Origin of the sequence: Agathobaculum sp. Marseille-P7918 (genome assembly GCF_964248325.1) — a bacterium.
In the GTDB taxonomy this organism is placed as follows: domain Bacteria; phylum Bacillota; class Clostridia; order Oscillospirales; family Butyricicoccaceae; genus Agathobaculum.
The window spans coordinates 1-55,844 of sequence record NZ_CAXTXI010000016.1 but is presented as its reverse complement, the minus strand read 5'-3'; the positions used below and the strand labels follow the sequence as shown (position 1 = coordinate 55,844).

Here is a 55,844-nt window from a genome sequence, read left to right as displayed (position 1 = left end):
AACTCAACTTTAACCGATGTGGCCCTATCCTTCATCCCTTTTTTATTCAACTGTCCAAGATGTATTGTACTCCTACACCTTTTTGCGCCCTCTTTTAGAAAAATTCGCTTGCTTTCCCAAAAATATACTGATATAATAGAATATATATGTAGAATATTGTCAACGTTTTTTGCTGGCAATTCACAAAATATAGATTTGGACTACAATATCAGCCCCAACCGATTCAGCTGTTTACTCTGTTCTGCTCCTGAGGTCACCAGATAGATACGGGTAGCATCGATGCTGGAATGGCCCAGTACATCTGCCAGCCGGACAATATCCTTGTAGACCCGGTAAAAGGTCGTGGCGAATAAATGCCGCAGATTGTGGGGAAAGACCTTGGATGGTGCCACCCCTGCATACTTGCAAATACGTTTTAGCTCGCTCCAGATCTGGCGGCGGCTTAAGCTTCTTCCGTTTTTGGTGAGAAATATCTCGCCGGAAACGGTTTTTTGTTTTTTTGCGTATTTCAACAGCTTTCGGCACAGTTTACTCGGCAGCAAAATGGTTCGAATCTTTCCCTTCAGTGAAATATCCGTTCTCCCCTGCCGGGCAGCCTCAACGGTCAGATATTTGACCTCAGATACCCGGATGCCGGTAGCGCAGATCGCCTCCATCAACAAAGCCAGTCGTTCTTGCCCACGTTCCCGCGCCGTTTTCAGCAAATGCTCATATTCCGCGCGGCTCAGCTCCCGAGAAGGATCGCGAAGCAGGCGGCGCTGGATTTTGAGGAATTTTACCCGGCAGTCCTCCCAGCCCATAAACCGAAACAAACCGTTGAGCGCGGCCAACATGGAATTGACCGTGGACGGTGCGTATCCTTGGACGCGAAGGTGCTCTTTCCAGTCTGCTGCCAGTTCTCGGGTTATCCCCTTGCCGTCAGACCACAGCATAAATGCCTGTACATCTCTCAGATATTTTTCTACTGTACCTCGGCTGCGCTCCATCCCACGCAAATACCGGCCATAGTTGGTGATTTGCTCCCATGTCAATCTGCGTTCATTCATTTCGACAGCCTCCGTTCGCAAAGTATATTCTTATTTTACCTTGCAAACACCTTGGCATACAAAAAGAGTCTGGAATGATACAATAAAACCGCACACTTGATATGCTCTATAAAAGCGAAGTCCGGAACCGCAAGAACATCTGATGCAAACAGAAAACAAATCAGCACAGAAATTATCTATTTCCTCCCTACTCTGCGGGCTGTCCAACTATCTCTATCAGCAAAAACGCAAAGAATGAGTGGAAGAGGTAAACGGCGCGGAAACACCGATATCGATGCCATCAAAGGCGGCATTTAGACAGCGCTCGGCTATTGCATCTGAAAAACAAGCGCAATGCACTCAAAGAACCGGAAAAAGGCCGACTTGTGCCGGACGTACAAATGCAACTGACCGAGAAGCGGCAGGCGTGATCCGAATATCTGGTCAACTGTCCCACCCGACATTTGTGTACTCATTCCAAAGACTGTGTCAAAACGGTACAACGGCACATCTGGAGAGATTACGAGGACTTAGCGGATGACACCCGCTATATTCCGAAATGCTGAGAACTGTACAAGCGGCGAAAGGAGACCATTGAGCGGGTCTTTTACGACGCCAAGGAAAAACACGCCATACGTTATTCGCAGTACAGAGGCTTGGCCCAATTGTCCAACTGGGTGAAGCTCAAATTCGCTGCCATGAATTTGAAAAAACTGGCCAGTTGGTTGTGGAAGGAGAAGTGTTCCCCTTTCACTTTTATACTTCTTTGGCCCCTATACGCCAGAAACCCGGTCCACGCTTGATGCATGAACCGGGTTTCTCGATAGGCTGATTATTATAACATTGTGCATGTTGTATCTTGAAAACTATTGCAGATATTGATACTATAAAATAAGAAAAACAGAAAAATCCAATGTATTATACTTCAGTGTGTTTTTGTAGAGATACAGAAAGAAAAAGATAATAGAGGAGAAAACACTTATTATCGTGATAAAGATAGTCGGTGAAAACGCAATGGTAGAGGAGAAAGCAAAATGAAAAAAGTAATTCTTTCAACAGGTCTTGCGCTCGCGCTGATCGCGTCGGCGGGAGCTGTATCGACTACGGCTACGCCGTCCACCCATAAGGTGTACGTCGATGGCGAGAAAGCGAATGTCGCAGCATACGAGATCAACGGTAATAACTTCTTTAAGCTGCGTGACATCGCAGCGATTCTCAACGGCACGGACGCACAGTTTGAGGTCACTTGGAACGGCGCGGAGAACCGTATTGATCTGACTGACGACAAGGCATACACGACGGTAGGCGGTGAGCTGGAAACGATTCCGGCCGGAACGCAGACGGCAAATCTTTCTACGGCATGGGTGTATCAGGATGGCCGTCCGGCGTCCTTGACGGGATTTGAGATCAACGGCAACAACTACTACAAGCTGCGTGATGTGGCCGATGCCTTTGACTTCAATGTCACATGGGACGGAGAAAACCAGCGCGTCGATATTATCACCACCGAAAGCTATGATGACGGTGAGGAGCCGGATGAGCCGGCACCGCCGGAATACAACAGTGAATACAAACAGGCATACGAGACGCTGGATTACGATGAGGTAAATCCGGACTATCAGGCGCAGGTAGACGCTTTTCCGGGTACACCGGTAACTGTTTCGGTTGAACTCAAGTTCTATGATATTAAGAATAACCGGTACATTTATCCGGCAGATCTTGAATTACGGGTTGTTGCAAATCGGCCGAATCCGAGCAATGATTACGACGATTCGTTCCCGGAAACCACTGCGGTAAAGAAGATTAAGACCGATTCCACCGGACATGTGACTCTTACGGTGGACATCCCGGAAAGTGTATACGAGAAAATGAAAGACAACAAAGATGAGTTCTATTCTATCAGTGGGCCGGATCTATATGGACATGATTTTACCTATGATGGGAAAACATATTCTGCTGGCGGAGATTTGACCTATTACGAATGCGAAGCAGGGTCGGTACAGATTGTTTGCATCGAACGATAACCAAACCGGCTTATATCATTGCAATAAAACAAAATAAATAAAAACGCCATCGATGATTGAACTGCACCCCACTTGTTAGACAGTATATTATACTGAATAACAAGTGGGGTGCTTTACTATACCAAAAGGATTTCCCACATCTGTACCGTTCAAACATGCGCCTGACAGAGGCATTCCCGTGCATATAAGCAGCATCATCCAATCCGGCATACGCAATTTGACAAATAGCGCCAGAATCAACATCGCAAAACCTGCAAATTGCATCATATCGTTACCAAAAAAGCGATATTGCAGCGGACTTATGTATTGACCATAGATGACACTTTTATCTGATAGTATCTTGCTCGATTCTCATATCGCACAGGCGTGGTTGAGTGTCACCGCCCTCACTCAGCGGTTAATCTCTTCTACCAAACGCACAAATTCATTCATCTCACGGGTATGCCACTTTTCTTTATGGGAAAATATCTGACGATACAACGAAGCATGAAAATTTGTGACGTTCAGCAGCGATAATTTTCCCTGTCGTACGCTCTGCTCCACTGCATACCACGGCAAAAAAGAAATGCCCCGGTTGATCTCCAGCATTTTAATGATAAAAGAGGTGTCGCTGCATTCCAGAAACGGCGTAAGTATCGTCTCGCGTGAAGCGAGAAACCGGTCGAGTACCCGTCGATAGTTCGCATCGCGCTCCGTCAGATAAAACGGCTTATCCAGCAGCTGCTCCACCTTCAAATCAGGAATTTCTCGCAGCTCCGCTCCAAGCGAGGCAGACGCCACAAATACCACTTTTTCACGCTGTTCCATCAGCTTACGCCAATCATTATTATACTGCGGCTCATCCAAAATATAAATCATATCCAATTCGCCGCGTTCCATTTGCGCTATCAAATTCTCCGGTTCTCCCGTCGTCACACGAATGACAACCTGCGGATGCTTTTCCCAATACAATCTCAGTACGGCAGGCAGCTTGAAAAAGCACAGGGATTCAATCGTGCCGATATGCAGCCGTCCGCGCAGCTCCCCTCCATCTGAAACGGAAAGCCTTGCTTTGTTCACCTCATTGAGCACCTCATACGCCCGTTCCAGAAACTGCATACCCGGATCGGTCAGCGCAATGCGCTTCCCCATCCTATCGAACAAGCGAGTGTGCAGTTCCTCCTCCAACTGATGGATTTGCACCGTCACTGCGGACTGCGAATATCCCAAGCTTTCCGCCGCTTTGGAAAAACTTTTGAATTGAGCGACTCGGATAAACGTGCTGAGTTGGCGTAATTCCATAAATATGCGCCTCTTTTTTTATGCATCATTTTATTATTAATTTTTTTAAACGATAAGATTAAATTTATGAATTTGACTTATCTTTATAAACAGAATATACTAAAATCATCAAAGGGTCAAGGGAAATTTAAGCAAAATTATAGGAGGTTGTTTCGCTCATGGACAAGAAAAAATTCAAACTCGGCCTGCTCCCCAAGCTCATCATCGCTATCATCATCGGTATCCTGTTCGGCCAGTTCCTGCCGGAATGGTTCTGTCGCATCGTGGTGACTGCATCCAAAATCTTCAGTACCTTCTTATCATTTGTTATACCGCTGATGATCCTCGCCTATGTTACTATGGGTATCGCCAATCTGAAAAACGGCGCGGGAAAACTGCTGCTCATCACCGTAATCATCGCCTATGGTTCTACGCTGCTCGCAGGCTCGGCCTCCTATTTTGTGGCGCACAATCTGTTCCCCAGCTTTATGAGTCCCGATGCGCTGGAGCAAATCGCTGCGACAGCCGAAAATTCTCTGGAAACCTATTTCAGTCTGAGCATTCCCCCTCTGCTGGATACGCTTTCCGCTGTTGTACTGGCCTTTGTGCTCGGCCTGTGTCTATCCTCGCTGCGCGGCAAAACCATCGGAGACACACTGTACAACGGTGTCAGCGACTTCTCCGGTATCATTGACAAGGTGCTTCATTCGGTTATCATCCCCCTGCTGCCGCTTTACATCTGCGGTACTTTCACCGATATGACCAAATCCGGTAAAACTTTTGCAATTCTGGGCATCCTATGGAAGGTATTCCTTGTCGTCATCATCATGCATCTTATCTGCATCGTCATTCAATTCACCATCGCAGGTGCTGTCAGCAAGAAAAACCCCTTCACCCTTATTAAAAACCAGATCCCCGGTTATGCTACCGCGCTTGGTACGCAGTCCTCTGCCGCAACTATCCCGGTTAATCTGCAGTGTGCGGAAGCGGACGGTGTTTCCGAGGAAATTCGCAATTTCGTTGTTCCGCTGTGCGCCAACATCCATATGGCCGGCTCGATGATTACCATCACAGCCTGTGCAACCGCTGTCTGCCTGATGAATCAGATCCCCATCAGCATCGCGACCGTAGTTCCCTTTGTCATGACGCTTGGCATTGCCATGATCGCTTCCCCCGGCGCACCCGGCGGCTCCATCATGACCGCACTCCCCTTCCTGTACATGATTTTCGGCGCGGAAGCCGGCGACCCCAGCGGTCCGATCTGCGCCATCATGGTCGCTCTGTATATCACACAGGACTCCTTCGGCACGGCCTGCAACGTGTCCGGCGATAATGCGATCGGCGTTATTGTTGATACCATTTATCAGAAATTCATTAACAAAAATCCCGCAAAATCCTGATTATTCTGCAATCAGGTAAGGAGAACATTCATGTCCTTTGTCAGTGTTTTCGATGTTTTGGGGCCGAATATGATCGGCCCCTCCAGCTCCCATACAGCAGGAGCTGCCGTCATCGCTTTTTTGGCGCACAAAATGATTGCTCCACCGCTGAAAAAAGTGGACTTTACCCTTTATGGTTCTTTTGCCAAAACCTATCATGGCCATGGCACCGATCGCGCACTGCTGGGCGGTATGATGGGTTTTAATACGGATGATATCCGCATCCGCAATTCTTTCCAGATTGCCGCGGAGCGCGGACTCGCCTACAGTTTCACTCCGTGCGAATCCGAAACAGACATACACCCGAACACGGTGGATATCCTCATGGAAAACACCCGTGGACAAGCGATGACTGTGCGCGGAGAATCGCTGGGCGGAGGCAAGGTACGCATCTCCCGCATCAACGGAGTCTCGGTGGATTTTACCGGCGATTACAGCACGGTTATCGTCGTCCAGCAGGACAAGCCCGGTGTCGTAGCACATATCACTAAGGTCCTCAGCGACAGCAATGTCAATATTGCTTTTATGCGTCTGTTCCGCGAGTCCAAAGGCAACACTGCCTATACCATCGTCGAATCCGACGGCCGGTTCCCGGAGGGCATTGCCGAACCGCTGCGCAACCACCCCCATGTGCATGACGTAATGATTGTAGAACCGTAGGGAGAGAAAATATATGGATTTCAAATCTGCCAAAGAACTGCTGGTGTTGTGCCAGCAGGAACAATGCCTGATCTCCGAGATCATGCGTCGTCGGGAATGCATTTTGGGTGAAACAACCCGTGATATGGTGGATCACCGTATGGCGCGCGCACTGGAGATTATGCGCAATTCCGCCACGCAGCCGCTGAAAAGCCCAACTAAGTCCATGGGTGGCCTGATTGGCGGAGAAGCCAAAAAGCTATCCGCTCATGCAGCCAAGGGCAAGGCAATCTGCGGCGATGTTCTGGTCAAAGCCATGACATACGCGGTAGCGGTACTGGAGGTCAATGCATCCATGGGCCTCATCGTAGCTGCCCCCACTGCCGGCTCGGCCGGTGTGGTGCCCGGTTTATTATTGGCACTGCAGGATTGCTATAAAATTTCTGATGCACGCCTTATTGACGCGCTGTTTAATGCAGGTGCCATCGGCTATTTGGCCATGCGCAATGCAACCGTCGCCGGTGCCGTGGGTGGCTGTCAGGCTGAAATCGGCGTTGCAGCTGCAATGGCGGCCTCTGCCACAGTAGAGTTAATGGGCGGCACACCGGAACAAAGTTTGGACACGGGCTCCACTGTTCTAATGAACATGTTGGGACTGGTCTGTGATCCTGTTGGCGGTCTGGTGGAATACCCCTGTCAGAACAGAAATGCCGCCGGCGTTGCCAACGCACTGATTGCTGCCGAACTTTCACTCAGCGGAGTTCATCAGCTGATTCCATTCGATGAAATGCTGGCAACCATGTATGCCGTAGGACGGCGCATCCCCATCGAGCTGCGGGAAACCGCGCTGGGTGGCTGCGCCGTCACCCCCTCCGCCTGTGAATTATGCGGCCGCTGCAGTTAACGAAAATTTTTCCTCTCTTCTGTGAACCGCTCCAGTTGTGCTTGCGGACGCTGTGCTTGGTCATTCCGCGTTCCAAGTCATCGAACAGCTAAGTCCCATGAAAATTTGAATTTTACGAAGCCTGGCGTTTATCAACGTCAGGCTTTATTTTTTGTATACAGTCGCATTTTCTGCAACGCCGCCATTCGGCAGCGTTTTTTATATGCAATCGAGAAACATGCGCGCTCCAACTATCATGATACATATAAAAAAAGAGATTCCCATTTTATCGGGAATCTCTTTTTTTGCGCACATTTTCGACGGTTTAAACCCACAGCCTGTTACAAAAAGTATAGTTTTTGTAACGCTAAAAATACAGTATTACTTTTGACATCTATTGATTAAATCGGATGTTTAATCGAAAAGTTAAGACTGTTTTTTTAAAAAAATCAAAATTGGGAGCATGCCCCAAAAGCTATACTTTTAGGAACAATATCCAGATATTGGAATCAAGAGAGGAGTCCATCGTGCTTTCATTGCAAATCAAATCGGGAGAATACATCACCATCGGTGAAAACGTGGTCATTCAGGTGTTCCAGCGCTCAGGTTCCCAATTTCGGCTTGCAATTCAAGCGCCCCGGGAACTGCCCATCATGCGCGGAGAAGTGCGTGAGCGAGACGGTTCTCCCCGACCGGAAAGCGTAGGTGAATTTTTCGATAGACAGGAAGCACGCAAACGTGCCAAGCATGTGCGGCGTCTTGCCGCCCAACGGAAGGCAGCTGCGACACGCGCGGACGCAGTGCAGCAGCTTCGGACAATTTTGGATGAGTTAGAATCGCTGCCGGAGGTTCAGCAGGCCGCACGCGCGCAGCTCAAGCGGCTTGAACTTGCCGAAACCAGTATGGGACAAGGAGGTGCAGCACCCGATGGCACAGAGTCAAAACGGAATCATCATCCGCAACACCACCATCAAAGTGCAGCTCTATCCCACACCTGCACAGGCGACGCTGTTTGATAAAACCTTCGATTGCTGCCGCTATCTGTGGAACCGGATGCTGACCGATCAGGCGCGATTTTATGCGGAAACCGATGTACATTTCATCCCTACCCCAGCCAAATACAAAAAAAGTGCACCTTTTTTGAAAGAAGTTGATTGCGGCGCACTGATTTCGGTGCATCAGAACCTGCGTCGCGCTTTTCAGCAGTTTTTCGATCATCCGGATCGTTTTCGGCATCCTGCCTACAAAAAGAAAAAGCATTGCAAAAGCAGCTATACCATCTATTGCCAATACTACCCGTCCGGAAAAGGCGCAAGCATCTATCTGACGGACAACGGAATCCGACTTCCCAAGGCCGGAATCGTAAAAGCCAGATTATACCGCAAGCCGCTGCATTGGTGGAAGCTCAAAACTGCGACGGTCAGCAAAAGCCCGTCCGGTAAGTATTTCTGCTCACTGACATTTGAGTATGCGGTAAAACCACCCAAAACGGTACAACCGACACAAGAAACCACGCTGGGACTGAATTATTCCCTGTCCCATTTTTACATAGACAGCAACGGACGCGCCGCTGATGCACCGCACTGGATACACCGCTCGCAAGACAAGCTCGGGCGGATGCAAAAGCGGCTTGCACAGATGCAGCGCGGCTCAAAAAACTACGAGCAGCAGCTTCACAGACTTCAGTGCCTGTATGAGCACATCGCCAACCAGCGAAAAGATTTCATTCACAAGGAGAGCCGGCGGATAGCCAACGCCTGGGACGCCGTGTGTGTGAAAGATACCGATCTGGTGGAGATGTCGCAGACGCTCCAACTCGGCAATGTGATGGATGCGGGCTATGGACAATTCCGCACATACCTGCAATACAAGCTGGAACGTATGGGCAAGCCGTATATCGTGGTGGAAAAATACTTCCCATCCGCCAAGACCTGCCACCGCTGCGGTGCAGTCAACGATGCGCTTGCCGCAGATGCACGTCGCTGGCAATGTCCTTCCTGTGGTGCAGTGCTTATGCGCGCCAGCAATGCCGCAGAAAACCTGCGGAATCAGGGCCTCGCACAATATTACGAAAACCAAGGTCGGCGCATTTCCGCCTGACCTTCTCACAGAACCATCATACCGGTCGGGACACCGGTGTATGCCCATTCGCTTGCGGCGCGGAGGCGTTGATCGGATCGAAAGAGTCCTATCTTCCGATGCGATCAGCGTTTCCGACGCAGCCGATGGGAACAAAAGACGGCAACCCGCTGCGTTTCACGGCGGCGCGCCCGAAGCCCGTATTTTCGGGCAGTCCACGAGAATCCAACATAATTTTGTTTTCATCCGACCGACGGGTCGGCTGAAATAGATTACATGCGCCAATAGATTTCGGGCAGTCCGGCCGGTTGCCTGAGACCCGGCGGCGCTCCACGACCTGTGCTGGGGCAAAAGGATGGCCCTGTCACATTAATCAGATTTAGGAGGAACCTAGTATGCGTATTCAACACAACATTATGGCGATGAACGCCTACCGCAACTACTCAACTAACACCAGCGCGCTCTCCAAGAACCTGGAGAAGCTGTCTTCCGGTTACAAGATTAACCGCGCAGGCGACGACGCTGCCGGCCTTGCCATTTCCGAAAAGATGCGCGCTCAGATTACCGGCCTGGAAACCGCGCAGAAGAACGCGAAGGACGGCATCTCCCTCGTGCAGACCGCTGAAGGTGCGTTGACCGAAGTACATGACATGCTCAACCGTATGGTCGAGCTGGCGAACCAGTCTGCAAACGGCACTTACGACAACGACACCGACCGCGCCAACCTGCAGAAGGAAGTTGACCAGCTGCTGGAGGAAATCGACCGCATCGCCGATTCCGCAAACTTCAACGGCATCAACCTGCTCGATGGCACCATGTCCTCCGGCACCGTAAAGGCCAGCTACAATGCCCTGAGCGCTGCCGACATCAAGGGTCTGCTGCTGCCCGAGGCTGCTGCCAGCACAGCCGGCGTCGCTGGCACCAACACCATGCTGGAGACCAATGCCGATGCAGGCCAGCTGCCCTCCTTCTCGGTTGAACTGGACGGCCTGAGCCATGTCGTAAAATCCGCAACTGCCGACACCTTTACGCTTACCATCGGCAGTCAAACGGCTTCGATTGCTGCAGGTGACTTTAATACTGCTGGATATAAGAACGGCGACAAGCTGGAAGCAGCCGATCTTGCCAAGCTGCTCGACGGCAAGCAGGTTACTCTGGACGGTATTGCTTACACCGCCAAGGCAAACGGTTCCAAGCTGGAATTCACCGCTGATGCTGTACCCGATAAGTCTATCAACGCGCACTATGACGTAAGCTTCACGGGTGTGAAGGGAAGCACAGTCGCCGCTACTTCCGGCGTTTACACCACCGGTGCCTATACTGCAGGCGGTGCTGCTACCAGCGACGCTGCCATGGAAGTCACTATTCAGCTGACGGACGGCAAGAGCTTGACCTTTAAGGCTGCAAGTCTGGCTCAGAACGCTACTATTGGCACCATCAAAACTGCGCTCCAAGCTGCTACTGCAAGCGTGGACGGCAAGACGTATAAGCTGAGTGATTACTTCACTGTTGGCACTGCTACGAACACGCTCACGTTCACCAGCGTAGAGAAGGGCGCCAATACCGCCAAGGTCACCAATGTTGCATATACCAAGGGCACTGGCACTGGCACAATGGCTGCTGCAGCCTCTACCGCTTGGGTTGCCGGCGCAGACGCTTATGACAATGGTACCAGCGGCTCGATTAACGTCGGCTCGGTCAATATTGTGGTCAACGATCTGGTTACGCCGAATCAGCTGGCCAACACCGTGCTCGACCTGTCCGGCAAGCTCACCGACGGCAGCAAGATCACACTGGGCGACCAGACCTATACCATCGCTGTCGGCGATGACAGCGCATTTGCTAATGTCTCTGGTGCGGTAAAGGTAGACGCTAACGCTACCGAGGAAGAAATCGCAAGCGCTCTGACTCAGGCTGCTAAGGATAACACCACCTTCTCGGTTGGTCATGTTGCCAATACCGGCAAGATCAGCCTGCAGCAGCTCCAGTCCGCTAAGGACTCCACTGATATGACCACCATGGATAAGCTGGCCAGCTATATTGGTGTGTCTACCGTGGATACCACCAAGGGCGAACCGATTGTCGGTAAGGGCCTGACCCTCCAGATCGGTGACACGAGCGATGATTTCAACCAGCTCACCGTAGACATTCAGGACATGCATGCCAATTCCCTTGGCATTGCGGGCCTGAATATCAGCACGCAGGACGGTGCACAGGCTGCGGTTGACACCATCAAGAATGCGATCAACACCGTATCCTCTGTCCGCGGTACGCTGGGCGCTACCCAGAACCGTCTGGATCACACCATCAACAACCTGTCCGTCATGACGGAGAACATTCAGGATGCTGAGTCCACCATCCGCGACACCGACGTTGCCGACGAGATGATGGCTTACACCAAGAACAACATTCTGGTTCAGTCTGCTCAGGCAATGCTGGCGCAGGCCAATCAGGTTCCGCAGGGCGTTCTGCAGCTGCTGCAGTAAGCATAGCGGTTCCACACGGATTCAAAAACACCCGATGTATGTGGGGGCTGGGTTTCTGCCCGGCCCCCCTTCTATATGGTGAAATAAGGAGAACTCGTCATGACAAAAACCCTCTTGCTGGCCCGAAAGCTGGTGCAGCTGAACAAAAAGGAAGCAGCGATGCAAGCCTACTTCCTGGCACTTGAGAAAGCGGAAGAACTGGAACCGCAGGAAGAACTGGAGGCTGCCTCCTATATCTTTTTCGCCGAGGGAGACTATAAAATCTCCTTTACAACCTTTGTATCTCTATATAACCGAGGACTATTTCAGGCAAATCTGATGAATCTGATGATGCAGGCCTTTTATCTGCCCAATGTCCAGAAGCAGAAAAAGCTCTATGAACGTAACTGCCGCGCGCTGGGCCACTATCCTTACCTGTTTCAAAAGGATTTTCCGGCCTTTGATACGCTGCCCATTCTGTTTTTCCCCTTTGACGACAAGGGATATGTCCCCTATTTTAAGGCCGAAAACCGGTTTGGCGAGTATGTCAACTTTGACAATCCGGTGATTGACCGATACTTCTTTCAAGATTTGGAAAACCCCATCCTTGCCAAGGATGTTTATTCTCAATATCAACTGGAATATTTATATGACAACGTGCGCAAAAGCGAATGGGTAGGCCGGGAGAATCACATCTACCTGCACTATACCGATTGGATGCAATTTTGCGCGTATCTCCAAAGTTTGGATTTTTCCGGGCTGCTGAAAGATAAAAAGTTTGTCTTTCTGACGGAGGAGGAAATCAACCAATATCCCATCGACTTTCAGGCTCGTTTCGGCATTGATTACAGCCAGTTCCCTGTCAAGCCGATTGGAATCCGGGAGGTGCATCGACTCATCTGGCACACGCAGCTCTCCACCCATAACGGCGGCGACTTTTTCAACGAAATTCTCTATGGGCACCCCAATCTTCTTGCGTATGAATCCGTCATGTTTAATAAAATGGAAGAGCTGATTCATCAGCAGCGCGAACAGGCAAAGGACGTGTCCCTCAAAAGCCCCTCTTATATCGTGCGGGAGCTGGCACAGATCCCTAACCCGACGGATAAAGACTGTCTGGTGACACTTTTCTTAAATTCCGATACCGTCAGCGGCGATATCCGCGGCAATTCCCGTATTGTCCCGGCGCTGCTGTTCCAGCCCCACTTTTCCAATGTCCTGTGCCGCATTGACTATGACCAGCCGAAAAATCAGGCAATCCTCACGTCGGATATTTATCAAAAGATCTCCCATTCTCCCCTGTTCCGCCAATTCAAATACATCAAGACATTCACGCCAATCCGGCGCCCTACCACCAGCTATGGCGCTACCGTGCGTTTTATGAGCAAAAGAACAGAGGAAGAGGGAAAAAAGCACGTCATCACGGATGTGTTTACAGAACGTCTGCTGAACCGCACTTTCATGGTGGACCAATGGGATCGACTTTTCCGAGATAGCATGCTGGTGCGGTTTGAGGACGGGAAACTCAATCCCCAAGCCACATTTACCGCCTTGGCAGAATTTCTCGACATTCCCTATACCGAAAGCATGACCTACTGCTCCGGACAAAGCGGACTGAATCCGGAATCCCTGCCGGGCAACGATCTGGGCTTTGACCCTGCCGCAATTTACCGCACCTATGATGAATATGTCAACGATGACGACCGTTTCCTGCTGGAGTATTTCATGCGGGATATATACGAAACATACGGTTATGACTTTCACTATTATCATGGCGAAACCGTGGATATGGAGCTGATAAACGAAAAGCTGAAAGGCTTTCAGCATTTGGATCATGCCATCTTCCAGTCTTATAAGGATGCTACCGAACGAAATTTTGCGGTCATTTGCGATGATGAAGTCGTAAGGTCGACAGAGCAAAGCGATCGCATCGCGCAGGAGTACTTGGAGCGCTATGCCAAGAATCGCATGCGGGTGATCGGCATGCTGATGCAGACGCCCCAATTTGTCAACGCCAATGCCCAGCCGCTGCGTCTGATGAAAAAACTGAAGCTCAATCCGGTGCTGCTGGAGCAGCCTGTGTATCACTAAGGAGGGTCGGTAATGGAAAACAAGGGAACGGTTTACTTTTTTACCGGCCTGTCAGGCGCGGGTAAAACCACGGTCGGCGGCCTGTTTTACCGCCGCTTGAAAGCCACAAAATCCAACGCAGTTTATCTGGATGGCGACGAAATCCGCGTGGCCTTCGGCGAGGATGTGGGATATACGCAGGAAGAACGTCTGCGCTGGGCAAGGCGCATTTTCCGTGTATGCAAACTGCTTTCCGATCAGGGCATCGATGTGGTGTGCTGCTCCATAGCCATGTTTGACTCTGTGCGCTGCTGGAACCGGGCCAACATTCCCAACTACAAAGAAATTTATATTCGGGTCAGAAAAGAAACGCTCATTCAGCGCAACCAGAAGGGCCTGTATACCGCGGGCAAGAATGTAGTGGGCGTGGATTTGCCCTTTGATGAACCCAGGCATCCGGATCTCATCCTTCAAAACGACGGAGACTGCACGCCTTTGGAGCTAGTCGAGAACATCGAACGCGTTTTTTATCCCAACATCGTTGAGAATCCCATTGATAACACCGCGTACTGGAACCAATATTATCACAATCGCATTTGCTCAACGGCGCCTTCACCTTTTGCACAGTATGTCGCCACATTGGTAGAACCGGGCAAAACGCTGGTCGATTTAGGCTGCGGTAACGGACGGGATGCGCTGTTCTTTGCAAAACAGGGAATACAGGTAGTGGGAATTGATTTGTCTCACTCCGCCATTGACCAGCTCAATCAACAGCCCGTAAGAAACGCACGTTTTCTGTGCAGCGACTTTATTGCAAGCGACACATATCAATCGGAGAGCTACGACTATGCCTACAGCCGTTTTACCATTCACGCCATCAACCAAAAGCAGGAGGCTATGCTGCTGCAAACCATGTTCCGTGCGCTGAAACAGGGTGGAAAGTTCTTTATCGAAGTGCGCAGCGTCAATGATCCTTTATACGGCAAAGGCAAAGCAGTGGAGCGCAACGCATTCTTTTATGACAATCACTATCGCCGTTTCATCGTTCGGGATGAGCTGGTGGGTTCACTGGAAAAACGAGGTTTCCGTGTGGAATATGCCAAAGAGCAAACCGGCTTTGCGCCCTATGGCAATGACGATCCGCCGGTCATCCGCATTGTGGCGGTCAAACCTCAGAACGAGGTGTAAGCGATGGTGCAGATGGTTGACCTTCATACCCACTCCACGGCCTCCGACGGTCAGTATTCCCCCTCATGTCTGGTGCAAAAAGCCAAAGACGCCGGTATCGGCGTTATGGCTCTTACCGACCATGACACGGTCGCTGGTGTAGAAGAAGCATGTCAGGCCGGGCTACGATGCGGTATAACCGTTTTGCGCGGGGTGGAGCTGGGCGCCAAAGAGGACCGGCATATGCACATTCTAGGGCTGGGTTTTCGCTCCGACTGTACACAGCTGACTCTGCTGTGTCAAAGGCTTCAGGATGGACGAGAGGAGCGGAAATACCGCATCATCGACTTTCTTCACGAAAAAGGGATAAATATTTCGCTGGAAGAAGTAGAAACGCTGGCCGGCGGCAACATCATCGCTCGTCCCCACTTCGCTCAGGTGATGCTCCGCCGAGGCTATGTCTCCTCCATTCGTGAGGCATTTGACCGCTATCTGGATACGGATGAGTATCAACGCATTGAACGTTTTAAAGCGGATGCCCGCACCTGTATTGACGTTATCCATCAAGACGGCGGCAAAGCAGTTCTGGCTCATCCCTATCAGCTGGGCTTTTCTTCTGAGAAACTGGATGCCACACTTCACTGGCTTCGGAACTGCGGCTTAGACGCTTTGGAATGCTATTATCCGCGCCATACGTCAGAGATGGTACAAGCATATCTGAAGCTCGCCCAGCGATATGAACTCCATGTGAGTGCCGGCAGCGATTTTCACGGCCCCCAAGTTCGTCCGGACACATTGTTAACACCTACCCCATTAGAAAGCAACTGGTTTATGGAGAATACGTAGACATGGCTGGCACAGTATACGCTTGAAAGGAAAAACTGCATTTCCCTCTTGATGCATCTATACTTGTATTTTCTGAGCTTGCAGCGGCCGATTGCTGCTGCAAAAGAGATTTGGTAAAAAAGAGCAAACAGCAACTGCTGCTTGCTCTTTTTTGGTTTCTGGTAGTTGTATACCCAATCCTCGCGTACAATCTCTGCTGCGCAGTGACGGTAATTGTTCATCCGTCCCTTCGTGCTTCGCCATGGAAACATGATTCGGTCCAATTCCTCCTATGCGTTTTCCTCTACCTGTGCCGGGGTTGGGTCGTGATATTGCTTACCGTCTGTACCGATATGACATTATCTGCCCTCATGCAACGCTTCGTTCAACTTCTCTTGTATGTTCTCTCCTTCTTTGGGTGCATCAATGCTGTATCTGAACCGTAATAAAACCTGTATATCTGTTCTAGATCGGTATATTTCCATGCATTCTATTGGAACGCATGGGTTCTTCTCCAAACGGACAACTCATATCATCCACCAAACCTTCCGGCAGAACGCCCGTTGGAACCTCAGTATCACGTTGCAAAATCGAAAGGGCAGGCTGACGACATAAGCGGCACAATCCCCTCTTGCGGAATATGCTGCGTTTACAATAGCTTCAGAGTACATACGCTGACGGTGCTGACCCATCACTATGACAAGCATACCTTATATGTTCAACACGGCCGATACCAGCGGAATGCTGACAATTGAAAACAGGGTCGAGAAAAACACGCCCTTGGAGATGTAATCCGTATCGCGGCCCAACTCGCTGCTGATCATCACCACATTGGAGGCGACCGGCATAGCCGACACCAGTGTGAGCGTGCCGACCAGGAACGGATCGGCGACAAACGGACGGCATACCGCCAGCGTCAGCAGCGGCAAGAGAATCAGACGGCATGCCGTGAAAGGCAGCATGGACATCTCCCGCAGCACCACGCGCAGCGGTTGTCCAGCAAGCGACGAACCGACCACGAGCATCGCCAGCGGCGTGGTCACGTTGCCCAGCAGCGAAACCGGCTGATAGATCAGGTCGGGCAGCTGAATATCCAGCGCATAGAGTACCAGTGCGAGCGCGGCGGATACCGTACCGGGGTTGATCATTTTGCGAAGCGGCAGATTCCCTGCCTTTTGTTCCGCGGGCTGCAGCAGGATCGTGCCGTACGAAAACACGGAAACATTGAACACCGCCATAAAGATCGTAATGTACAGAATCGCGTCTGTACCAAGCACCGCACTGATGACCGGAATGCCCATAAAGCCCAGATTGGAGTAGATCAACATGCTCTCGTACTCCGCCCGATACACAGCTGGCACACGCAGCAGGCATGCCAGCAGCCGGGCCACAACCGGCAGGATGACAAAATAGCTGACCGCCACGCCGAGGATATGCAGCAGCGCCCAGCCGCTGTCCAGCCGCCCGCTGGTCGTCACGCTGCTCAGGATCAGGGCCGGACAGGTCAGATTGACCAGCACGCGGGAAAACAGCCGCTCGGACTCCTTAGTCATGATGTGCAGCCGATTCGAAGCATACCCCACCCCCATCAGCAGGAACAGCACCACGATCTGCCGAAAAACCGGAAAAAGACTCATCCCTTTTTTACTCCCCCAACCCCCGTACCATATCAGCAGGCACAGGTATCCTCCTTTGCTTTATTTCTTTTCAAAACCGAATAAGCGCCAATAAGAGAGGCGCCCATAGCGTCTCTCTTATTGGCATTTTATATCAATCATGGGTCGTCAAGCGCGCGATATGCAGTGCAAGATACGCCGTCTCCTCGTTGGGCAGGAACACATTGTACTTGCGCAGCACAAAGGTGCGAATTTTCTCCGCGCACGCCGTGGCAGCCGGATACCCCTGCTGCATCTGCCGGAACAGGAAGTCGTCCGCGCTGTCCATCAGCTTGCCCAAGAAAAAGCGCTCGGAAAAAAACTGTAGATGGCTGATAAAGCGTGAAAAGTGGATACTTTCGCTGTCTATCGTACAATGCATGCTGTAAGTGACAATGTTGGTGATCTCGCCAATCAACCGAGCGGCCTGCATCGCATCGTAGCCCGCTGCCGCGTCCTGCCGCGCATTGACAATGTGAAACGCGATGTTTCCTGCCTCTTCCGCGGGCAGCGGAACATGCAGCAGCGCCTGCGCGCGCTGCAGGCCGCGCACGCCGACCTCATATTCCTTCCGGTAAAAATGCTTAATCTCCCAAAACACCCGGTTGGTCACCACGAGGCCTTTCTGCTGCCTCTCGACCGCAAAGTGCATGTGGTCGGTCAGCATCAGGTAGATGTGCGGCGACAGACGCACCTGCAGCGTCTCCTCCGCATCCCGTACGATTTCCTGCGTCAGATCGAGGTACTCAGGTGGAATGGAGGAAAACAATTCGATCATCGGCTGCGCATCCGGATTAGACAGCGGGATGAACACACGGTCGGACGGCTGCCGGTCAATCTCCTGTCCGGGTTTGCGCCCGTAGCCAATGCCCTTGCCGAGCAATATGGATTCTTCCCCGCCCTCGTCCTGCACCAGCACGACGCTGCTGTTAAGCACCTTGCGAATCTGCATCTCTTCCCCTCCATTCTGATATTTTCATGCTATCCAATCAGGTCAGATCCTCGCCGTTAGTGGCGATCACCTTCTGATACCACATGAAGCTGTCCTTGCGATAGCGTTTGAGCGTACCGTTGCCCATATCGTCCTGATCGACGTAAATAAATCCATAGCGTTTGCTCATCTGATTGGTCGATGCCGAGATAAGGTCGATCGGTGCCCAGCTGGTGTAACCCATCAGTTCTACACCGTCGTCGATCGCCTTTTCCATTTCGATGAAATGACGGCGGAAATAATCAATGCGATATGGGTCATGGATCGAGCCGTCCGGTTGCACCACATCATCCTTGGAACCAACGCCGTTTTCCACAATAAACAACGGGATGCGATAGCGATCATACAGCTCCAGCAGCGAAATACGCAGCCCAACCGGATCAATCTGCCAGCCCCAGTCATTTGCCGGTAGGAACGGATTTTTCACACCCAGAATAGTGTTTCCGGGCGTACGCTCCGCATTCGGATCGACCGATTCGGTACAGCTCTGATAATAGCTGAACGAAAGGAAATCCACCGTCCCTTCCCGGATGATGTCCAGATCGCCCTGCTCCATCTGAATTTTGATGCCCTGCTTTTCCAGACGCCGCAGCGTCATACGAGGATACTCACCCCAGATCATAACATCCGAATAGAAATAGTTGTCCAGATTCTTTTTCAGGGTCAGCTCGACATCCTCCGGACGACAGGTATTCGGATAGGTTGTCAGTTTGGTCAGCATGCAGCCCATCTGACTACCGGGAATCATCTCATGGCACAGCTTGGTGACCATCGCCGCCGCGACAAACTGATGATGCAGCGCCTGATAGCAGCAGGCCAGCTCGCCTTTTTCGCCACACAAATCGGGCACGATACCCGCCGTGGTGAACGGATGGCGGATGACGCTATCCACCTCATTGAACGTCAGCCAGTATTTCACATAGCTTCCAAACTGCTCAAAGCAGGTGCGGCAGAAGCGAACAAACGCATCGATCACCTTGCGTTCCGTCCAACCGTTATAGGTTACGCTCAGATGCAGCGGCATCTCATAGTGCGACAGGGTGACCAGCGGCTCGATATGCAGTCGCTGCATCTCTTCAAACACATTGCGATAGAACGCGATACCTTCCGGATTGGGCTCGGTTTCCTCGCCCGTTGGATACAGCCGCGTCCATGCGATCGACAGTCGGAGCACCTTGAATCCCATCTCTGCAAACAGCGCCAGATCTTCTTTATAGTGATGGTAAAAGTCAATGCCGCGGCGCTTGGGATAATAAGTGTCATCTGTTTCGGCCATCGCTTTGCGGATCGCGTCCATCGAGATGGCATTATGTGCCTTGTAATCCTTGACGTCGGTATGCGGCTTATAAGTCGCCACATCGGCCACACTGGGACCCTTGCCCCCTTCTTTCCACGCGCCTTCTACCTGATTGGCAGCGATCGCGCCGCCCCATAAAAACCCTGTGGGAAAACTCATTTGAGCACCTCCAGTTTGATCAGCGCCGCGCCAGGTACGACCATGCCGTCCGCCGCCGGCTTGACGGCAAAGCGGTCGCTGTTGGTCACGACGACCGGCGTAGTTACATCGTAACCCGCCGCCTTGATCGCGTCAAGGTCGAATTTCATCAGCAGCTGGCCCTTCTTCACAGTATCGCCGTCCTGCACCTGCGGTTCAAAGTATTTGCCTTCCAGCTTGACGGTATCCATGCCGATGTGCATCAGCAGCTCGGCACCCTGCGATGTAACCATAGAGACCGCGTGTCTAGCTTCAAACACCGATTCGATCCGTCCGTCCGCCGGGGCGTACAACTCGCCCTTGACTGGTACAACCGCCATGCCGTCGCCCAGGATCTTCTGCGAAAATACCTCGTCCTTGACCTCGGTGATCGAAATAGCCTTGCCCTGCAGCGGGCTGTATACCACATTATTCTCCGCTGTGGCAGCCGCCGGTACGGCAGTCTCCGCGGACATTTGCCCAACCGTCTCCGCCGTTTCTTCATCTTTGTAAAGAATCAAGGTCGCAAGGAACGAACCAACTAGCGAAAGGCCGAAGCCGACAAACGCCCAGACAATGTTCATGGCATTTTCCGGATCGACAAACATCGCCATGCCGGCAAGACCCGGGCCCATCGCAACGAACGCCTTGACTGCCATCAGCCCGATAAACGAGCCGCTGATAAAGCTGCCGATCATGACGCCGAACAGCACGCGGCGCTTTTGCAGCGTGATTGAATAGATTGCGGGTTCCGTGATGCCAAAAATCGCGGAAACGCCGCTGGAAATGGCGGTGCTACGCAGCTCGGAATTCTTGGTCTTGAGCGCGACTGCCAGCGATGCGCCGCCCTCGGAGATGTTATGCGCGAGAGACGCGCCGTTATACAAAATTTCATAGCCCAGATCGCCCAGCGAGGTAACGACATAAGGAATAAACGCCTTGTGCGCGCCCACCGAAATCAGCAGCGGCAGGATCGCGGCCACCAAGCCCACGGCCAGCCAGCCAACCTTGCTGTAAATGGCCAGCATAACCGTGGTGATGCCTTTACCGATGGTCAGGCCGAGCGGCCCGAGCAGCAGCAAAGTGATGGGAAAGGTGATGATAAAGCAAACCATCGGAACAAAGAAGACCCGGATGGGCTTTGGCGTGATTTTGGTGATATATTTCTCCAGGAAATACAGGAACGCGACCGCCAGAATGGCCGGGAACACCTGATATGCATAGGTAACGTTCTGAATAGGAATACCGAACAGCGAATTGCCCTCGCTGATCAGCGTGGAGGTCGCAGGCAGCAGCAGCGCGCCCACCGTTGCCAGCGCGACCAGCTTATTGCAGTTGATCTTGATCGCCATCGTTACGGCAACCATCAGCGGCAGATAGTACAGCGGCGCATCCGCCACCGCAATCAGTGTGCGGTACAGTACGCCTGCGCTGTCGATCCAGCCGACGAGTGCAAACAGCGAAAGAAACGCCTTGAGGATACCACCGCCCGCAATAGCCGGAACCAGCGGCTGGAAAATACCGACCATCAGGTCGAGCGCCGTCGCAGAGATCGACTTTTTGCCCGCCGACGCAGGGGCCCCCGTCGATGCGTGGAAACTGCCCAGCTTAGTTAGTTCGTCATAGACCTCGATCACATCGTTGCCGATGACGACCTGACACTGCGGGCCGCTTGCGATGACGCCCATCACGCCCGGGGTCTTTTTCAGTGCGGCAACATCCGCTTTCGCGGGATCGGCCAGCGTAAAACGCAGTCTGGTAGAGCAGTGCTCCAGCTGCGCGACGTTCTTTTCGCCGCCAACCAGACGCAGCACGTCAGTTGCGGTCTGCTTGTAGTTTTTCATGTAACAAGTGCCTCCCTTTTTTCTCGCCTCTTGCCATCTGGCCAAAATGGCAAAAGAAAAAGACCCAACAGAACACGATACACTTTCCATGGTATACTCCTACCACGGGAAATCGATGTTCCGTCAGATCCTGCCTGCATTACCAGTAACATGTCTACCAGAATGGTTTAAGTATAGCATGGGTTCTGTAGAACCGCAAGTGGACATAGCAGCAAAAAAGTGCCGATAAAAATTGTGTAAAATATCTAAATTTTAATAAATACATGCGGTAACAATCTCTCAGGTGAGCCAACAGCCGGATTCGCCCGGATGCAAGATGTCTCATTCTGCCACAACCCTACCCCAGAAACATTGATGTACAAATTCTTTTATAGTATAATATTACAAATATCAACGTTCTCAGACAGAATGTACGCTTTGAGGACACCGTACGCGCGGTAACGCGAGATGGTTTCCGAAGCTATACAGCAACCTGACATGAATATTGAGGAAACGCGTATGACATTTGAAAATATGATGGAACTGGCAGAAAGAATCACACCGGTTGAAGCAGAAATCGGCGCATTTATTCTGAAAAACAAAGAACACATCCCTGAAATGTCTATTCTGGAATTGGCACAGCGCACCAACGTATCCAAATCCGCTGTACACCGTTTCTGCAAACGGATCGGTTTTCACGGTTTCAACGAGCTCAAGGTCGCCATTTCCACAGATCTGGCAGAATCCCGCTTCAACATTGCGCTGATTGACGTCAATTACCCGTTTGAAGCGCAGGACGGTCCGCAATTGATCGCAAAAAAGCTTTCCAAGCTGTACGAAACTGCAATCGAGGATACCTATAATTATCTGGACTTTGTGCAAGTACAACAGGTAGCCCGCTTGCTTAACGATGCCAAAGCGATCGATATTTACACCCATGCCCACAATATGAATGTTGCCGAAAACTTTCAGGATAAAATGCTCACAATCGGTAAGATTGTCAACTGTCCCAAGGGGTTCTACAATCAGCGTGCAACCGTGCTTGCCTCAACCCCCGACCAAGCCGCAATCATCCTGTCCTACTCCGGCCGGGCAACCTTCATCGAGCCTATCGTTCAAGTGCTCTTCCGCAAAAAGATCCCTATAATCCTGATCGGCAAAGCCGGCAGCAACCGCTATCCGCAGTATATCACCCATGCGTTGAGCATCAGCAGCAAGGAAAACCTACGCGATCGCATTTCGCAGTTTTCCTCGCACATCGCCATGCAATATATGTTGGATGTGATTTTTGGCTGCATCTACAATATGGGTCGTGAAAAGAATATCGCCTATCTCAACGCTTCGATCGATTTTATGGACGATCGGAAGGTGGATGAATAAAAGTGTCAAAAAGTTTCAGGTGGCTACGGCCTCCTGAAACTTTTTTTGGAAAAAAATGCCCCGTTATCCCCGAAGCATTGTGTGGTTACCGGTTCGATTTTATACTGAAAGCATCCAAAGGCTCCATGTGGAACCGTGATCGGAACGTCCGGACCCTCCGATCAAAAGCCTGAATCGAATTGGAGGAAAGAGCATGAAAGACGCAGTAAAAATTGTGACCATTGGCGGCGGCAGCAGCTACACGCCTGAATTGATGGAGGGGTTCATCAAGCGCTATCCCGAACTGCCCATCAAGGAGATCTGGCTGGTTGATATTGAAGACGGAAAAGAGAAGCTGGAAATCGTTGGTGCACTGGCTCAGAGAATGTGGGATGCTTCACCATATGACGTCAAGGTGCATCTGACGCTGGATCGCCGCGAAGCGCTCAAGGATGCCGATTTTGTAACCACGCAGTTCCGCGTCGGCCTGCTGGACGCCCGCATTAAGGATGAGCGCATTCCGCTGCTGTATGGGATGCTGGGACAGGAAACCAATGGTGCAGGCGGTATGTTCAAAGCGTTCCGCACCATTCCGGTCATCGGGCAGATCATTGCGGATATGAAGGAGCTTTGCCCGGATGCCTGGCTGATCAACTTCACCAACCCCAGCGGCATGGTAACCGAAGCCGCCATCAAGCATTTCGGCTGGAAAAAGTGCATCGGACTATGCAATGTGCCTACTATCTCCATGATGGCCGAACCCAATATCCTTGGAAAAGATATTGCGGATCTCAACTACCGCTATGCAGGCCTGAACCACTTCCACTGGCACAAGGTGTATGACAAAGACGGTACTGACCTCACACCGCAGCTAATCGAGCACATCAACGAAAAGAACGGCGGCACCCCCGCAAACATCTATCAGGCTCCGTTTTCGCTCGAGCTGCTGCACAGCATGAACCTGCTTCCGTGCGGCTACCACCGCTATTACTACATGAAACAGGCCATGCTCGACCATGCGCTGGAGGACTTTCATCAGGGCGGCACGCGCGCAGAGCAGATGAAGCAAACTGAAAAAGAGCTGTTTAAAATCTACAAAAATACAGCACTGCACGAAAAGCCGGCGCAGCTGAGCAAGCGCGGCGGTGCGTATTACAGTGATGCAGCCTGCGAGTGCATCCGCGCGATTTATGGCAACCGTAAAATCCACATGGTGGTGAGCACAGAAAACTGCGGCGCCATCCCCTGCCTTGCAGATGATTCGATCGTCGAGGTCTCCAGCATCATCTCCGCCACGGGCGCACAGCCGCTTGCATGGGGTAAATTGCCGGCAGCAGAAAAAGGCTGGCTGCAAATGATGAAGGCTATGGAGGAATGCACCATTCAGGCTGCCTTGACCGGCGACTATGGTTTGGCGTTCGAAGCCTTTATCCTCAACCCGTTGGTGGAAAACAACGAAAACACGCAGCGCGTTCTCGATGAAATGCTGGTTGCGCATGCAAAATATCTGCCGCAATTCCAGGATAAGATCGCGGAACTGAAGGCGCGTGGCGTGCGCTGTGAAGACGCAGTGGTCGAAGATCTGATGCAAAACGGTCACTGACCGTGTGGCTCACAAAAAAGAGAAAAGAAAAGGAGCAGATACGATCATGACTCAACAAGAAATTTCCTCCCTGATCATACGCCATGTAGGCGGCACGGATAACATCAGCAATATGTATCACTGCATGACCCGTCTGCGCTTCAAGCTCCACGATCCATCCAAGTTTCAGGCAGACGAACTGAAAAAGATCCCCGGCGTCATGAATACGGTCAAAGCAGGTGATGAATACCAGTTGATCATCGGCGCCGAAGTAGACAAGTATTACAACGACCTGCTGCGACAGGGTGCGGGCGGACAGGATGCGCAGGCGCCGCAGAGTGCCAAGCGCCGTCTCAAAGAACTGCCTCGTGCATTCATCAACACGATTGTCGGCATTATGGCCCCTCTCCTTCCCATCATCATTGCCGGCGGTATGGTCAAGGTCATCCTATCTATCTGCGTGCTGTGCGGCATGGAAAACACAACCCAGACCTATAAAATCCTCTCTTTTATTTCGGATGCGCCGTATTATTTCCTGCCGATATTCATTGCCAACAGCGCCGCAAAGAAGCTTGGGGCCAACCAGCTGATGGCTGTCGCCATTGCCGGCGTCATGCTGCATCCGAATTTCACAGCGCTTGTCAGCGCCGGGGAGCCGATTCACTTCTTCGGCCTGCCGGTCAAGGCGATCAATTACAACGCTTCGGTCGTCCCGATCATTCTGGTCGTCTGGTTCATGAGTTATCTGGAAAAGTTCGTGGAAAAGATTGTGCCTTCCATGCTCAAAACCATGCTCCGGCCCATGCTGCTGCTCGTCATCACAGCCCCGCTGGCGCTAATCGTGATCGGTCCGCTGGGCGCTTATCTCGGCAATGGCATTTACTACTTCATCAATTTTCTCAACGAAAACATCCCGTGGCTGGTCGCCGCTGTCATGGGGACCTTCTCCCCATTGCTGGTTATGGTCGGTATGCATCTGGCAATCACCCCCTTTGCCGTTCTGTCGGTTGCAGAATTCGGGTATGAGACTCTGATGGGCCCGGGTATGCTGGGCAGCAATGTGGCGCAGGGTGGTGCGGCGCTCGCGATTGCGTTCAAGGAGCGCAAAGATCGCCGTGAGATCCCGATTTCTGCGGGTCTGACCGCCTTGTCCGGCATCACGGAGCCGGCGCTGTACGGCGTAACCCTCAAATACAAGCGAGCGCTGCCATGTGTTATGATCGCAGGCGGTATTGCGGGCCTTTATGCCGGTCTGACCGGTGTCGTACGATATGCTGTCGCATCCGCAGGCTTTCTTTCCCTCCCGGTGTTCATCGGCGACAATCCGAAGAACATCATCAACGCCATCATCACCGCTGTATTGGCACTGGTGCTGTCGTTTGTTCTGACCCTGATCTTTGTCAAGGTCGACCGTACGCCGGACGCAGCCGAACCAGTCTCCCCTGCGTCGAATGAGGCGCAGGAATCCGCTCCGGCTCTACACAGTGAAACGCTCAAAGGCGTTGCCTGCGGGCAGGTCATCGCGCTCGATCAGGTACCGGATCCGGTATTTGCAGGCGGTACATTGGGCGGCGGCGCGGCCATTGAGCCGGAAAAGGGCAGCGTATACGCACCGGTCTCCGGAGAAATTACCTCCATTTATCCCACCGGTCATGCCGTCGGTATTACCAGCGATCAGGGAACGGACATCCTGATTCACATCGGCATTGACACCGTCAGGATGAACGGCAAAGGTTTCCAGACGCACGTCCAGGAGGGAGACCGCGTCAAAGCGGGTGATCTCTTGGTAGATGCCGACTGGAAACTGATCCAATCCCAGGGCTATAACACCTCAATCATTGTAATCGCCATGGGTTCAGCACCAGAGGATGTATCCGTGCTGCACGAGGGCACTATCACACCACAGGATGATTTTATCAAGGTCAACTGAGAAGGGAGCCGCTATGAAAATTACAAAAATCGATATTTTCTGTGCTGACTATGATCCGCAGGCACCGAATGAGCCCGTATTCATCCGTATCCACACCGACGAAGGAATTTGTGGTTTCGGCGAAGCAGGCGTGGCTTACGGCAACTCCAAGCACGCTGCCATCGGGCAGTTGCGCGATTTCGCCTCTCTGATCATTGGTCAAAACCCCATGCAGATCGAGAAGATCTGGAACCGCCTGCAAAAAGAGACTTTCTGGGGGCTGGGTGGCGGTACGGTGATTTTCTCCGCCATCAGCGCGATCGACATTGCCCTTTGGGACATCAAAGGCAAAGTGCTGCGTGCGCCCGTTTACGAATTGCTCGGTGGCAAAATGCGTGAGGAAGTACGTGCCTATGCCAGCCAGATCCAGTTCGGCTGGGATGGAGATGCCAAAGCACTCGTCGGTGTTGACGCATACGCCGAAGCCGCGCAAAAAGCAGTATCACAGGGCTTTACCGCCGTCAAGGTCGACCCACTGCAGCGCGACGAAAACGGCAAAAAAAATTATCGGAATGCCGGACTGCTCAGCAGTGATAAACTCAAGCTTTGTCGCGACCGCCTGACCGCAATCCGCGAGGCTGTTGGAGAATCGGTCGACATTATTCTGGAACTGCACGCCAAAAGCGATTTCTGTGCAGCCCTCCAAATCAGCCGTCTGGCGGAAGATCTGAACATTCTGTATCTGGAAGAACCCTTTGGCCCACTTAATCCCGACCTGATGGCGAAGTTCAAAGCGCAGACCACAATCCCGCTGGCGTCGGGTGAGAGAATTTACTCCCGTTATGGATATCGCCCATTTTTAGAATCCCGCTCACTCGATGTCATTCAACCGGACATTGCAAACTGCGGCGGCATCTCTGAAGCCAAAAAGATCTGCGATATGGCGCAGATCTATGATGTTCTGGTGCAGACACATATCTGCGGCGGACCGATCTCCAATGCTGCTGCGCTGCAGATCGAAGCGGTGATTCCGAACTTCTGCATCCACGAGTATCATGTGGGCAATATGACGCCGTTCTCCAGAAGTCTGGGTATCTATGACGACGCTCCGGTGCAGGGCAACATCCGTATTCCTGATCGTCCTGGCATCGGTCAGGAAATACCGGAAGAAATCATCCAGAAATGTACGTTCCTGACTGTCGAATAACCGAGCTGCGCCTCACGGCATGACTTTTTGGTTCTAAAATTACATCTCCAGCATACTGCATGCGATGTGTTTGCTGTTACCGCAAAGCTACCCCCTGATGCAGAAGGGAAATTCATATGAGAAAGCAGCAAAGTAAGCACGATCGAGAACTGCTTCTGCTCCACAGACGGGTATCACGCACACCAGCACGATGCACGTCAGCAAGCCTGACCAGCGCCGCCCACGCCCATTCGCGAAAGGTGGACAAGAGAAATGATTTGAAGACGCTGCTCATCTGCGATGAAAACATATGCCATCTACCAAAACGTGCTCGCCCAAGGCGAGCGTATGACCAACATCGCCCCAAGCCCATTTTTGCTTACGCTGGTTTGCTCAAGGCAAACGATCGTGCAGCGTCCACCACCAAAACTATTCTGGCTGCCATTGGCTTTTTCTACGACCAGCTGCCAAGCCGCGAGCAAGGGCTGGACGAGCACGCCGCCTGCCGGCATGTATCCCGTCTGCTGGGACATGCGTACGAGGACGTGACGCGCATCTACCGCGCATCCCTGCGGGAAGAGGGCGAGCGGCATGACTGAGCGCTTCTCTCTGGACGACTTTGTCTGTCCCAATTTCATGACTGTTTCTGACTTGTAACGCGTTCTCTACATTGGACGCAACGCCGCATATCATCTACTTTCCAGCGACCAAACCCAACATCTGCGCGTTGGCCGTTCGATTCGTATTCCCCGCTGTTGCTTGCTTGCGTATTTACAAAACACTTGTTGCAATGAAAAACAAGCATAGCAAACGCTTTCGCAAAAACTGCGCCACAGGTCTTGCCGCCACTGCGAAAATTAGCGAAAAGCAGAAAAACTCCGCCAGCTAACGCTGGCGGAGTGTAGACAAAAACCTGCCCGAACTACTCTGACATTTTATTTTCCGACTATCTCCGGCTATGGCTTAAAGAGATCGAACCTACGGTATCCCTCTCTACCTTTTACGAATACCGTCTTCAAGTCAACAACCGGATTGGCCCGTGGCTCGATGAGCGCTCCATCAAGTTGGTTAATTTGGCCGCACAGGACATAGAGGCGTTCTAGCACAAAAAACTTTTTAAAGAACAGGGTGAAAGCCGTAACAATCCATCGGTATCACAGCAACATTCATAAAGCTCTGCGACGCGCTGTATAGACCGGACAGTTTCGACAACCCCCTTCTGACAATGTTTTAATGCCGCAGAAACAGAAATTATCGGCACTTATTACACAGTTGAGAAGCTTCGCTATCTACTCGAGCATGTGCGCGACAAATCCATCGAAGTCCCGGTCATGTTGGCAGTGTGGATGGGGTTTCGTCGCGGTGATGCAATCGGCTTGCGCTGGAGCGACGTTGATTTTGCACGCGGCACGATCTGTGTGCAGGGTTCTATTTCCACACGCTGCGGACGCAAAACCAAAAGCGCGGACGCCATTTACTACAAAGCGCCGAAAACACCCCCAGCTACCGTGTACTTGCTCTGCCGCGCGAGCTGGCAACCTATTTGCGCGATTTACGCCGGCGGCAGTAAAAGCAGCGCCTATCATACGGAATGGATTGACTACGTCTCTGTTGATGCGGTCGGGCAGCTTATCAAGCCCGATTTGGTGACACGGAATTTTCCCCTGCTGCTTAATCGCATCGGGCTTCGCCACATTCGTTTTCACGATCTGCGCTACTCCTGTGCAACCTTGCCGCCGGAGGAAGGCACATCGCTTAAAGGAGTACAGGACTGGCTCGGGCATAAGAATTTCACACTGACTGCCGATACCTATGCACACGTCACCGTGCGCACCCGGTAGAAGCTAGCGACCACCCCATTGAATGCGATCGCCCTAAAGCCGTCTCGCTCTTCCAGATCGAAATGACAGAAAAATGACAGGATTTTTCCATTTCCTTTCCTGTACCATATTCAGCAAGTTGTCTGAAAAGTTGAAAAAACCGACCTTTTCAAAAGAAAAGGTCGGTTTATGCTTTGGTGGGAGGTGGTGGATTCGAACCACCGAAGTCATAGACGACAGATTTACAGTCTGTTCCCTTTGGCCACTCGGGAAACCTCCCATATGCAATTTTGATTCCTGCAAAGAACAGGTTATGCAATTTTGATTCCTGCAAAGAACAGGTGGAGCTGGTGGACGGACTTGAACCCCCGACCTGCTGATTACAAATCAGCTGCTCTACCAACTGAGCTACACCAGCGTTTCGCAAGTCTTGTCTGTCTCAGCGACTTGTTTATAATAACACACTGTTCCCCATCTGTCAACACTTTTTTCGATTTTTATTTTCCGATTTTTATGTTTTTCCCGAAAGCGTCAATTGAGTCTGAAACCTGCTGCAAAACCGTCAGAAATGCGCCGGACAATTCCGGGTAACGTTTACTGATTTCATTGGGCGAAATCGAAATGCCATGCAGCGTTTCCAATTCCAAACCGAAACCCGCCTCGCCCCTTGCCGCTGTGCGAATCCGAAGCTCATGCTCTTTCATGCGCGCATCACAAAGATATTCAAACTGCTCCCGCGATGTACGGAATACCGCCTCTACATTGGATGGGTCCGCCATGTACAGATAACGGTACACCTTGTAAATCACAACAGACAGATACGATTCTACTTCATGGGGCAGCTGTTTGCTCCCCGCCTGCTCTGTCAAATCCATCAGTAAGGATACCGCCTGCACCACCTGATTTTTCTCCCAACCGGTATGTACCTGCATATCCATGCGTTCCACCGGTACGGCAGAACCGTCCCGCGCCATTGACCTGCCCAGCAGATAGTCGCAGGATACTCCGTAGTAATCCGCTGCACGCACGACAAAAGGCAACCCCGGCTCACGCAAGCCATTCTCATAATGGCTCAGGAGCGCCTGCGACACCCCAAGGTCGCCCGCGGCTGTTCGTTGGCTTATTTTCTTTTCCCGTCGCAAAAGCGCGAGTGTACGAGAAAAATCACTGGTCATATCTCTGCTACCCCATCATAAAACTATGTCTATTATACAGCGTGTAATCGCACTTGTAAAGAACGAAAAAGTTGCATTTCCATCGTTTTTTCCCTAAATTCTGCCTTCTATTTTCTCATTACATGATCTGGTTGCCCATTTTAGAATTTATAACTATATATGGTGGTCGCATATACAGCCGTACAGAAAGCCACAGATGCCTTTCATCTGTACGCGCATTTTGTTTGCGCTTGACGCACCTGTCAGCGGCCGATATAATAAAAAGGAAAATAAAAAAACATGGTGCGGCGGTTTGCTCTGCTGCACCATGTATGTTTGTGCAAAAGGAGTTTCCCTATGACAGTTGAACAAATTTTGAAAATGCGTCAGGAAGCCAGCGGTCTGAACAAACTGATGCATATGCGCGTTATCACGCTGGACAAGGACGGCGGCGCAACCGTTGAACTGGAACTGACCGAAGAGTTGCTCAACCCGCTCGGCATGGCGCACGGCGGTACTATTTTTACCCTGTGCGATATTGCGGCTGGCTCGGCTGCGGCCTCACATGGACTCGTTGCCGTGACGTTGGACAGCAATATCCATTACTATCGTCCCGGCCGTCTGGGCAAAACGCTCACCGCCGTCGCTTATGAGCGTAAACGCGGCAAGAAAACTGCGGTTTACATGGTTGAAGTGCACGATGACGAACACAAGCATATTGCAGACGCGGTTTTCACCATGTTCTATACCGGCCAGACACTGGAGGATATGCGACATTGAGCGGCGTGACCCCTGCTATTGTCGCCCCGCTTCTAAGCTGGTATGACCAAGACCACCGCGATTTGCCATGGCGCGCGCAGCCTACGCCCTATCGCGTGTGGGTCAGCGAAATCATGCTCCAGCAGACGCGCGTGCAGGCTGTGCTCGGTTATTTCTCCCGCTGGATGCAAGCGCTGCCCGATGTTCGTGCGCTGGCGACCGCAGATGAATCCGTCTACCTCAAGCTATGGGAGGGCCTTGGTTATTACAGTCGCGTGCGCAACCTGCACCGTGCTGCGGTCGAGATATGCGAGAAATACGGCGGTGAGCTGCCCGCTGATTACGACGCGTTACTCTCACTCCCCGGAATTGGGGAATATACTGCCGGTGCAATCGCATCCATAGCCTGCGGCATTCCCGTCCCTGCGGTGGACGGTAACGTACTGCGCGTCGCCGCGCGGCTGGATAACGACTTCACCCCCATCACGGATGCTGCGTTCAAAAAGCGCACCCGCTCGCGTTTTGCCGCGCTGATGCCGGCTGACCGTCCGGGCGACCTCAACCAGTCGCTGATGGAACTTGGCGCAACCGTCTGCTTGCCGAACGGTACGCCTCTATGCGGCGACTGTCCCGTGCAGCATCTCTGTCTGGGTTATCATCACGGAAACGCTGCCCTGCTGCCGCTGCGCGCGGCCAAAAAGGCACGCCGCATCGAAAACCGCACCGTTCTGCTGCTGCGACATGGCCCGCTCGTCGGACTGACGCGCCGCCCCGCCTCCGGCCTGCTTGCCGGTCTGTGGGAACTGCCCGCGCTGGACGGTCATCTCTCGCCGGACGAAGTGCGCACTGCCCTTTCCGCACGCGGCTGGCAAGTGACCAACATACTCTCCCTACGCCCCGCCAAACATGTGTTCACCCATGTGGAATGGCACATGACGGGGTATTATATTGAGCTGGCAAACCAACCGCAAGCACTGACCTTTGTCAGCCCGTCCGCTCTGCGCGCGGAATATGCGCTTCCCAGCGCGTTCCGTGCGTTCCTTTCTGTCATAGAGGAGGAAACATGAATCTCCAAACCGTTGTCCATACCATCCCGCCGCTATATGACAGCCATTCGCGCGTGCTGCTGCTCGGCTCGATTCCCAGTCCGAAATCGCGTGAAATCGGCTTTTTTTACGGTCACCCGCAAAACCGCTTCTGGCGCGTGCTGGCTGCCGTGCTGGGTGAAGAGGTGCCCCAGACGATTGACGAGAAGCGCGCGATGTGCCTGAAACATCATGTTGCGCTGTGGGACACCATCGCCCGCTGTGACATCGCAGGCGCGTCCGACACCAGCATCCGAAACGCCGAACCAAATGACATCGGCAAACTCGTGCGGGAAAGCGAAATTACCCGCATTTTTGCCACCGGCGGCAAATCCGCCGAGCTGTATCGCAAGCTCATCGAGCCGCAGCTGCATATCCCAATCACACAGCTTCCCTCCACCAGTCCAGCCAATGCAGCATGGTCACTCGAACGACTGATTGAGGCCTATCGCGTCATTTTATAGAAAGAGGGGCGTATCACAAACGAACAAGGAATTATTCCCAAACGCCGCACTGAAAAAACTAATCTGGCCGCTCGTGCTGGAACAGGTGCTGTCCATCACAGTCGGCCTTGCCGACACCATCATGGTATCCTCGGTGGGAGAAGCGGCAGTATCCGGTGTGTCGCTGGTTGACATGTTGAATGTATTGATTATCAATATCTTTGCCGCGCTTGCAACCGGCGGCGCGGTTGTTGTCGCGCAGCTGCTCGGCGCCCGGCAAAACCGGCGCGCATGCAATGCCGCACGGCAGCTCTATTTCGTGGTTGCCTGTATCTCGGTTGCATTGAGCGTACTGGTCATGCTGATACGCGCACCGCTGCTTCGGCTGCTGTTCGGTTCTATCGAACCGGATGTAATGGATAGTGCGCTGACCTATCTGACAGTCAGCGTGTTCTCATACCCGGTGCTTGCCATTTATAACGCTGGCGCAGCACTGTTCCGCGCGCAAGGTAACTCCCGCATTTCCATGTTGATTGCAGGACTTATCAATATTGTCAACCTCATCGGCAACTCTGTTTTGATTTTCGGTCTCCGGCTTGGAGTGGCGGGCGCCGCCCTGTCCTCTGTGTTTTCGCGTGGAGTGGCAGCCGTTGTCATCACCGTGCTGCTTATGCAAGCGGAACACATCGTCAGCCTGCGACGCGGCGGTCATTTCCGTCCGGACAATACGCTCATCCGTCGCATTTTGCAAATCGGTATACCGAACGGATTGGAAAACAGCTTGTTCCAGTTAGGGCGCATTCTGGTTGTCAGCATGATTGCGCTGTTCGGCACTACGCAAATCGCTGCGAATGCCGTGGCAAACAACCTGGATGCAGTCGCCTGCATTCCGGGACAGGCGATGAACCTTGCCATCATCACGGTCGTCGGCCAGTGTATCGGCGCTGGCGATATCGAACAGGCGCGCCGCATGGCCAAAAAGCTGATGAAAATCACGTATCTGATTCTCGCCAGCTGCTGTCTGGCAACCATTCTTGTCACACCGCTGGTGCTGAAAATATACAGTCTGTCCCCCGAAGCACTTGCACTCGGAAAAACGCTTATCCTAATCCATAACTTCTGCGCTATGCTCTTCTGGCCGCTGTCCTTCACGATGCCAAACGTATTGCGCGCGGCAAACGATGTGCGCTATCCTATGGTGCGCTCCATCGCATCCATGATGCTGCTGCGGCTTGGCACCGGCTACGTGCTTGCCGTACTGTTTCAGATGGGCGCTATTGGCATCTGGATTGCGATGGTTGGCGACTGGCTGTGCCGCGGCATCCTGTTTACGCTGCGCTTTGCCAGCGGACGCTGGCTGCGCTTCGTTCCCGGTTTCCAGCTGGTTGCGCAGGGAGAAAAACGATAACCGTATCACAAAAAAGGAGAACCCTTCGGTTCTCCTTTTTCTTTTGCAGTTAAATTACAGAATCCATTCTTCCTGTTTTTCTTCGCCGCAATAACGGCACAGCGTCTCGCGGATGGCGCGCGGCCCCTTGTTCAGTTCATTGAACATGCGCACGACCGTCTCGCCCACACCAATCTCAAACAGGTTGACGCCGAAGTAGTAACGATTGGCCAGCAGCGGATACAGTTGCTCCTCGGACACCTCATCTCCCAGCTTGGGATTGCCCATCAGTGAGCGGATATGATCCAGATTGGAATCCGGGCTGAGCTGAAACGCTTCTCCCCGGTCATCTACGCCAACCAGATAGCGCAGCCAGCCCGCCAGCACCAGCGGAATATAAACCAGCTTGGTCGCACGGTGTGCGGGCAGCGTCGAATTATAATACGCATACAGCGTCACGCCGAAGCGAGGCGCAATCTTGCGCGAGGTATCAGTTGCAATACGCTGGGGCGAATCCTGCAGGAACGGATTGGGATAGCGTTCGCCCAGCACCTCATGGAGGAAGGAAACCGGGTCAATCACACCCGGGTCGGCAACCATCGGCATGGCCTCCTGCTCACTCATGCGCGTGACCAGATTGACCAGCTCTTTGTCCTTCATTTCCGCACTGATTTGCGTATAGCCCAGCATACAGCCATATACGCCCAGTGCAGTATCCATCGGGTTCATGCAGGTGCTGACCTTCATCATTGCGGACTTTTCCACGATATCGCGGCGGGTCAGAATAACGCCGCACTGCTCGAGCGGCGGATGACCGTTCGGGAAGGCATCCTCTATCAGCAGATAGTGCGGGCTTTCCGAGTTGACATAAATCGCTGCATAGGTGCCCTTTTCCGTCACAAACGGACGGGCATTCTGCAAGCCGTCCTCCTCCAGCTTATCCGCAATGCGGGTATCCGGATGCGGGGTGATTTTGTCAATCATGGACAGCGGATAGGTGTTTTTCTTAAGCAGGTACGAATACTCGTCCTCAGTAATATACCCCTTTTCCTTCCATGCCTGCGCCATATATCGCACAGCACGTTCCAGCCGAACACCGTTATCCTGACAGTTGTCCAGTGAGACGAAGGCCAGCGGGGGCATGCCTGCACGGCAGCGCGTGAGGCTGAGTGCTGCGAGCTTGCCAAAAAACGATTGACAGTCCTCCGGTCCATTATCACGGTCATGTGCATACTCCGGCAGGAACTCATGGGCATCGTCTTGAATCACATATCCTTTTTCCGTCAGAGTGAAGCTGACCATCTGCAGAGACGGCGCAAGAAAAATCTCATTCAAACGCGCTCTGTCCTCACTCAGTTTAAGGCTTTCGGTGACCGATGCGATAACCTCTTTGTTGATGGTACCGTTGGAATACAGCGTTACAACCAGAGAAAGATGGTCGCAGGCGCGATAGCACCGGTCAATCAGCTCTTCGTCATAACCGTCGCAGCAGATGATACCCGTTTCAGACAGGCCTGCGGTTAACATACGCTGTGCCAACACAGCAGGAAACGCCCGGAACAGATTTCCTGCGCCAAAATGCAGCCAAGTCGGCGCGCTGCGGGTAGCATCGCGCACCGCGTCGATATCATATTGCGGCAAGCGGTAACCCTTCCAGGACGCGTTATGTTTGATGCTTTCTTTTGTCAATTTCATAAAGCAGTCACTTCCTTTCAGCGAACGGAGTACGCCGTTCATTCCTATCGTATATAGTATACCAAAACTTTGCCGCGTTGCATAGGGAAAATCGGAAATCTCTACAAAAACTAAGCCGTGCCGCCGAAAAAAAGCCGCCCGGCAATGCCGGACGGCAGAAAATCAGGTTATAAGCTGTTGTTTTTAGCGGCATGCTTGGTTTCAACTGTGCCCGGCAGCGCGTGATACAGCCGCAGCACCAGCTTCATACCAAAATACAGCAGCGCCGCTTCAATCGGCAGCATCAGCAGGTTTTTCGGCACACGCAGCGCAAGCAGCGCGCTCATCGCCTTGCCTCCTGTGATGGTCAGCCACAGGGTATTCAGGCCGATATTGCAGAACAAATTGATGCACGCCTTTGCGCCCACTGCACGCCAGACCGAGAGCTTGCGCGGATACAGCCACAGCCCCCAGAACAGCCCTCCGACGATTGCTGTCAGCGTATAGCCCGGGAAATACGCACCCATGGTCAGGTTGCCCGCAAAGTAACCCAGCACATCGGTACACACGCCCGCCATCATGCCGACCACCGGCCCGAACAGCATACCGACCGCTGCATTGCACAAAAAGCCGAATCCAATGCGCAGATTGGGCGGCAGCTTGATGGTCAACCCAAGCAGGTCAAGCGCAATGTTGATGGCAATGAGCAGCGCGGTCAGCGCCAGACAGCGTGTGCTTTTGAGTTCTTTCAGGGAGCGGGAAAAAATATTTTCCTTTTTAGACATAGAAAAAGACACCTCCTAAATCAATTCATCTGTTGCCACAGCGATTTAGGAAATGCCTAAACAGTTGCAGCAGCGGGATGCGACTGCAACACCGCAGGGGATTTTCGTCCCTTTCGTCCGCTGAACAACTCCCCGTCTCAGCGGCACTTAACGCATTGCAGCCTACTCTGCTTTTTCCGTTTTCTATTGTATCATGGTTTTACGCCTTGTCAATACCAAATACCTGACGGATGGTGCGACACACACCATCCTCATCATTGGAGGGACAAATATGCTTGGCAGCAGCCTTGAGTGCTTCATGACCGTTTGCCATGGCATAGGACTCCCCTACCGCCTGCAGCAGCTCCAAATCGTTCATATAATCTCCAAACGCCATGCATTCATCGGGCGTGATGTGCAAGCTCTTGCACAGCGCGGCAATCGCCATTCCCTTGTTCATGCCGGGCCGCGTCAGATCCATCCAGTCTGCGCCCGAAACCACCAGCTGCGATGTCTCGGCAAATGCATGAAACGCCGGAATCAATACCTCTTCCGCGCGCCCCTTGCAATACACCGCCACCTTACAAACCGGCTCGTGTCGGCAAAATTCCAGCAAATCGGGCACCTGTGTGCGCCGCACGCTATATTGTGCCGCATTTGCCAGAAATGCGGGATCGTCTGCGGTTTCATAAAATCCGCCGTGGCGTGCGGATACAATGGCCTCCACGCCCGGCAACGCGCGCACCAGCTCGATTGAACGGCACACCTCATCGGTCGGCATGGCCTCAAAAGAAATCATGCGTGCGCCGTCACAAACCACCGATCCGTTTTCGCAGATGTAAACCAGTTCATCGGCAATCTCACCGAACTGCTCATAAAGCGTATAATACTGCCGCCCGGATGCCGGTGCAAAGCGCACACCACGCTCCCGCAGCGTGTGAATCAGCGAAAACAGTCCTTCCGGCAATCGTTTTTGACTGTCTAAAAGGGTGCCGTCCATATCGGCGGCAATCAGTTTAATCGACATGACTATCCGATTTCCTTTCCAAAGGCTCCAGTCCCTTTACAGGAAGAGGCTGCCCACTTGATAAATCACCAGCGCCGCAAGATAAGCGAGTACCGTCTGGAACGCTGCTGCACCAAATGCCCAACGCCAGCCGCCCATTTCCCGCTTGATGGTGGCAAAGGCGGACATACAGGGCATATACAGCAGTGTAAACACCAAAAACGAATACCCGGACAGAGGAGTAAACACGGTACCAAGCAGGCCGGACAGTATCGCACTGTCCCCGCCCGCGCCATACAGCACGCTCATCGTGGATACCACCGCTTCCTTCGCAACCAGTCCGGTCAGCAGCGAAACCGATTCCTGCCACTGTCCAAAGCCGAGCGGCTGGAAAATCGGCGCGATAAACGTACCAATCACACCGAGAATGCTCTCCCCGGCGTTCTGCGCCACAGCAAGCGAAGGCGTGAAGTTTTGCAGCAGCCAGATCACCACACTCATCAGGAAAATCAGCGTACCGGCGCGCGTGATAAAGTCCTTTGCCTTCTGCCACATATTGAGTACCGTACCCTTGAAGGACGGCAGACGATAGGTTGGCAGTTCGAGCACAAAGCCCGATGACACTTCCTTGAAAATGGTCTTTTTCAGGATATAGCCCGCCAGAATGCCCATCAGGATACCCAGCACATACAGGCTGATAACCACCAAACCCTGATGTGCGCCGAACAGCGCGCCCGCCACCAACGCATACACCGGCAGCTTCGCGCCACAGGACATGAAGGGCGTCAGCATAATGGTCATGCGGCGGTCGGCATCGTTTTCCATCGTGCGCGCCGCCATGACCGCAGGTGTGGTGCAGCCGAAGCCCATCAGCATCGGCACAAAGGATTTACCCGACAGGCCGATACGGCGCAGCAGCGTGTCCATGATAAACGCCACGCGCGCAAGATATCCGGTGTCCTCCAACACGGACAGGAAAAAGAACAGAATCACAATTTGCGGCAGAAAACTTAAAACGCCGCCCACGCCGCCGATGGCACCGTCGCAAATCAGCCCAATCAACCAGTCCTGTGTATGTGCCGCCGTCAAACCATTGTGAATGGCAGGCGAAATGATGCCTTGAATTAAGTATTCCATCCCGTTTCCCAGCAGAGAACCAATCGGCCCGAACGTACACCAGAACATCAGGAACATGAAAAACGCAAAAATCGGCAGTGCCCATACGCGATGCAAAACAATCTTGTCGATACGCTCGGTGAGCGTCGCTTTATGTACCTTGGGTCGCTGATAGGCTGCGCGCACGACTTCCTCGATATAGTCATACAGCGCATCTGCCAGCACCATTTCCTTGTCTGTCAGATTGGCATGGCTCTGCATACCAGCCGCAATGGAGTTGATTTCCTCCCGGATTTTCTCCGGCATGTTCAGCCGATCCATCTGCGCCCACATAGCGGAATCGCCCTCCAGCAGTTTTGCCGCGTAAAACGGCAAACTGCACTGCCGCAGCGGCAGCGGCCGCAGCTTCTCCGCCGCATGTCGAATGGCAGCACCAACACCATGTAAATACGGCGGCTGCTTATCCGGCGCGCGCATGTTATGCGCCAGTCCATCCAGCAGATTGTGCATGTTCTCGCCCTTTTTGGCCGAAATCGGTACCACCGGAACCCCCAGCATTTCCGAAAGCTTATCGCAGTCAATTTCAATTCCCTGCGCGCGCACATCATCCATAAAGCCGAGCGCCACTACCATCGGCAGGCCCAGCGCAATAAGCTGCAAGGTCAAATACAGATTTCGCTCAATATTCGCCGCATCTACAATATTTAAAATGCCGTCCAGCTCGTCCGACAGGACAAACTCGCGCGCGATAATTTCCTCCTGCGTGTAGGGCGAGAGTGAGTAAATACCGGGCAAGTCCACAATATCAATGCCCACGCCGTCGTGGCAGATATGCCCGGTCTTACGGTCGACCGTCACGCCCGGCCAGTTGCCGACATGCTGATTGGAGCCGGTGAGCCGGTTGAACAGCGTGGTTTTACCGCTGTTCGGATTGCCGATGATGGCAATGGTTTTTTTGCTGCTCATGCCTGTTCCTCCAGCACAATTTTTTTCGCTTCCGCGCGTCGCAGCGAAAGGCTGTACCCGCGCAGCCGTACCGCGACCGGGTCGCCAAACGGCGCAATGCGTTCCATCGTCACCACCACGCCCTTGGTGATGCCCATATCCAGAAAATGCCGTTTCAGCGCGCCCTCAGCCGTGATGGATTCGACCACACCGCTCTGTCCCGGCTTCAAATTATTAAGAGTTTTCATAATGTTCCCCCGATGCCTTTATCCAAAGGCCAAATACATTTTTATTATAAAGTGGCAGTTAGCAAATGTCAACGGAACGGATATGCCGTCTCACCGTCCAAATGATACAAAAAGCGCGCCTGATGGGCGCGCTTTTTCGTCATCCGTAGATATGGGCTTCTTCTTCGCGGAACATCAAAACAAATACAGCCAGCAGCGGTGCGCAGGTCAGCAGCAGCGCCCGTTCTCCCAGCATATCGGTCAAACGCGCCCCCAGTGCCGCGCCTAAAATAAAAAGCAGAATGATCGAATAATAGTGCCGTGCTTTGCGCGCCGCGTTCGCTTCTCCCGTGTGGTGCCAAATCATCAGCTGCTCGGTGCCCGAACGCAGATTACCGGTACACATAGTCGTAGCGAACGCGCTGCCGCGCACCTTTCGGAAGGTTTCCACCTGCATGGCACAGACGAAGGAAATTACGGTATTGACTACCATATTCATCTGCTGCGGCAAAAAGGCTACAACCGCCAGCAGAATAATCTCCGCCATGACAATGACCTGCCGCCAATGCAGCATCGCATCCGATTTATCTTTGCGCTTGCCGCGCCGCTTGACCAGTTCGGCCGCGACCACGCCCAAGGCAAATGCCAGAATCGGCAGCAAATACGTCAGCGCACGCTGCCACTCCCCCTCTGCCAGCTTTAAACCGAACAGTACAATATTGCCGGTCTGCGCGTTGGCAAAAACGCCGCCGCGGCTGAGATATGTATATGCGTCAAAAAATCCGCCCGCCATTGCGAGCAGCCCGCCCAACAGCAGCGATTCGGACATCTGACCCTTTTCCTGTTGCATCTTTGCTTTCCATCTCCTTCATTTTCTTCCCCCAGTATAGCAAAAAAAACCGTCCGTTTCAACAACGGACGGTTTTTCCTTCATTTGTCTCCCGCAATCCGCATGCGGTTGATTGCCTTTTTCAGCTTGACCTGCGCAATATCATGCTCATGGTCGCTTTCCTTCTTCTGAAGGATGGCACGGGCACGCTCAGCGGCCTCACGAGCGCGGTTGATGTCAATCTCGTCCGCCCATTCACAGGTGCGGGCAAGCACGACCGTCTGCTCGCGCGACACATCCACAAAGCCGCCCGCAATCGCTGCAACGCGGGACTGCCCATTCTGAAAAATGGTCAGGCCGCCGATGCCGAGCGCCGCGGTGTACGGCACATGATGCGGCAAAATGCCAACGTCGCCCTGTGTGGTGCGAATGACGATTTGATCGACCTCATCGTCATAAAAGCAACGGTCAACCGTCAGCACCTTGAGATGAAAGGTAGCCATATTATGCCCCCTTCTTCGCCTTCTCCACGACCTCGTCGATGGTGCCGGCAAACAGGAACGCCGACTCGGGCAGATCGTCATGCTTGCCGTCGAGAATCTCGCGGAAGCCGCGGATCGTCTCCGAAACCGGAACATACTTGCCCTGGAAGCCCGTGAACTGCTCTGCAACATGGAACGGCTGCGACAGGAAGTTCTGAATCTTACGGGCGCGGGCAACGGTCAGCTTATCCTCATCAGACAGTTCGTCCATACCGAGGATAGCGATGATGTCCTGCAAGTCCTTGTACTTCTGCAAAATGGACTGCACCGCACGCGCGACCTCATAATGGTCGATGCCGACCACGTCCGCGGTCAGAATACGCGAGGACGAGTCGAGCGGGTCAACCGCCGGATAAATACCCATCGACGCAATATCACGCGACAAAACGACCTTTGCATCCAGATGCGAGAACGTGGTCGCCGGCGCGGGGTCGGTCAGGTCGTCCGCCGGAACGTAAACCGCCTGTACGGACGTAATCGAACCCTTCTTGGTCGAGGTAATACGCTCCTGCAGTGCGCCCATCTCGGTCGCCAGCGTCGGCTGATAGCCTACCGCGGACGGCATACGGCCGAGCAGCGCGGATACCTCGGAACCCGCCTGCGTGAAGCGGAAGATGTTGTCGATAAACAGCAGCACGTCCTGCCCTTCCACATCGCGGAAGTACTCCGCCATGGTAAGACCGGAAAGCGCCACGCGCATACGCGCTCCGGGCGGCTCGTTCATCTGGCCGTAAACCAGTGCGGTCTTGTTGATAACGCCGGACTCCTGCATTTCGTTATACAGGTCATTGCCCTCACGGGTACGCTCGCCAACGCCGGTGAATACCGAAATACCACCATGCTGCTTGGCGATGTTGTTAATCAGCTCCATGATGATAACCGTCTTGCCGACGCCTGCGCCGCCGAACAGGCCGATTTTACCGCCCTTGGCATACGGCGCAATCAGGTCGATGACCTTGATGCCGGTTTCGAGGATTTCCGTCGTGGATTCCTGCTCCTCATAAGAAGGAGCGGGACGATGAATGGGCCAGCGCTCCTCGCCCTCAACCGGCGGCTTGTTGTCCACCGGCTGGCCGAGCAGGTTGAAAATGCGGCCCAGATTCTTGTCGCCGACCGGGACCGTAATCGGTCCGCCGGTATCGACGGCCTTCATGCCGCGCACCAAACCGTCCGTAGACTCCATCGCGATGCAGCGCACGGTATCCTGACCGATGTGCTGCGCAACTTCGACCGTTACGATACAGCCGTTGTTGTCAATCGTGATGGCGCTCAGCAGCTTTGGCAGTGCGTCGGCAGCAAATTTGATGTCCAGCACCGGTCCGATAATCTGGACAACGGTGCCAATATTCTGCTCACTCATTGGCAAAACTCCTAATTCGTATCGTCCTATGCGCCGACCTCGCCTGAACCCGCGACGATCTCGGTGATCTCCTGCGTGATGGCTGCCTGACGTGCACGGTTATAGGACAGATTCAGATTTTCGATCATCTCGCTGGCATTGTCGGACGCAGCCTCCATCGCCATGCGGCGTGCAGACTGCTCGGAGCAGTAGCTTTCCACCACCGCACCGTACAGCACACCGTACAGGTATTCGGGAATGATCGCGTCGAACACCGCCTCTGGAGAGGGATCGTATTCGGTCAGCACACGCGCGCCCGTCGTCTTTTCGCCTTGTTCGCTGCGATCAAAGTTCGCCGGCAGCAGCTGGATACACTTAGGCTCCTGCTGCAGGGGCGAAACAAACTGCGTGTAACAGAGGAAAACCTCGTCCACCTGCCCGCCGCGGAACATACCGAGCATGTGCTCGACGATTTCATGCGTGTCGCTGATTTTCATGGTTTCGGCAATGCCCGGATAATCTGCCGCAACCGGCCAGTCGCGCTTGGCGTAATGCTCCTGCGCCTTTTTGCCGATTGTGACAACCTGCGCCTTTTTGCCCTCCATCTCGGCAGCGGCCAGCTTGAACAGGTTGGCATTATAGCCGCCCGCCAAACCACGGTCGCCCGCGATGACGATATACAGGCTGTTCTTCACGTCGCGGTGACGGGTATACACCGAATCACCATTACGTGTTGCGGCAGCCAGCCGGGTGATGGTTTCATACATTGTGTTGAAATAGGGCCGCGCGGCCAGCGCACGCTCCTTGGCACGGCGCATTTTGGAAGAAGCCACCAGCTCCATCGCCTTGGTAATCTGCATGGTGGACTGCACCGACTTGATGCGGCGCTTAATGTCCTTCATGTTTCCGGAAGCCATTGTTCAGTCCTCCTTCCGTCTTAATGCTCGGAAAGGAACTTTGCTTTGAATTCCTCGATTGCCTTGGTCAGCTTCTCCTTGATGTCGTCATCCATCTGCTTGGTCGTGCGGATGGTTTCCGGAATATCGCCATAGACGCCATCGATAAACTCAAACAGCTCTTTTTCAAACGCGGCAACCTGATCGGCCGGAATGTCAAGCAGTTGACCGGAAACGACGGCAAAAATGATGATAACCTGCTTCTCGACCGGAATCGGGCTATTCTGCGGCTGCTTGAGCACTTCCACGATGCGCTCGCCCTGATTCAGGCGCTTCTTGGTGTCCGCGTCGAGGTCCGAGCCGAACTGCGAGAATGCCTGCAGTTCGCGGTACTGCGAATACGCCAGCTTCAGCGTGCCCGCAACCTTCTTCATCGCCTTGATCTGCGCGTTGCCGCCGACACGGGATACCGAAATGCCGGGGTTAACCGCCGGACGAATACCGGAGTTAAACAGCTCGGTTTCCAGGAAGATCTGGCCGTCCGTAATCGAAATGACGTTGGTCGGAATATAAGCCGAAACGTCGCCCGCCTGCGTCTCGATAATCGGCAGAGCGGTCAGCGAGCCGCCGTTCTGGATATTGGCTGCGCGTTCCAGCAAACGGGAATGCAGATAGAATACGTCGCCGGGGTATGCTTCACGTCCTGGCGGACGATGGAGCAGCAAGGAAAGGGCGCGATAAGCCACCGCGTGCTTGGACAGGTCATCATAAATGACCAACACGTCCTTGCCCTTATGCATAAAGTACTCGCCAATCGAGCAGCCCGCATACGGCGCGATATACTGCAGCGGCGCGGACTCGGATGCCGTTGCTGCGACGATGCAGGTATAATCCATAGCACCGTTCTGCGTCAGCGTCTCAGCAACCTGCGCAACCGTCGAACGCTTCTGGCCGATGGCCACATAGATACAGATAACCCCCGTACCCTTCTGGTTGATAATGGTATCCAGACAGATCGCGGTCTTACCGGTCTGACGGTCACCGATAATCAGCTCACGCTGACCGCGGCCGATCGGGATCATAGAGTCGATTGCCTTGATACCGGTCTGCAGCGGTACGTTAACCGGTGCGCGCTCGATGATGCCCGGTGCGGGGCTTTCAATCGGACGCGACTCCGTGGTATGGATCGGGCCCTTGCCGTCAATCGGCTTGCCCAGCGCGTCCACAACGCGGCCGAGCATGGCCTCGCCCACCGGCACCTCTACGATGCGGTTTGTGCGTTTTACCGTGTCGCCTTCACGAATATCCTGATCCGAACCCAGGATTACGGCGCCGACCAGATCCTCTTCCAGGTTCTGCGCCATGCCGTATACGCCGCCCGGAAATTCGAGCAGCTCACCGGACATGCAGTTTTCCAGACCGTGGACATGTGCGATGCCGTCGCCGACGGTAACAACCGTACCGACGTCGGCCAGCTTGATCTGGCTCTGGTAGTGCGTGATCTGCTCTTTGATGATATTGCTAATCTCTTCGGGGCGTAATTCCATAAAGTCACCTACTTCCTTACGCGATAGTATTGGTCAGCCGTGCGGCAATCTCGTTCAAGCGAGTGCGCAGGCTGGTGTCGAACTGCTCGTTGCCGAGCTTGACGACAATACCGCCGAGGATGCTTTCATCCACCGACGTTTCGAGCACCACCTGTTTTCCGGTTACGGCGCTCATTTTGGCTTTCAGCTTTTCGGTCAGCGCTTCGCTCATCGGCTTTGCCGTAATGGCGTGCACTTCCACGATGCCGTTTTCAAAGTAATAATGCTCTTTATACGCCTGATACATGTGGTGAATCAGGCCGACACGGCCCTTTTCCGTAATCAGCATCAGAAAATTGAGCAGAAAAGGCTCAATCCGCCCTTCAAACACCTTGCGCAGAACATTCTGCTTGTCCTCCAGCGCGATGGACGGCGTCAAGAGCATCTTGAGGAAATCCGGCTCCTGTCCGAATACCTCACTGACTGCGGCCAACTCGTCGAGATAGGCTTTCTCCTTTTTCTCGTCCGCAGCCACCTCGTACAGGCTCAGCGCATAGCGCTCGCTTACAATATCAGCCACCTGCGCTCACCCCACCTTGTCGATGAACTCTTCGATGAAGCGCTCGTGATCGGCTTCCTTGACGTCGCGCTCGACGACCTTGGAGGCGATCATGACAGAAAGGCTGGCGACCTCATCCTTAAGCTCGTTCATAGCCTTCTTACGCTCCTGCTCGATGGTGCTCTCGGCCTTCTTCATCATGGCAGCGGCCTGCTGCGAGGATTCCTTGAGGATCTCCTCACTGCGCACGGTCGCGCGGCGGGTGGCAGAACCGACGATCTCGGCAGCTTCCTCCTTGGCCTTGGCCAGACGCTCAGTGTATTCGCTGCGCATCTGCTCGGCTTCGGTCTGCGCCTTTTCTGCGTTCCCGTACATGGCCTGCACTTCTTCCTCGCGCGCGGCGAGCATCTTGCGCACAGGCTTAAACAGGAACTTCTTGATGATGGCAAACGTAATGAGCGTATTGCACATCGTCACAAGGATATTCCACCAGTTGATATAAACAAAAGACTGGAACTCCGCCACTGTTTTACCTCCTTCCCAAACGGAAGATGATTCCGTTCATCCTGCTATGACCAGACTGCTTAGAACTGGCCGACAAACGGGTTGGCAAACAGCAGAATCAGCGCAACAACCAGCGCGTAAATACCGGTGGACTCGGCCATAGCGATACCGAGAATCATGGTACGGGTGATATCGCCCTGCGCTTCCGGCTGACGGCCGATAGCGGCACACGCCTGACCGGCGGTGTAACCTTCACCAATACCAGGGCCAAGACCTGCGATCATCGCCATACCAGCGCCGAGGGCGGACATGCCTGCTACAAATGCTTTGGGATCCATACTTTTTTCCTCCTGAAATTGTTGTTGTTCAAAATTTGAGAATGGATTCGGTTATTGATTGCCATACCTTGTGCGTCAGCTGCTGCCGCGCGCATCACCTACATAAGCCATGGTCAGCATACTGAAGATGAATGCCTGCATACAAGCAGTGAAACAGTCAAAGTACAGCGAAAGGATACCGGGCAAGCCGATCTGCAACAGCGGCACGGGCAAAAAGCCCAGAATCGCATTGGACAGAACCTCCAGCGCGCCCATGATCAGTGTCGAAATGACAAGGCCGCCCGCCATATTACCGAAATGACGGAAGGACATGGAAACCGGGGTGGCCACTTCGCTGAGCACATTGAGCGGAGCCATCACAAAGACAGGCTCCAAGAAGCCCTTGAGATAGCCGACGATGCCGCCGTACTTGATCTTGTTGTATGTGATCAGCACAAACGTCATCAGTGCCCAGCCCAGCGTCGTATTCAGGTCGGCCGTTACCGGACGCATCCAAAACAGCGACGCCAGCGAGCCGAACAGCGAGCTCATCAGCAGCGTTGCAATATAAGGCGAAAATGCCCGGCATCCCTGTCCCATGGTGCTGTCGACCAGATTGTCAATCATAATGACAGCCTTTTCCGCCAGCGCCTGTTTCCCCTTCGGGATTTTCTCCATGCGCCGGGTCAGGAAAATGCACAGGAACAGGATAAACGCCATCACAATCCACGCATTTCGCATGGTTTCCGTGATAGGCAGATTGGGATTGCCGAATAAATATCCCAGTACCTGTGGGCCGTTTATTTCAACATTCACCGTCTAACCTCCTTTCCTCTGAACTACGTTATACCAGAGTAAAATCACTTTCGGAAAGAAGAGCGGAAGCACTGCGGCCAGCGGATGGATAAACGGCACTTTAATAGCCGCAAACACCGCAAAACCGGTCAGCACATAGCGGAAAAAATAGCCGCGCCGCACGATACGGGTCGCCTGATCCGGTGGGAACAAAGCGGCTTTGGCAACATTGTTGCCAATCATGCGAAACAAAACCAACGCATAGGCTGCGCCCAGCAGCAAGCTAACGCCTGCCCGCCACACTTCACAGCCGGCCAGCACAAAAATGCCAAAGGCAATGAGTGTCAGCGGCACAACGCCGCGTAACATCCGCGCCGACTCTTCCCGCACGATTTGTTTTCCCGTCACGGCAGCTTCTCCTTTCTTTCGCTTTCTCTGGCTTTTCGCTCGGTAAACCGCAGGAAGTCCCGCAGTCCGCAGGCTGCAACCGCTATCCCGAGTAGGATTCCGAAAATCACCACACCGTTGCCCCAGCCAAATCGGTTCCGGAGCCAAAGCGCTCCAAAACAACAGAGTACCGGCGGTGTGACGACTGTGAATCCGACCTGACTAAAATAAATCAGGTAACGCAGCACACTCCAATGATCTTTTTTTTGACTCAACCGCATTCCCCCATATTGCCGATTCGATATTCCGAGCACAGCCGTACCAAATAGGCATAACTGCCCCTCCCACATATCGTTCTTATTATACCTAACCAAACCAAAAAGTGAAACACTTTTTATTAGAAATCTCTAAAAAAAAATTTTTCCTCTTTCATTCATCATATATATTGACCAATCTCGCTTTAAAAATCTGTGCGAATAACGTAAACTTCATCAAATAATGCATATTTTGTAAACGGACAGCAATAGTACCTTTCCCGCTCCCGTTGGTGTCTATACCCGGCGAAAAATGAAAAAGCAGCGAAATGATCGCTGCTTTTTTCATATTGCTGTAACTGCTAAGTATTTTCTTACAGAAAACGCTTCATACCGTCGGTCGCAGCGGACGGCTCCTCGCTGAGGGAAACCGTAAAGTTAACGCTGTGCTGCGCAGAGAACTGATCCAGCATGTTGAGGAACTCCTCTGCCTTTGCTACGTCCTTGACACCGGTAATCTTATACAGACCGTCAATGAAAACGCGCGTAATATCATAGTTACCGGCATGAATGCCGCACAGGAATCCAAGCAGGCTTGCATAATCCTTGATCGGGTAATCGGTTGCATCAATCAGTCGCGCATCATGCGAAATATCAAAAGTCAATTTGTTGCCGCGCGAAATGCAAACCACGCTTCCCTTTTCTTCTTGTACCGCGGCGTTGACCTGGTCAATCAATTCCTTGGTCTTACCAGAGCCAGTGCCGCCAATAATCAGTTTTACCATAGTTTATATCCTCCCAACCTTTGAGGTTGTTTTTAGTGTACCATAGTTTGCCCCAAACCTCAAGCCTGATTTGCAAACTTTCCGTCATTTTGTCCATATTACGCCGCACCGCCGCCGACCAGTTTTCCTAAGAATTGAAGCAGTAGTCCCGGGACACTCCGTGCCTCTACATCTTCCGCCGCTGTAATCGGAAGCTGCAGCAGGGTTTCTCCCCCGCTCGACACCGTCAGCTGCCCAATCTGCTGGCCTGCTGTAATCGGTGCCTGGAGCGCATCCGGTAACTCCAATTTCGTTTCCAGCTCTGCCGCTTTTTCCTTTTCTACCACAATTGACTGGTCATTCTGCAAGACTGGCTGCACAAAGTCCGCGCTGCCAAGCTGCACGGGAACCGGCTGCAGCAAATCATCCGGCGGCGTATAAACCGTGAAATTGGCAAAACCGTAATTGAGCAGTGCGGATGCGTCCGCCATACGGGTTTCCTTGGTCGGCGCCGCCATCACCACCGCAACCAGACTGAGGCCGTCCCGCTCGGCGCTGGCCGAAATACAAAAGCCCGCTTCGGAAATGTATCCTGTTTTCAGTCCGGTCAATCCCGGATAACTCTTGAGCATTTTATTTGTGTTGGCCAGCGAAAATTTTCCGCCGCGGATGCTGTCCATCCAGATGCCGGTGTACTCCAGAATTTTGGGGTGCCGCAGCAGCTCACAGGAAATGAGCGCAATATCACGCGCTGAGGTCATGGTTTTCTGCCCCATGCCGTCCAGCCCGTTGGCGTTGATAAACTGCGTATTGGTGCAGCCCAGCTCTGCCGCGCGCTGATTCATGCGATCGACAAATGCCGCTTCGGTACCGGCAAGGTGCTCTGCCACCGCAACCGCACAGTCGTTTGCCGAACCGACGGCAATTGCTTTGAGCATATCGTTGAGCGACATCTGCTCGCCCGGTTCCAGCCAGACCTGCGTTCCACCCATCGAGCAGGCGTATTCGCTGCCCGTAATCATGGTGTCCAGCGTCACCTCACCGCGTTCGAGCGCCTCCATTGTCAGCAGCATGGTCATGATTTTGGTAACCGATGCCGGCTGCAACTGCTCATCGGCATTATATGTAAACAGTTCCTGCCCATTAGCCGCATACAGTGCGGCAGACTTTGCATTAAGCGCCCCCATTTCCGGCAGCGCCGCCGCCTGTACCAGCAGCATTCCGCCCAGTATGGCGGCGCAAATCATTTTTTTCACAGCCAACCACCCTTTCACCTCATCTTATGCCTGATAAAACGAAAACATGTCTTTTGCATTGACAAATGCTTCTAAATTGTTTTATGATTATAAAATTGGAGATCGGAGGGAATACATTTTGCTGGAGAATATTCAAATTTTAGTCTCACAAATCATTGTAATGTTTTTGCTGATGGCGGTTGGTTTTGTGTGCGTTCGGCTGAAATACCTGAATAACGACGGCGCCGGCCAGCTATCGCTCATTCTGACGCGCATCATCGCGCCCTGCGTTGTCATTGATTCGTTTCAGCGCGAATTCGACCCTGCACTTGTCACGGATCTGTTAGCTGCAGCAGGCTGCACCATTATCGCTATGGGATTGTCCATGGCTGTCGGGCATTTTCTGTTTCGCGCCAACGGACCACACGAAAATTTTGCGGATAAACGCATGTGCGTGGTATTCACCAACTGCGGTTTTATGGCGCTCCCGCTGCTGGACGCTCTGTATGGCTCCTACGGCCTGTTTCTTGGTTCTGCGTTTATCGCTATCAACAACGTGCTGCTCTGGAGCTATGGCGTTTCCCAGCTGTGTCGTGATACTACACGGGCGCAAAAGCTGTATAACGCCATACTTAATCCCGGCACGGTCTCACTGGCCATCGGGCTTGTCTTTTTTCTGACGCCCCTTGATTTGCCTCAGATTCCTGCGACCTGCGTTTCCTATCTTGCCTCGCTCAACACACCGGTCGCTATGATTATTCTGGGGGCATTTCTCGCGCAATGTGACCTTCGTTCCTGTTTTCAGGATAAACAGGTGTATTATGTCACCGCCTTGCGTTTGCTCATCCTGCCACTGATTACGCTGGCAATTTTTCTGCTGCTCCCGCTTGACAGTGTATTGCGCAACACCATGCTGATCAGCGCGGCTGCGCCGGTCGCCATGGCTTGCTCGATGTTCGGTCAGGTATACGGTACGGACTATCTGTTTTCCACACGCGCGGTTGCCGTTTCCACAATTCTATCCGCCATTACCATCCCATCAATGATTGCACTGAGCGGCTTGCTCGGTGGATAACAAACCACATAAAAAAACAGACTGCGAAATACTTCACAGTCTGTTTTTCTTTTGCATGCAATTCTGTCTCTTACTCAATTTCAATCAGCACCGGACAGTGGTCCGAGCCAAATACATCATTTAAAATGCGTGCATCCTTGACGCGCTCAATAAAACGGTCAGACACCAGAAAATAATCGATGCGCCACCCCGCATTTTTTTCGCGTGCCTTAAAGCGATAGCTCCACCACGAATATGCTCCGGTTGCATCCGGATAAAAGTGACGGAACGTGTCGGTAAACCCAGCCTCAAGCAGTTCGGTCATCTTTTCGCGTTCCTCGTCGGTGAAACCTGCGTTGCGGCGGTTCGTTTTGGGGTTTTTCAAATCGATTTCCTTGTGCGCAACGTTCATATCCCCGCATACGATAACCGGCTTGTCTGCGTCCAGCTTCTTCAGGTAAGCACGGAAGTCGTCCTCCCAGTGCATTCGATAGTCCAAACGCTTAAGCTCATCCTGCGAATTAGGCGTATAAACCGTCACCAGATAAAATTCACCATAATCTGCGGTGATAACGCGGCCTTCGTGGTCATGCTCGTCAATGCCCAAGCCATAGGTTACGGACTGCGGCTCATTTTTACTGAACAGCGCCACACCCGAATACCCCTTTTTCTCCGCCGAGTTCCAGTATTCGTGATACCCCTCGACCTGCGGCGCCTGCTCAGGCTGTAACTTTGTCTCCTGCAAGCACATCATATCCGGCTGCTCCGCCGCGAGAAAATCGAAAAAGCCCTTGCCCACGCATGCGCGCAGGCCGTTTACATTCCAAGAGATCAGCTTCATAGTTGCTCCTTTTATGCTGTAATTTCTACGGTGTTCCCATCCGGGTCCAGTATGCAGCTTTCATAGTATCCATCCCCTGTCACGCGCGGACCACTGACGACGGGATAGCCGTCTGTCTGCAGCCGCGCGGTCAGCGCATCCACCTCTGCGCGCGATCCAGCCTGAAACGCCAGATGTGCCCAGCCGATATGCATACCGTCTGCGGCGGGCTTCAGCTGCGGCCGCGTCATCAGCTCCAGACGCACACCGTCCGCAAAAGACAGGAAATAGGTTTGCAGGCCGGTTTTAGGATTATGGTATAACGCACCTGCAACACCGCCAAAATAGGTTTCATAAAACGCGCGTATCCGCGTAAGATCATTGGTGTATAGTGCGACATGCGTGATTTTCATTGCATTACCTCAACCGCGCAGAATCCCGCTTTCGTCAATGCGGCGCACGGCTTCCTCCATCCGCTCCGGCGGCACAACCAGCGCAAACCGCACATAGCCTTCGCCTTGCGCGCCAAAAGAGCTGCCCGGCACGCAGATAACGCCGGTCTTTTCCATCAGCTCCAGCACAAACTCCACCGAAGAAGAAAACCGTTCCGGAATTTTCGCCCAGACAAACATGGTGCCCTGCGCATCCGGCACATCCCAGCCGATGCGGCGCAGACCGCCGCACAGCGCATCACGCCGCGCTATGTAGCCTTCCCGATTACGGCGAACGATATCCTGCGGACCGGTCAATGCCGCGACCGCGCCCACCTGAATCGGGTAAAACATACCGTAGTCAATCTGAGAACGGAACGCACGGAAGCGCGCAATCACCTCGCGATTGCCCAGTGCAAATGATACACGCATACCCGTCAGATTATAGGTCTTCGACAGCGAGTTAAACTCGATACCCACCTCTTTCGCCCCCGGAATGGACAGGAAGGAAAGACCTTGTTCTCCATTGAGCATCAAGTCCGAATACGCATTATCATGCAGCACAATAATATTGTGCTCCCGCGCAAAAGTGACCAGTTTTTCGTAAAACGCACGGTTTGCCACCGCGGTAGTCGGGTTATTCGGGTAGGATACGACGATTGCCTTGGCACGCTCGGCAATATCCTCCGGAATATCCGCAAAATCCAGCTGCCAATTGTTTTCCGCACGAAGCGGATACAGGCCGACGGTCGCACCGGTCATCATCGGACCGAACGAGAAGATGGGGTAGCCCGGATCGGGCGCAAGAATTAAGTCATTGTGTCCCGCGAAAGCAAACCCAACATGCGCAATGCCTTCCTGCGAACCGCAAACCGCCATAATCTCATCCGCGTCCAGCGCAACATCATAGCGGCGACGGTACCAGTCCTGCACCGCCGCAATCAGCTCCGGCGTTTCGGTCAATGAATACTTGTACTGCTCCGGTTTGAGCGCAGCCTGACTCACCGCCTGCATCACATGTGCGTCCGGCTGAAAATCGGGCGTGCCGATGGACAGGTTAATCACATCTGCGCCGCCGGCAATCAGCGCGCGTTTTCTCTCATCCAGCCGGTTAAAAATATTGCTTTCTGCGGTCTGACCCGCCTTGATAAACTGCATTTTCCTTATCTCCCCAATAAAAATTCCACAACCGTACGGTTAAAGCGGGACGGCTGCTTCGCCGCGACAAAATGATCCCCATCACGGAAGATTTCCACCCGGCAATGCGGAATGCGTGCGGCCATTTCTTTGGTCTGGCTGTCGCGCACGATATCATGCTCTCCCACAATAATCAGTGTTGGCATTGTCAGCTTTTTCAGATCGTCCATCACCACACCATATGGATATACCATCAGGCCAAATACATCGCGCTTGCGCGCCGCCCGCTGGCTGAATCTTCCCAATACACGCAGCGCGCCATAAGCGGCACAAACCGGCAGCTGGAAATGCGGCTTCATTCCCGCAAACATTTCCACGTTTGCACCGTTCAAGATCAGCTTATCGACATACGTCGGAAACATCAGCGCAAACTTAATTGCCAGATTTCCGCCATCTGAAAAACCAAGAACATACGCTTTTTTGATTCCAAGTGTATCCAAAAGCGTTTTCAAATCCTGTGCCATCAGTTCAAAAGACAAGCCGCGTGTGCCGGCTTCCGAAGCGCCGTGTCCACGGCTGTCCACCGCAATTACGCGGAAAAAGCGAGTAAATTCCGGAATTTGCGCCTTCCAATAGGAGCTGTCCTCCCCATTTCCGTGCAGCAGAACCAACGGTTTCCCACGTCCTGCATCATAGTAAGCAATCCGAGCGTCACCGCAACGAACAAATTCCGGCTGAAATTCATACATAGGCTACTCCATACCTTTCCTGCATTGTTCCACAAACTCTACCGGATGCTGAATGATCTGCGCGGTCTGCAGAACATCATAACCCTCACGCAATAATCGGCGTGCGACAACCTCCATAGATTCTCCAACCTCAACCATATGCCAGTCTGGATCATACAGCCGCACTACACGCTGATGCCATTCATACATTTTGGGTGGATGTACCAGCTCCACATCCAGAAAATCACGGAGTTTCTCTAAAAAGGCGTCAAAATCATCCACCTCAAAATACAACTCCATATTGTTCGACTGGTGCAGTATTGTGCACTTGGGAATATCAACGAACTGATCAAAATCCTCCTGAATGGCAAATCCTCCGGAAAAGGTAACACTGTGGCCAAGATCCAGCGCAACAGTTTGGTCAAACAAATCGTGATAGAACTTTTTCGAAATTTCTATATTCCGCACTGCCAGCACTGGCAAACGATATTGGAGCATCGCTATTCCTCCGTCACAATACGCAAGAACGACTTTTCTAAGTACCGCATTTCATCAGCAACATAATTGATTTCAATATATTTATTATTTTATCACAGTTGCCGCCAGCGGTAAAGAATAGAGCATGCGCTTTGAGCCGTCGAATCCCACAAAAAAACTTGGACATATCTGAAGGGAATTCGACAGCGTCTTTTACTTTGCAGCAGCAATATTGCTTGCATCAATTGGTCAGCACTTCCAACAACTGAGAGAAGTCCTGCACAATCCGAGTAGCTCCTGCCCGCTGTAATTCCTGCAACCCTCCAAAACCAAACGTCACGCCCACGCAGTCAATCAAGCATGACTGTGCCCCCTCCACATCATGCATCCGGTCGCCTACTAACACCGCTTTGCTTTTGTCAGAAACCGACAGCCATTGCAGCGCCTGCTCCACAACCTGCGCCTTTGTGCTGATGCTGCCGTCCAGCGTTGCGCCCGATATCACGTCAAAATACTTTGCAATGTCAAAATAATTCAATATTTTTTCGACAAAGACCTTCGGCTTTGACGATGCAATGGCCAATATCTTTCCAGCAGAATGCAACGACTGAAGCATGTCCGGCACACTGTCAAACAGCAAATTCTCCTTCCAACCGGTCACTGAAAAGCGCTCCCGATACGCTGCCACTGCTTGCTTTGCCTCAATGTCATCGAACCCATAGCACCGCCGAAACTCATCATAAAGCGGTGGCCCGATAAAATGCTCCAGTGCGCTTAAGTCCGGCTCATCAATTCCCATTTTTGTCAAAGCATACTGTACCGATTTCGTAATCCCTTCACGCGGATCAGTCAGCGTACCGTCCAAATCAAATAATATATACTGATACATTTTTACCTCCATATGCAAAAAGCAGCAACCGAAGTTGCTGCTTTTCTTGGTGTGCGCGTCGAGTTATCTTCCCGGGCCGTCGCCAGCCAAGTATTGTCACCGTAAACGAGCTTAACTACTGTGTTC

Annotated in this window: 55 protein-coding genes, 2 tRNA genes and 1 riboswitch; of the genes, 23 read left to right on the top strand and 34 right to left on the bottom strand. The window is 52.7% G+C overall.

From position 1 onward, the window contains the following. Positions 1-200 precede the first annotated feature (200 nt). Positions 201-1,046 (bottom strand): tyrosine-type recombinase/integrase, encoded by an 846-nt coding sequence (locus tag ACESSO_RS16220; protein ID WP_373166590.1) that lies wholly within the window; start codon positions 1,044-1,046, stop codon positions 201-203. Positions 1,047-1,594: 548 nt separating this feature from the next. On the opposite strand from ACESSO_RS16220, the gene ACESSO_RS16215 reads away from it, so the two are divergent. Further along, positions 1,595-1,828 (top strand): transposase, encoded by a 234-nt coding sequence (locus tag ACESSO_RS16215; protein ID WP_373166594.1) that lies wholly within the window; start codon positions 1,595-1,597, stop codon positions 1,826-1,828. A gap of 231 nt (positions 1,829-2,059) precedes the next feature. Beyond that, positions 2,060-3,049 (top strand): hypothetical protein, encoded by a 990-nt coding sequence (locus ACESSO_RS16210; protein WP_373166589.1) that lies wholly within the window; start codon positions 2,060-2,062, stop codon positions 3,047-3,049. Between the two features lie 390 nt (positions 3,050-3,439). On the opposite strand, the gene ACESSO_RS16205 is transcribed toward ACESSO_RS16210, so the two are convergent. Further along, on the bottom strand, positions 3,440-4,330 hold the full coding sequence (locus ACESSO_RS16205) for a LysR family transcriptional regulator (protein WP_373166588.1): 891 nt from the start codon (positions 4,328-4,330) through the stop codon (positions 3,440-3,442). A 158-nt stretch (positions 4,331-4,488) separates the two neighbouring features. Between ACESSO_RS16205 and ACESSO_RS16200 the strand changes: the two genes are divergently transcribed. The 9 genes from ACESSO_RS16200 (at position 4,489) to ACESSO_RS16160 (ending at position 15,897) form a co-directional block, all read left to right on the top strand. Then, positions 4,489-5,709, top strand: a complete 1,221-nt coding sequence (locus ACESSO_RS16200) for a dicarboxylate/amino acid:cation symporter (protein ID WP_373166587.1) — start codon at positions 4,489-4,491, stop codon at positions 5,707-5,709. Between the two features lie 30 nt (positions 5,710-5,739). Beyond that, the gene (sdaAB, locus tag ACESSO_RS16195; RefSeq protein ID WP_373166586.1) at positions 5,740-6,408 is read left to right on the top strand and encodes an L-serine ammonia-lyase, iron-sulfur-dependent subunit beta; all 669 of its coding nucleotides are present in this window, start codon (positions 5,740-5,742) and stop codon (positions 6,406-6,408) included. A gap of 13 nt (positions 6,409-6,421) precedes the next feature. Beyond that, complete coding sequence (gene sdaAA / locus ACESSO_RS16190) at positions 6,422-7,291, top strand: L-serine ammonia-lyase, iron-sulfur-dependent, subunit alpha (RefSeq protein WP_373166585.1); 870 nt, start codon at positions 6,422-6,424, stop codon at positions 7,289-7,291. Between the two features lie 515 nt (positions 7,292-7,806). Next, positions 7,807-8,286, top strand: coding sequence for a carbon storage regulator (locus ACESSO_RS16185; RefSeq protein ID WP_373166583.1), 480 nt, complete (start codon positions 7,807-7,809; stop codon positions 8,284-8,286). Then, positions 8,198-9,370, top strand: coding sequence for an RNA-guided endonuclease InsQ/TnpB family protein (locus tag ACESSO_RS16180; protein ID WP_373166582.1), 1,173 nt, complete (start codon positions 8,198-8,200; stop codon positions 9,368-9,370). The genes ACESSO_RS16185 and ACESSO_RS16180 overlap by 89 nt, the downstream gene beginning before the upstream one ends. A gap of 374 nt (positions 9,371-9,744) precedes the next feature. Further along, positions 9,745-11,835: a flagellin gene (locus tag ACESSO_RS16175; protein WP_373166581.1), complete on the top strand. Its 2,091-nt coding sequence runs from the start codon at positions 9,745-9,747 to the stop codon at positions 11,833-11,835. A gap of 99 nt (positions 11,836-11,934) precedes the next feature. Continuing rightward, entirely contained in the window at positions 11,935-13,905 is a 1,971-nt protein-coding gene (locus ACESSO_RS16170; RefSeq protein ID WP_373166580.1) for a hypothetical protein, read from the top strand. Between the two features lie 12 nt (positions 13,906-13,917). Then, positions 13,918-15,072, top strand: coding sequence for an adenylyl-sulfate kinase (locus tag ACESSO_RS16165; RefSeq protein ID WP_373166579.1), 1,155 nt, complete (start codon positions 13,918-13,920; stop codon positions 15,070-15,072). Between the two features lie 12 nt (positions 15,073-15,084). After that, complete coding sequence (locus tag ACESSO_RS16160) at positions 15,085-15,897, top strand: PHP domain-containing protein (protein WP_373166578.1); 813 nt, start codon at positions 15,085-15,087, stop codon at positions 15,895-15,897. Positions 15,898-16,586: 689 nt separating this feature from the next. Here ACESSO_RS16160 and ACESSO_RS16155 read toward each other — a convergent pair. From ACESSO_RS16155 to ACESSO_RS16140, 4 genes are all read right to left on the bottom strand, one after another. Beyond that, entirely contained in the window at positions 16,587-17,513 is a 927-nt protein-coding gene (locus ACESSO_RS16155; protein WP_373166577.1) for an AEC family transporter, read from the bottom strand. 133 nt (positions 17,514-17,646) lie between these two features. Beyond that, on the bottom strand, positions 17,647-18,483 hold the full coding sequence (locus ACESSO_RS16150; protein ID WP_373166576.1) for a PRD domain-containing protein: 837 nt from the start codon (positions 18,481-18,483) through the stop codon (positions 17,647-17,649). Between the two features lie 37 nt (positions 18,484-18,520). Beyond that, positions 18,521-19,978, bottom strand: coding sequence for a glycoside hydrolase family 1 protein (locus ACESSO_RS16145; protein WP_373166575.1), 1,458 nt, complete (start codon positions 19,976-19,978; stop codon positions 18,521-18,523). Next, complete coding sequence (locus tag ACESSO_RS16140; protein WP_373166574.1) at positions 19,975-21,840, bottom strand: beta-glucoside-specific PTS transporter subunit IIABC; 1,866 nt, start codon at positions 21,838-21,840, stop codon at positions 19,975-19,977. Before ACESSO_RS16140 ends, ACESSO_RS16145 begins: the two co-directional genes overlap by 4 nt. Positions 21,841-22,338: 498 nt before the next feature. Between ACESSO_RS16140 and ACESSO_RS16135 the strand changes: the two genes are divergently transcribed. The 7 genes from ACESSO_RS16135 to ACESSO_RS16105 all read left to right on the top strand — a co-directional run bounded on the left by ACESSO_RS16135 (position 22,339) and on the right by ACESSO_RS16105 (position 29,696). After that, a complete protein-coding gene (locus ACESSO_RS16135; RefSeq protein WP_373166573.1) occupies positions 22,339-23,199 on the top strand; it encodes a MurR/RpiR family transcriptional regulator in 861 nt (286 codons plus the stop codon). Between the two features lie 193 nt (positions 23,200-23,392). Continuing rightward, positions 23,393-24,781, top strand: coding sequence for a 6-phospho-beta-glucosidase (locus ACESSO_RS16130; protein ID WP_373166572.1), 1,389 nt, complete (start codon positions 23,393-23,395; stop codon positions 24,779-24,781). A 46-nt stretch (positions 24,782-24,827) separates the two neighbouring features. Beyond that, complete coding sequence (locus tag ACESSO_RS16125; RefSeq protein WP_373166571.1) at positions 24,828-26,690, top strand: beta-glucoside-specific PTS transporter subunit IIABC; 1,863 nt, start codon at positions 24,828-24,830, stop codon at positions 26,688-26,690. A gap of 13 nt (positions 26,691-26,703) precedes the next feature. Beyond that, positions 26,704-27,876, top strand: coding sequence for a mandelate racemase/muconate lactonizing enzyme family protein (locus ACESSO_RS16120; protein ID WP_373166570.1), 1,173 nt, complete (start codon positions 26,704-26,706; stop codon positions 27,874-27,876). Positions 27,877-27,992: 116 nt separating this feature from the next. Further along, positions 27,993-28,454, top strand: coding sequence for a hypothetical protein (locus ACESSO_RS16115; RefSeq protein ID WP_373166569.1), 462 nt, complete (start codon positions 27,993-27,995; stop codon positions 28,452-28,454). 333 nt (positions 28,455-28,787) lie between these two features. Next, on the top strand, positions 28,788-28,958 hold the full coding sequence (locus tag ACESSO_RS16110) for a hypothetical protein (RefSeq protein WP_373166593.1): 171 nt from the start codon (positions 28,788-28,790) through the stop codon (positions 28,956-28,958). A gap of 198 nt (positions 28,959-29,156) precedes the next feature. Next, positions 29,157-29,696, top strand: coding sequence for a site-specific integrase (locus tag ACESSO_RS16105; protein WP_373166568.1), 540 nt, complete (start codon positions 29,157-29,159; stop codon positions 29,694-29,696). A 174-nt stretch (positions 29,697-29,870) separates the two neighbouring features. Here the strand turns inward: ACESSO_RS16105 and ACESSO_RS16100 are convergent. The 3 genes from ACESSO_RS16100 to ACESSO_RS16090 all read right to left on the bottom strand — a co-directional run bounded on the left by ACESSO_RS16100 (position 29,871) and on the right by ACESSO_RS16090 (position 30,850). Then, positions 29,871-29,955 (bottom strand) — tRNA-Tyr (locus tag ACESSO_RS16100). 62 nt (positions 29,956-30,017) lie between these two features. Beyond that, a tRNA-Thr gene (locus ACESSO_RS16095) sits at positions 30,018-30,093 on the bottom strand. 79 nt (positions 30,094-30,172) lie between these two features. Further along, positions 30,173-30,850 (bottom strand): helix-turn-helix domain-containing protein, encoded by a 678-nt coding sequence (locus tag ACESSO_RS16090; protein ID WP_373166567.1) that lies wholly within the window; start codon positions 30,848-30,850, stop codon positions 30,173-30,175. Positions 30,851-31,186: 336 nt separating this feature from the next. Between ACESSO_RS16090 and ACESSO_RS16085 the strand changes: the two genes are divergently transcribed. From ACESSO_RS16085 to ACESSO_RS16070, 4 genes are all read left to right on the top strand, one after another. Continuing rightward, the gene (locus tag ACESSO_RS16085) at positions 31,187-31,609 is read left to right on the top strand and encodes a PaaI family thioesterase (RefSeq protein WP_373166566.1); all 423 of its coding nucleotides are present in this window, start codon (positions 31,187-31,189) and stop codon (positions 31,607-31,609) included. A 5-nt stretch (positions 31,610-31,614) separates the two neighbouring features. After that, on the top strand, positions 31,615-32,655 hold the full coding sequence (gene mutY, locus ACESSO_RS16080) for an A/G-specific adenine glycosylase (protein WP_373166592.1): 1,041 nt from the start codon (positions 31,615-31,617) through the stop codon (positions 32,653-32,655). Further along, on the top strand, positions 32,652-33,137 hold the full coding sequence (locus ACESSO_RS16075) for a DNA-deoxyinosine glycosylase (RefSeq protein WP_373166565.1): 486 nt from the start codon (positions 32,652-32,654) through the stop codon (positions 33,135-33,137). Before mutY ends, ACESSO_RS16075 begins: the two co-directional genes overlap by 4 nt. Positions 33,138-33,210: 73 nt before the next feature. Beyond that, entirely contained in the window at positions 33,211-34,524 is a 1,314-nt protein-coding gene (locus ACESSO_RS16070; RefSeq protein ID WP_373166564.1) for an MATE family efflux transporter, read from the top strand. Positions 34,525-34,578: 54 nt separating this feature from the next. On the opposite strand, the gene ACESSO_RS16065 is transcribed toward ACESSO_RS16070, so the two are convergent. The 19 genes from ACESSO_RS16065 to ACESSO_RS15975 all read right to left on the bottom strand — a co-directional run bounded on the left by ACESSO_RS16065 (position 34,579) and on the right by ACESSO_RS15975 (position 50,194). Then, a complete protein-coding gene (locus tag ACESSO_RS16065; protein WP_373166563.1) occupies positions 34,579-36,198 on the bottom strand; it encodes a mannitol dehydrogenase family protein in 1,620 nt (539 codons plus the stop codon). Between the two features lie 167 nt (positions 36,199-36,365). Continuing rightward, the gene (locus ACESSO_RS16060) at positions 36,366-36,962 is read right to left on the bottom strand and encodes a folate family ECF transporter S component (RefSeq protein WP_373166561.1); all 597 of its coding nucleotides are present in this window, start codon (positions 36,960-36,962) and stop codon (positions 36,366-36,368) included. A gap of 68 nt (positions 36,963-37,030) precedes the next feature. Beyond that, a riboswitch (THF riboswitch) is annotated at positions 37,031-37,134 on the bottom strand. Between the two features lie 27 nt (positions 37,135-37,161). Further along, positions 37,162-37,968, bottom strand: a complete 807-nt coding sequence (locus ACESSO_RS16055) for a Cof-type HAD-IIB family hydrolase (RefSeq protein ID WP_373166560.1) — start codon at positions 37,966-37,968, stop codon at positions 37,162-37,164. A 36-nt stretch (positions 37,969-38,004) separates the two neighbouring features. After that, positions 38,005-40,029, bottom strand: a complete 2,025-nt coding sequence (gene feoB / locus ACESSO_RS16050) for a ferrous iron transport protein B (RefSeq protein ID WP_373166559.1) — start codon at positions 40,027-40,029, stop codon at positions 38,005-38,007. Further along, positions 40,026-40,256, bottom strand: coding sequence for a ferrous iron transport protein A (locus ACESSO_RS16045; RefSeq protein ID WP_373166558.1), 231 nt, complete (start codon positions 40,254-40,256; stop codon positions 40,026-40,028). Before ACESSO_RS16045 ends, feoB begins: the two co-directional genes overlap by 4 nt. 139 nt (positions 40,257-40,395) lie before the next feature. Then, positions 40,396-41,085: a YoaK family protein gene (locus tag ACESSO_RS16040; protein WP_373166557.1), complete on the bottom strand. Its 690-nt coding sequence runs from the start codon at positions 41,083-41,085 to the stop codon at positions 40,396-40,398. Positions 41,086-41,165: 80 nt separating this feature from the next. Further along, on the bottom strand, positions 41,166-41,567 hold the full coding sequence (gene atpC, locus ACESSO_RS16035; protein WP_373166556.1) for an ATP synthase F1 subunit epsilon: 402 nt from the start codon (positions 41,565-41,567) through the stop codon (positions 41,166-41,168). Between the two features lies 1 nt (position 41,568). Beyond that, on the bottom strand, positions 41,569-42,966 hold the full coding sequence (gene atpD, locus ACESSO_RS16030; RefSeq protein WP_373166555.1) for a F0F1 ATP synthase subunit beta: 1,398 nt from the start codon (positions 42,964-42,966) through the stop codon (positions 41,569-41,571). Positions 42,967-42,992: 26 nt separating this feature from the next. Further along, on the bottom strand, positions 42,993-43,862 hold the full coding sequence (gene atpG, locus ACESSO_RS16025) for an ATP synthase F1 subunit gamma (RefSeq protein ID WP_373166554.1): 870 nt from the start codon (positions 43,860-43,862) through the stop codon (positions 42,993-42,995). 20 nt (positions 43,863-43,882) lie between these two features. Continuing rightward, positions 43,883-45,388, bottom strand: a complete 1,506-nt coding sequence (atpA, locus tag ACESSO_RS16020) for a F0F1 ATP synthase subunit alpha (RefSeq protein ID WP_373166553.1) — start codon at positions 45,386-45,388, stop codon at positions 43,883-43,885. A 16-nt stretch (positions 45,389-45,404) separates the two neighbouring features. Continuing rightward, positions 45,405-45,947: an ATP synthase F1 subunit delta gene (gene atpH, locus ACESSO_RS16015; RefSeq protein ID WP_373166552.1), complete on the bottom strand. Its 543-nt coding sequence runs from the start codon at positions 45,945-45,947 to the stop codon at positions 45,405-45,407. 6 nt (positions 45,948-45,953) lie between these two features. Further along, positions 45,954-46,451 (bottom strand): F0F1 ATP synthase subunit B, encoded by a 498-nt coding sequence (atpF, locus tag ACESSO_RS16010; RefSeq protein WP_373166551.1) that lies wholly within the window; start codon positions 46,449-46,451, stop codon positions 45,954-45,956. Between the two features lie 59 nt (positions 46,452-46,510). Then, positions 46,511-46,768, bottom strand: coding sequence for an ATP synthase F0 subunit C (gene atpE / locus ACESSO_RS16005; protein WP_300183535.1), 258 nt, complete (start codon positions 46,766-46,768; stop codon positions 46,511-46,513). 75 nt (positions 46,769-46,843) lie between these two features. Further along, positions 46,844-47,563: a F0F1 ATP synthase subunit A gene (locus tag ACESSO_RS16000; RefSeq protein WP_373166550.1), complete on the bottom strand. Its 720-nt coding sequence runs from the start codon at positions 47,561-47,563 to the stop codon at positions 46,844-46,846. Between the two features lie 3 nt (positions 47,564-47,566). After that, on the bottom strand, positions 47,567-47,950 hold the full coding sequence (locus ACESSO_RS15995; RefSeq protein WP_373166549.1) for an ATP synthase subunit I: 384 nt from the start codon (positions 47,948-47,950) through the stop codon (positions 47,567-47,569). Then, entirely contained in the window at positions 47,947-48,204 is a 258-nt protein-coding gene (locus tag ACESSO_RS15990) for an AtpZ/AtpI family protein (protein ID WP_373166548.1), read from the bottom strand. Before ACESSO_RS15990 ends, ACESSO_RS15995 begins: the two co-directional genes overlap by 4 nt. 154 nt (positions 48,205-48,358) lie before the next feature. After that, a complete protein-coding gene (locus ACESSO_RS15985) occupies positions 48,359-48,532 on the bottom strand; it encodes a hypothetical protein (RefSeq protein ID WP_373166546.1) in 174 nt (57 codons plus the stop codon). Positions 48,533-48,557: 25 nt separating this feature from the next. Next, positions 48,558-48,968: a hypothetical protein gene (locus tag ACESSO_RS15980; protein WP_373166545.1), complete on the bottom strand. Its 411-nt coding sequence runs from the start codon at positions 48,966-48,968 to the stop codon at positions 48,558-48,560. A 98-nt stretch (positions 48,969-49,066) separates the two neighbouring features. Continuing rightward, positions 49,067-50,194 (bottom strand): D-alanyl-D-alanine carboxypeptidase family protein, encoded by a 1,128-nt coding sequence (locus tag ACESSO_RS15975; protein ID WP_373166591.1) that lies wholly within the window; start codon positions 50,192-50,194, stop codon positions 49,067-49,069. A 127-nt stretch (positions 50,195-50,321) separates the two neighbouring features. On the opposite strand from ACESSO_RS15975, the gene ACESSO_RS15970 reads away from it, so the two are divergent. Further along, the gene (locus tag ACESSO_RS15970; protein ID WP_373166544.1) at positions 50,322-51,257 is read left to right on the top strand and encodes an AEC family transporter; all 936 of its coding nucleotides are present in this window, start codon (positions 50,322-50,324) and stop codon (positions 51,255-51,257) included. Positions 51,258-51,327: 70 nt separating this feature from the next. On the opposite strand, the gene ACESSO_RS15965 is transcribed toward ACESSO_RS15970, so the two are convergent. From ACESSO_RS15965 to ACESSO_RS15940, 6 genes are all read right to left on the bottom strand, one after another. Next, positions 51,328-52,077 carry an exodeoxyribonuclease III gene (locus ACESSO_RS15965; protein WP_373166543.1) on the bottom strand — a complete coding sequence of 250 codons (750 nt, stop codon included), beginning with the start codon at positions 52,075-52,077 and terminating at the stop codon, positions 51,328-51,330. A gap of 11 nt (positions 52,078-52,088) precedes the next feature. Continuing rightward, on the bottom strand, positions 52,089-52,469 hold the full coding sequence (locus tag ACESSO_RS15960) for a VOC family protein (RefSeq protein WP_373166541.1): 381 nt from the start codon (positions 52,467-52,469) through the stop codon (positions 52,089-52,091). A gap of 9 nt (positions 52,470-52,478) precedes the next feature. Then, entirely contained in the window at positions 52,479-53,645 is a 1,167-nt protein-coding gene (locus ACESSO_RS15955) for a pyridoxal phosphate-dependent aminotransferase (protein ID WP_373166540.1), read from the bottom strand. Between the two features lie 5 nt (positions 53,646-53,650). After that, complete coding sequence (locus tag ACESSO_RS15950) at positions 53,651-54,373, bottom strand: alpha/beta fold hydrolase (RefSeq protein ID WP_373166539.1); 723 nt, start codon at positions 54,371-54,373, stop codon at positions 53,651-53,653. Between the two features lie 3 nt (positions 54,374-54,376). Then, a complete protein-coding gene (locus tag ACESSO_RS15945; RefSeq protein WP_373166538.1) occupies positions 54,377-54,850 on the bottom strand; it encodes a VOC family protein in 474 nt (157 codons plus the stop codon). Between the two features lie 220 nt (positions 54,851-55,070). Next, positions 55,071-55,730, bottom strand: coding sequence for an HAD family hydrolase (locus tag ACESSO_RS15940; RefSeq protein ID WP_373166537.1), 660 nt, complete (start codon positions 55,728-55,730; stop codon positions 55,071-55,073). Positions 55,731-55,844: the final 114 nt, after the last annotated feature.

Bases quoted from the DNA above. Each gene is read 5' to 3' on its own strand.
- atpG (WP_373166554.1), bottom strand. From the start codon at position 43,862: ATGGCTTCCGGAAACATGAAGGACATTAAGCGCCGCATCAAGTCGGTG.
- ACESSO_RS15955 (WP_373166540.1), bottom strand. From the start codon at position 53,645: ATGCAGTTTATCAAGGCGGGTCAGACCGCAGAAAGCAATATTTTTAAC.
- ACESSO_RS15980 (WP_373166545.1), bottom strand. From the start codon at position 48,968: ATGGTAAAACTGATTATTGGCGGCACTGGCTCTGGTAAGACCAAGGAA.
- ACESSO_RS16085 (WP_373166566.1), top strand. From the start codon at position 31,187: ATGACAGTTGAACAAATTTTGAAAATGCGTCAGGAAGCCAGCGGTCTG.
- ACESSO_RS16180 (WP_373166582.1), top strand. From the start codon at position 8,198: ATGGCACAGAGTCAAAACGGAATCATCATCCGCAACACCACCATCAAA.
- ACESSO_RS15975 (WP_373166591.1), bottom strand. From the start codon at position 50,194: ATGATTTGCGCCGCCATACTGGGCGGAATGCTGCTGGTACAGGCGGCG.
- ACESSO_RS16060 (WP_373166561.1), bottom strand. From the start codon at position 36,962: ATGTCTAAAAAGGAAAATATTTTTTCCCGCTCCCTGAAAGAACTCAAA.
- atpE (WP_300183535.1), bottom strand. From the start codon at position 46,768: ATGGATCCCAAAGCATTTGTAGCAGGCATGTCCGCCCTCGGCGCTGGT.
- ACESSO_RS16075 (WP_373166565.1), top strand. From the start codon at position 32,652: ATGAATCTCCAAACCGTTGTCCATACCATCCCGCCGCTATATGACAGC.
- ACESSO_RS16130 (WP_373166572.1), top strand. From the start codon at position 23,393: ATGAAAGACGCAGTAAAAATTGTGACCATTGGCGGCGGCAGCAGCTAC.
- ACESSO_RS16125 (WP_373166571.1), top strand. From the start codon at position 24,828: ATGACTCAACAAGAAATTTCCTCCCTGATCATACGCCATGTAGGCGGC.
- ACESSO_RS16155 (WP_373166577.1), bottom strand. From the start codon at position 17,513: ATGAGTCTTTTTCCGGTTTTTCGGCAGATCGTGGTGCTGTTCCTGCTG.
- ACESSO_RS16120 (WP_373166570.1), top strand. From the start codon at position 26,704: ATGAAAATTACAAAAATCGATATTTTCTGTGCTGACTATGATCCGCAG.
- ACESSO_RS16170 (WP_373166580.1), top strand. From the start codon at position 11,935: ATGACAAAAACCCTCTTGCTGGCCCGAAAGCTGGTGCAGCTGAACAAA.
- ACESSO_RS15945 (WP_373166538.1), bottom strand. From the start codon at position 54,850: ATGCTCCAATATCGTTTGCCAGTGCTGGCAGTGCGGAATATAGAAATT.
- sdaAB (WP_373166586.1), top strand. From the start codon at position 5,740: ATGTCCTTTGTCAGTGTTTTCGATGTTTTGGGGCCGAATATGATCGGC.
- ACESSO_RS16135 (WP_373166573.1), top strand. From the start codon at position 22,339: ATGACATTTGAAAATATGATGGAACTGGCAGAAAGAATCACACCGGTT.
- ACESSO_RS16205 (WP_373166588.1), bottom strand. From the start codon at position 4,330: ATGGAATTACGCCAACTCAGCACGTTTATCCGAGTCGCTCAATTCAAA.
- ACESSO_RS15985 (WP_373166546.1), bottom strand. From the start codon at position 48,532: ATGAAAAAAGCAGCGATCATTTCGCTGCTTTTTCATTTTTCGCCGGGT.
- ACESSO_RS15965 (WP_373166543.1), bottom strand. From the start codon at position 52,077: ATGAAGCTGATCTCTTGGAATGTAAACGGCCTGCGCGCATGCGTGGGC.
- atpC (WP_373166556.1), bottom strand. From the start codon at position 41,567: ATGGCTACCTTTCATCTCAAGGTGCTGACGGTTGACCGTTGCTTTTAT.
- ACESSO_RS16090 (WP_373166567.1), bottom strand. From the start codon at position 30,850: ATGACCAGTGATTTTTCTCGTACACTCGCGCTTTTGCGACGGGAAAAG.
- ACESSO_RS16160 (WP_373166578.1), top strand. From the start codon at position 15,085: ATGGTTGACCTTCATACCCACTCCACGGCCTCCGACGGTCAGTATTCC.
- ACESSO_RS16210 (WP_373166589.1), top strand. From the start codon at position 2,060: ATGAAAAAAGTAATTCTTTCAACAGGTCTTGCGCTCGCGCTGATCGCG.
- ACESSO_RS16065 (WP_373166563.1), bottom strand. From the start codon at position 36,198: ATGAAATTGACAAAAGAAAGCATCAAACATAACGCGTCCTGGAAGGGT.
- ACESSO_RS15940 (WP_373166537.1), bottom strand. From the start codon at position 55,730: ATGGAGGTAAAAATGTATCAGTATATATTATTTGATTTGGACGGTACG.
- ACESSO_RS16165 (WP_373166579.1), top strand. From the start codon at position 13,918: ATGGAAAACAAGGGAACGGTTTACTTTTTTACCGGCCTGTCAGGCGCG.
- ACESSO_RS16145 (WP_373166575.1), bottom strand. From the start codon at position 19,978: ATGAGTTTTCCCACAGGGTTTTTATGGGGCGGCGCGATCGCTGCCAAT.
- ACESSO_RS15950 (WP_373166539.1), bottom strand. From the start codon at position 54,373: ATGTATGAATTTCAGCCGGAATTTGTTCGTTGCGGTGACGCTCGGATT.
- ACESSO_RS16115 (WP_373166569.1), top strand. From the start codon at position 27,993: ATGAGAAAGCAGCAAAGTAAGCACGATCGAGAACTGCTTCTGCTCCAC.
- feoB (WP_373166559.1), bottom strand. From the start codon at position 40,029: ATGAGCAGCAAAAAAACCATTGCCATCATCGGCAATCCGAACAGCGGT.
- ACESSO_RS16055 (WP_373166560.1), bottom strand. From the start codon at position 37,968: ATGTCGATTAAACTGATTGCCGCCGATATGGACGGCACCCTTTTAGAC.
- atpA (WP_373166553.1), bottom strand. From the start codon at position 45,388: ATGGAATTACGCCCCGAAGAGATTAGCAATATCATCAAAGAGCAGATC.
- ACESSO_RS16200 (WP_373166587.1), top strand. From the start codon at position 4,489: ATGGACAAGAAAAAATTCAAACTCGGCCTGCTCCCCAAGCTCATCATC.
- sdaAA (WP_373166585.1), top strand. From the start codon at position 6,422: ATGGATTTCAAATCTGCCAAAGAACTGCTGGTGTTGTGCCAGCAGGAA.
- ACESSO_RS15960 (WP_373166541.1), bottom strand. From the start codon at position 52,469: ATGAAAATCACGCATGTCGCACTATACACCAATGATCTTACGCGGATA.
- ACESSO_RS16045 (WP_373166558.1), bottom strand. From the start codon at position 40,256: ATGAAAACTCTTAATAATTTGAAGCCGGGACAGAGCGGTGTGGTCGAA.
- ACESSO_RS16175 (WP_373166581.1), top strand. From the start codon at position 9,745: ATGCGTATTCAACACAACATTATGGCGATGAACGCCTACCGCAACTAC.
- ACESSO_RS16040 (WP_373166557.1), bottom strand. From the start codon at position 41,085: ATGCAACAGGAAAAGGGTCAGATGTCCGAATCGCTGCTGTTGGGCGGG.
- ACESSO_RS16140 (WP_373166574.1), bottom strand. From the start codon at position 21,840: ATGAAAAACTACAAGCAGACCGCAACTGACGTGCTGCGTCTGGTTGGC.
- atpD (WP_373166555.1), bottom strand. From the start codon at position 42,966: ATGAGTGAGCAGAATATTGGCACCGTTGTCCAGATTATCGGACCGGTG.
- ACESSO_RS16220 (WP_373166590.1), bottom strand. From the start codon at position 1,046: ATGAATGAACGCAGATTGACATGGGAGCAAATCACCAACTATGGCCGG.
- ACESSO_RS16150 (WP_373166576.1), bottom strand. From the start codon at position 18,483: ATGCAGATTCGCAAGGTGCTTAACAGCAGCGTCGTGCTGGTGCAGGAC.